The 48,399-nt window shown below is 65.3% G+C and carries 34 protein-coding genes, 1 tRNA gene, 1 rRNA gene and 3 pseudogenes; 34 read left to right on the forward strand and 5 right to left on the reverse strand.

Features of this window, described 5'->3' with window-relative positions; all coding sequences use genetic code 11:
- The first annotated feature begins 26 nt into the window (after window positions 1–26).
- From rrf to recN, 7 genes are all read left to right on the forward strand, one after another.
- Window positions 27–141: ribosomal RNA gene (rrf, locus tag AB4Z42_RS27825) — 5S ribosomal RNA — on the forward strand.
- A gap of 103 nt (window positions 142–244) precedes the next feature.
- A complete protein-coding gene (locus tag AB4Z42_RS27830; protein WP_442012477.1) occupies window positions 245–1,027 on the forward strand; it encodes a tetratricopeptide repeat protein in 783 nt (260 codons plus the stop codon).
- Between the two features lies 1 nt (window position 1,028).
- A complete protein-coding gene (locus AB4Z42_RS27835) occupies window positions 1,029–2,048 on the forward strand; it encodes an HAD-IIA family hydrolase (RefSeq protein WP_442012478.1) in 1,020 nt (339 codons plus the stop codon).
- A gap of 8 nt (window positions 2,049–2,056) precedes the next feature.
- Window positions 2,057–2,242 carry a hypothetical protein gene (locus AB4Z42_RS27840; protein WP_442012479.1) on the forward strand — a complete coding sequence of 62 codons (186 nt, stop codon included), beginning with the start codon at window positions 2,057–2,059 and terminating at the stop codon, window positions 2,240–2,242.
- Between the two features lie 6 nt (window positions 2,243–2,248).
- Window positions 2,249–3,058 carry a TlyA family RNA methyltransferase gene (locus tag AB4Z42_RS27845; protein WP_442012480.1) on the forward strand — a complete coding sequence of 270 codons (810 nt, stop codon included), beginning with the start codon at window positions 2,249–2,251 and terminating at the stop codon, window positions 3,056–3,058.
- On the forward strand, window positions 3,055–3,972 hold the full coding sequence (locus AB4Z42_RS27850) for an NAD kinase (RefSeq protein ID WP_442012481.1): 918 nt from the start codon (window positions 3,055–3,057) through the stop codon (window positions 3,970–3,972). The genes AB4Z42_RS27845 and AB4Z42_RS27850 overlap by 4 nt, the downstream gene beginning before the upstream one ends.
- Window positions 3,972–5,732, forward strand: coding sequence for a DNA repair protein RecN (gene recN / locus AB4Z42_RS27855; RefSeq protein WP_442012508.1), 1,761 nt, complete (start codon window positions 3,972–3,974; stop codon window positions 5,730–5,732). The genes AB4Z42_RS27850 and recN overlap by 1 nt, the downstream gene beginning before the upstream one ends.
- Before the next feature lie 4 nt (window positions 5,733–5,736).
- Here the strand turns inward: recN and AB4Z42_RS27860 are convergent, their stop codons facing one another.
- Window positions 5,737–6,312, reverse strand: coding sequence for a TetR/AcrR family transcriptional regulator (locus tag AB4Z42_RS27860; protein WP_442012482.1), 576 nt, complete (start codon window positions 6,310–6,312; stop codon window positions 5,737–5,739).
- A 31-nt stretch (window positions 6,313–6,343) separates the two neighbouring features.
- Between AB4Z42_RS27860 and AB4Z42_RS27865 the strand changes: the two genes are divergently transcribed.
- The 6 genes from AB4Z42_RS27865 to xerD all read left to right on the forward strand — a co-directional run bounded on the left by AB4Z42_RS27865 (window position 6,344) and on the right by xerD (window position 12,470).
- A complete protein-coding gene (locus AB4Z42_RS27865; protein WP_442012483.1) occupies window positions 6,344–6,724 on the forward strand; it encodes a VOC family protein in 381 nt (126 codons plus the stop codon).
- Between the two features lie 92 nt (window positions 6,725–6,816).
- Window positions 6,817–8,001 carry a putative cytokinetic ring protein SteA gene (gene steA, locus AB4Z42_RS27870; RefSeq protein WP_442012484.1) on the forward strand — a complete coding sequence of 395 codons (1,185 nt, stop codon included), beginning with the start codon at window positions 6,817–6,819 and terminating at the stop codon, window positions 7,999–8,001.
- 42 nt (window positions 8,002–8,043) lie between these two features.
- Window positions 8,044–8,985: a copper transporter gene (locus AB4Z42_RS27875; protein ID WP_442012485.1), complete on the forward strand. Its 942-nt coding sequence runs from the start codon at window positions 8,044–8,046 to the stop codon at window positions 8,983–8,985.
- A 161-nt stretch (window positions 8,986–9,146) separates the two neighbouring features.
- The gene (locus AB4Z42_RS27880) at window positions 9,147–10,880 is read left to right on the forward strand and encodes a CTP synthase (RefSeq protein WP_442012509.1); all 1,734 of its coding nucleotides are present in this window, start codon (window positions 9,147–9,149) and stop codon (window positions 10,878–10,880) included.
- Window positions 10,873–11,493 carry an NUDIX domain-containing protein gene (locus AB4Z42_RS27885; protein WP_442012486.1) on the forward strand — a complete coding sequence of 207 codons (621 nt, stop codon included), beginning with the start codon at window positions 10,873–10,875 and terminating at the stop codon, window positions 11,491–11,493. The genes AB4Z42_RS27880 and AB4Z42_RS27885 overlap by 8 nt, the downstream gene beginning before the upstream one ends.
- On the forward strand, window positions 11,490–12,470 hold the full coding sequence (xerD, locus tag AB4Z42_RS27890; protein WP_442012487.1) for a site-specific tyrosine recombinase XerD: 981 nt from the start codon (window positions 11,490–11,492) through the stop codon (window positions 12,468–12,470). The genes AB4Z42_RS27885 and xerD overlap by 4 nt, the downstream gene beginning before the upstream one ends.
- Window positions 12,471–12,474: 4 nt before the next feature.
- Here xerD and AB4Z42_RS27895 read toward each other — a convergent pair whose 3' ends face one another.
- Complete coding sequence (locus AB4Z42_RS27895; RefSeq protein WP_442012488.1) at window positions 12,475–13,227, reverse strand: O-methyltransferase; 753 nt, start codon at window positions 13,225–13,227, stop codon at window positions 12,475–12,477.
- Window positions 13,228–13,366: 139 nt separating this feature from the next.
- On the opposite strand from AB4Z42_RS27895, the gene AB4Z42_RS27900 reads away from it, so the two are divergent.
- The 8 genes from AB4Z42_RS27900 (at window position 13,367) to AB4Z42_RS27935 (ending at window position 20,587) form a co-directional block, all read left to right on the forward strand.
- Window positions 13,367–14,227: a ParA family protein gene (locus tag AB4Z42_RS27900; protein ID WP_442012489.1), complete on the forward strand. Its 861-nt coding sequence runs from the start codon at window positions 13,367–13,369 to the stop codon at window positions 14,225–14,227.
- On the forward strand, window positions 14,224–15,090 hold the full coding sequence (locus tag AB4Z42_RS27905) for a segregation/condensation protein A (protein WP_442012490.1): 867 nt from the start codon (window positions 14,224–14,226) through the stop codon (window positions 15,088–15,090). Before AB4Z42_RS27900 ends, AB4Z42_RS27905 begins: the two co-directional genes overlap by 4 nt.
- Window positions 15,080–15,874: an SMC-Scp complex subunit ScpB gene (gene scpB, locus AB4Z42_RS27910; RefSeq protein WP_442012491.1), complete on the forward strand. Its 795-nt coding sequence runs from the start codon at window positions 15,080–15,082 to the stop codon at window positions 15,872–15,874. The genes AB4Z42_RS27905 and scpB overlap by 11 nt, the downstream gene beginning before the upstream one ends.
- Window positions 15,867–16,610 carry a pseudouridine synthase gene (locus AB4Z42_RS27915; protein ID WP_442012492.1) on the forward strand — a complete coding sequence of 248 codons (744 nt, stop codon included), beginning with the start codon at window positions 15,867–15,869 and terminating at the stop codon, window positions 16,608–16,610. The genes scpB and AB4Z42_RS27915 overlap by 8 nt, the downstream gene beginning before the upstream one ends.
- Window positions 16,607–17,293: a (d)CMP kinase gene (gene cmk / locus AB4Z42_RS27920; RefSeq protein ID WP_442012493.1), complete on the forward strand. Its 687-nt coding sequence runs from the start codon at window positions 16,607–16,609 to the stop codon at window positions 17,291–17,293. The genes AB4Z42_RS27915 and cmk overlap by 4 nt, the downstream gene beginning before the upstream one ends.
- Complete coding sequence (der, locus tag AB4Z42_RS27925) at window positions 17,290–18,693, forward strand: ribosome biogenesis GTPase Der (RefSeq protein WP_442012494.1); 1,404 nt, start codon at window positions 17,290–17,292, stop codon at window positions 18,691–18,693. The genes cmk and der overlap by 4 nt, the downstream gene beginning before the upstream one ends.
- 131 nt (window positions 18,694–18,824) lie before the next feature.
- Window positions 18,825–19,766: a sulfite exporter TauE/SafE family protein gene (locus AB4Z42_RS27930; RefSeq protein ID WP_442012495.1), complete on the forward strand. Its 942-nt coding sequence runs from the start codon at window positions 18,825–18,827 to the stop codon at window positions 19,764–19,766.
- A 50-nt stretch (window positions 19,767–19,816) separates the two neighbouring features.
- The gene (locus AB4Z42_RS27935) at window positions 19,817–20,587 is read left to right on the forward strand and encodes a sulfite exporter TauE/SafE family protein (protein ID WP_442012510.1); all 771 of its coding nucleotides are present in this window, start codon (window positions 19,817–19,819) and stop codon (window positions 20,585–20,587) included.
- On the opposite strand, the pseudogene AB4Z42_RS27940 reads toward AB4Z42_RS27935, so the two are convergent.
- Window positions 20,584–22,070 (reverse strand): annotated as a pseudogene (locus AB4Z42_RS27940) (cryptochrome/photolyase family protein). The gene AB4Z42_RS27935 and the pseudogene AB4Z42_RS27940 sit on opposite strands and share 4 nt — an antisense overlap.
- 90 nt (window positions 22,071–22,160) lie before the next feature.
- On the opposite strand from AB4Z42_RS27940, the gene AB4Z42_RS27945 reads away from it, so the two are divergent.
- Window positions 22,161–22,234: transfer RNA gene (locus AB4Z42_RS27945), tRNA-Pro, on the forward strand.
- Window positions 22,235–22,341: 107 nt separating this feature from the next.
- Here AB4Z42_RS27945 and AB4Z42_RS27950 read toward each other — a convergent pair.
- Window positions 22,342–22,701, reverse strand: a complete 360-nt coding sequence (locus tag AB4Z42_RS27950; RefSeq protein WP_442012496.1) for an Rv2640c family ArsR-like transcriptional regulator — start codon at window positions 22,699–22,701, stop codon at window positions 22,342–22,344.
- 103 nt (window positions 22,702–22,804) lie between these two features.
- Here AB4Z42_RS27950 and AB4Z42_RS27955 point away from each other — a divergent pair, with 103 nt between their 5' ends.
- The 6 genes and pseudogenes from AB4Z42_RS27955 to AB4Z42_RS27980 all read left to right on the forward strand — a co-directional run.
- Entirely contained in the window at window positions 22,805–23,284 is a 480-nt protein-coding gene (locus tag AB4Z42_RS27955; RefSeq protein ID WP_442012497.1) for an ArsI/CadI family heavy metal resistance metalloenzyme, read from the forward strand.
- Between the two features lie 62 nt (window positions 23,285–23,346).
- A complete protein-coding gene (locus AB4Z42_RS27960; protein ID WP_442012498.1) occupies window positions 23,347–23,889 on the forward strand; it encodes a DinB family protein in 543 nt (180 codons plus the stop codon).
- 64 nt (window positions 23,890–23,953) lie between these two features.
- Window positions 23,954–24,337, forward strand: coding sequence for an ArsR/SmtB family transcription factor (locus AB4Z42_RS27965; protein WP_442012499.1), 384 nt, complete (start codon window positions 23,954–23,956; stop codon window positions 24,335–24,337).
- Window positions 24,334–25,407, forward strand: a pseudogene (arsB, locus tag AB4Z42_RS27970) (ACR3 family arsenite efflux transporter); the annotation flags it as partial. The gene AB4Z42_RS27965 and the pseudogene arsB, both read left to right, overlap by 4 nt.
- 29 nt (window positions 25,408–25,436) lie before the next feature.
- Complete coding sequence (locus tag AB4Z42_RS27975) at window positions 25,437–26,111, forward strand: arsenate reductase ArsC (protein WP_442012500.1); 675 nt, start codon at window positions 25,437–25,439, stop codon at window positions 26,109–26,111.
- A 14-nt stretch (window positions 26,112–26,125) separates the two neighbouring features.
- A pseudogene (locus AB4Z42_RS27980) lies at window positions 26,126–26,306 on the forward strand (arsenate-mycothiol transferase ArsC); the annotation flags it as partial.
- An 86-nt stretch (window positions 26,307–26,392) separates the two neighbouring features.
- On the opposite strand, the gene AB4Z42_RS27985 reads toward AB4Z42_RS27980, so the two are convergent.
- Entirely contained in the window at window positions 26,393–26,884 is a 492-nt protein-coding gene (locus tag AB4Z42_RS27985; RefSeq protein ID WP_442012501.1) for an SRPBCC family protein, read from the reverse strand.
- Between the two features lie 237 nt (window positions 26,885–27,121).
- Here AB4Z42_RS27985 and AB4Z42_RS27990 point away from each other — a divergent pair, with 237 nt between their 5' ends.
- The 6 genes from AB4Z42_RS27990 to AB4Z42_RS28015 all read left to right on the forward strand — a co-directional run.
- A complete protein-coding gene (locus AB4Z42_RS27990; RefSeq protein WP_442012502.1) occupies window positions 27,122–28,618 on the forward strand; it encodes an adenylate/guanylate cyclase domain-containing protein in 1,497 nt (498 codons plus the stop codon).
- A 297-nt stretch (window positions 28,619–28,915) separates the two neighbouring features.
- The gene (locus AB4Z42_RS27995) at window positions 28,916–29,161 is read left to right on the forward strand and encodes a WXG100 family type VII secretion target (RefSeq protein ID WP_442012503.1); all 246 of its coding nucleotides are present in this window, start codon (window positions 28,916–28,918) and stop codon (window positions 29,159–29,161) included.
- On the forward strand, window positions 29,162–31,000 hold the full coding sequence (locus AB4Z42_RS28000; RefSeq protein ID WP_442012504.1) for an alpha/beta hydrolase: 1,839 nt from the start codon (window positions 29,162–29,164) through the stop codon (window positions 30,998–31,000).
- A gap of 11 nt (window positions 31,001–31,011) precedes the next feature.
- A complete protein-coding gene (locus AB4Z42_RS28005; RefSeq protein ID WP_442012505.1) occupies window positions 31,012–31,569 on the forward strand; it encodes an LppA family lipoprotein in 558 nt (185 codons plus the stop codon).
- 180 nt (window positions 31,570–31,749) lie between these two features.
- Window positions 31,750–33,168 (forward strand): serine/threonine-protein kinase, encoded by a 1,419-nt coding sequence (locus AB4Z42_RS28010; protein WP_442012506.1) that lies wholly within the window; start codon window positions 31,750–31,752, stop codon window positions 33,166–33,168.
- Between the two features lie 569 nt (window positions 33,169–33,737).
- Window positions 33,738–48,399, forward strand: a 14,662-nt coding sequence (locus AB4Z42_RS28015) for an amino acid adenylation domain-containing protein (protein WP_442012507.1), incomplete at its 3' end; no start/stop codon positions are given.

A 48,399-nucleotide genomic window follows, 5' to 3' on the forward strand; every position in this document is an offset into this window, starting at 1 on the left:
GGGGCACTTTGAAAAGTGAATAAAGTTACGGCGGTCAATAGCGGCAGGGAAACGCCCGGACCCATCCCGAACCCGGAAGCTAAGCCTGCCAGCGCCGATGATACTACCCAACACGGGTGGAAAAGTAGGACACCGCCGAACACAAATTAGGATCACCCCCCACAATTGCGTGGGGGGTGATTCTATTTGTCCCCCAATTTATCTCGAATTCTCAATTGCGGCGGAATCGGGTAGAAAGGCATACGTGGTCCAGGACGGAAACGGCGACAACCGCGGGCGCGGCCCGCGCCGCTCGCCGCCACGATCATCGGGTCCCAGCCGGGCCCGCCGGGTCCAGCCGACGCCCGATGACAAGACGTCGGAGCTGGACGGTCCGCCACTGGCCGCCGACATCGAAGCCAAACAACTCGCGCCGGAAATCCGTGGTGAACTAACGACTTTGGATCGCGCGACCGCCGATACGGTCGCGCGGCACCTGGTGGCTGCCGGCCTTCTCCTCGAGGAGGATCCCGAAGCCGCTTTGGCTCACGCTCGTGCGGCACGCGCCCGATCCGGCCGCATCGCCGCCGTTCGCGAAGCCGTCGGAATCGCCGCCTATCACTCCGGCGACTGGGCTCAGGCGCTGGCGGAATTGCGTGCCGCCCGCCGAATGGGCAGCAAGTCAGCGCTGCTTCCGTTGATCGCCGATTGTGAACGCGGCGTGGGACGTCCGGAACGGGCGATCGAGTTGGCCCGCAGCCCCGAAGCTGCCCAGCTCACCGGTGATGACGCCGACGAGATGCGCATCGTCGCGGCCGGCGCACGCTGCGATCTCGGTCAGTACGAGCAAGCGATCGCGCTTCTGTCGACGCCACAACTGGATCGGACGCGAACCGGTCAGACCGCTGTGCGACTGTTCTACGTCTATGCCGAGACGCTGCTGGCTCTTGGACGGAACCAGGAGGCACTGCAATGGTTCATCAATGCCGCCGCCGCGGATCTCGAGGGGCTGACCGACGCCGAGGACCGGATCACGGAGCTGAGCTGAGGTGAGCGCGCTCGTGCAGGACCATGATTGCCTGCTGCTCGACCTCGACGGCACCGTGTTCCGCGGGGCCGAAGCCACCGAAGGTGCGGTCGAGACGCTCTCCACCGTCCGCGCGCGAACCCTGTACGTCACCAACAACGCGTCCCGCACTCCCGCCGAGGTAGCCGAGCATTTGCACGAGCTGGGTTTCACGGCCGAACAAGATGACGTCGTCACCAGTGCGCAAAGCGCGGCGCACCTGCTGGCCGCTCAATTACCCTCGGGCGCAGCCGTTCTCATCGTCGGGACCGACGCGTTGGCCGCCGAGGTGCGCGCGGTTGGACTCGAACCGGTGCGGCATTTCGCCGACGACCCGAAGGCCGTCGGCCAGGGCCATTCCCCGCAGACCGGCTGGTCCGACCTTGCCGAGGCGGCGTTGGCGATCCGCAGCGGTGCGCTCTGGGTTGCGGCCAACGTCGACCTGACGTTGCCGTCTGAGCGAGGGCTGCTTCCCGGGAACGGGTCGATGGTCGCGGCACTGCGCGCGGCGACCAACCAGGAGCCGCAGGTCGCAGGCAAGCCCGAGCCGACGCTGCTCAACGACGCATTGGCCCGCGGCGCCTTCCAGACGCCGCTGGTCGTGGGGGACCGTCTCGATACCGACATCGCCGGCGCGAAGGCGGCCGGCCTGCCGAGCCTGATGGTGCTGACGGGGGTGAGCACCGCGGAGGACATGATCCGTGCGGCGGATTCGGAGCGGCCCGACTACCTCGCCGCCGATCTGCGCTCGCTTGATGCCCCCGGGGACATCCTTCGCGTCGGGCCGCATCCCGGCTGGCGGATCGACATCGACGAGTCGACGGTCTCCGTCCACGCCACGGGCAGGGACACCGGGGATCCCCTCTCCGTCGTACGGGCCACGGCCAGCGCGGTCTGGGACGCGAGCCTCGACGGCCAATTCACCATTTCCGCGGGCGACGACACCACGCGACAGGCCCTGGAGCGATGGTCCGTTCTCGCCTCCCCGAATCGGCTAGCGTGAACAGCGACATGAGTACCGACCCGGACCAGATACGCGCCCGAATCGCCGAGTTGCTGGCAGATCTGCCCGACCCTGCGCAGGAGGGCTCCGGCTTCGATCAGCTCGCCGAATCAGAGATCGACGTCATCGCCGCGCGGCTCGAAGAGGCGCACGACCTGCTGGTGCGAGCTCTCGAATCGGTCGAGAAGGGTTGACCGCTCGTGGCGCGGCGGGCGCGTGTTGACGCCGAGCTGGTGCGACGCGGGCTGGCCCGCTCCCGCCAGCAGGCGGCTGAGCTGATCGGCGCCGGGCGCGTCAGCATCGACGGCATGCCTGCCGCCAAACCGGCCACCGCCATCGCGCTGAGCGCCGCGCTCACGGTCGAAAACGCCGACGAACGCGGCTGGGTCTCACGCGGTGCTCACAAGCTGATCGGCGCATTAGAGGCATTCGGGCTGGCGGTCGACGGCCGTCGGTGCCTGGACGCCGGAGCGTCGACCGGTGGGTTCACCGAGGTATTGCTCGATCGTGGCGCCCGCGAGGTCGTCGCCGTCGATGTCGGGTACGGCCAGCTGGCGTGGTCGCTGCGCAACGACCCGCGCGTCACCGTGATGGAGCGAACCAACGTCCGCGAACTGACGCCCGACGCCATCGGCGGCCCGGTCGACCTGGTGGTCGCGGACCTGTCGTTCATCTCACTGTCCACAGTGCTTCCGGCACTGACGTCGTGTGCGTCGCCCGACGCCGATATCGTTCCCATGGTGAAGCCGCAATTCGAGGTGGGCAAGGACCGGGTGGGCGCCGGTGGCGTCGTCGCCGGTCCACAGCTGCGCGCCGAGGCGGTGCTCACCGTCGCCCGCCGCGCCGCCGCGCTGCAGTGGCAAACCGTCGCCGTCACCGCCAGCCCGCTTCCCGGTCCGTCCGGCAATGTCGAGTATTTCCTGCGGTTACGGTCGCGCACCGACGGCCCGCTGCAAGGGGAGTCGCTCGACGACGCGGTGCGTCGAGCCGTCGCGGAGGGCCCGCAATGAGCTCCGAGCGCAACATCCTGCTGGTGGTGCACACGGGACGAGATGACGCCACCGAGGTGGCGCGTCGGGTCCAGAAAGTACTCGGCGACAACGGGATTCGAGTGCGAGTGCTACCGGCCGAGGCTGTCGACGGCGTGCCGGCTCAGTCCGAAGATGTGCGTGGTCTCGGAACAGTGATCAACGTCGTCGACGCCGACGAGCGCGCCGCCGAAGGCTGCGAGCTCGTTCTGGTGCTCGGTGGCGACGGGAGCTTCCTGCGCGCGGCCGAGCTGGCTCGCAACGTTGAAATTCCCGTTCTTGGCGTGAATCTGGGCCGCATCGGCTTTCTTGCCGAAGCCGAGGCCGAGGCCATCGACTCCGTGCTCGAACACATCATCAAGCGCGATTACCGCGTCGAGGAACGCATGACGCTCGACGTGGTCGTGCGTGCCGAGGGCCAGATCATCGACCGCGGCTGGGCACTGAACGAAGCCAGCCTCGAGAAGGGGCCGCGACTGGGAGTGCTCGAGGCAGTGCTCGAGGTGGACGGTCGTCCCGTCTCCTCTTTCGGCTGCGACGGCGTGCTCGTCTCGACACCGACGGGTTCGACGGCGTGGGCGTTCTCAGCGGGGGGGCCGATCGTATGGCCCGACCTGGAGGCAATCCTGGTGGTGCCCAACAACGCTCACGCGTTGTTCGCGCGTCCGATGGTGACCAGTCCCGACGCCTCCATCGCGATCGAAGTCGACGCTCGTGGTCACGACGCGCTCGTGTTCTGCGACGGTCGCCGCGAGATGGTGGTACCCGCGGGAGGCCGGCTGGAAGTGACCCGGTGCGGCACACCGCTGAAGTGGGTGCGGCTGGACAGCGCCCCGTTCACCGACCGCCTGGTGCGCAAGTTCCGGTTGCCGGTCACGGGGTGGCGCGGGCAGTAGTGCTATCCGAGATCCGCATCGAGTCGCTGGGCGCGATCAGCACCGCGACGGCCGAGTTCGATCGCGGCCTCACCGTGCTGACCGGCGAAACCGGCACCGGCAAGACAATGGTGGTCACGGGACTGCACCTGCTCGGAGGTGCGCGCGCGGACGCCACGCGGGTGCGGTCCGGCGCCGAGCGGGCGGTCGTCGAGGGCCGGTTCACGACCAGTGAGCTGGGCGAACACGTCACGGCCCAGATCGACGAGATCCTGGATTCGTCGGGAGCAGAGCGCGACGACGACGGCAGCGTCATCGCCGCCCGTTCCGTCGCCCGCGACGGCCCGTCGCGCGCCTATCTCGGGGGACGCAGTGTGCCCGCGAAGTCGTTGGGCACCTTCACTACCGAGCTCCTCACCCTGCACGGCCAGAACGATCAGCTCCGGCTGATGCGCCCCGACGAGCAGCGCGGTGCCCTCGACCGCTTCGTCGATGTCGAGAAGCAGCTGAAGCGCTACCGGAAGCTGCGTGAAGACTGGCTGGCCGCCCGTCGCGACCTGGTCGACCGGACACAGCGGGCGCGCGAGCTTGCACAGGAAGCGGACCGGCTCAAGTTCGGCCTGAACGAAATCGATGCCGTCGCACCACAACCCGGTGAGGACGACGCCCTCGTCAATGACATCCAGAGGCTGTCGGAGCTGGACACGGTGAAGGAAGCGGCGCAAACCGCACGCGTCGCGCTTGCTGACCCCGACGACCCGTCGCCCGGAGTCGTGTCGGCCGTTGACACTGTGGGTCAGGCGAAGTCGGCGATGGAGGCCACCGACGATTCCGCCCTGCGTGCGCTGGCCGCGCAACTCGACGGGGCGCTCCTCGTGATCGGCGATGTGGCAAGCGAACTCGGCGACTATCTGGCCGCGCTGCCCGGCGATGCGAGCACCCTGGAAGCGAAGCTGCTTCGGCAGAGCGAACTGCGCACGCTGACACGCAAGTACGCCGCCGACATCGACGGTGTCCTGCAATGGGCGCAGGAGTCGCGCGACCGGCTGGCGCAGCTCGATGTATCCGAGGAGGCGCTCGCCGATCTGGAACGTCAGGTCGTCGCGCTGCACGACGATGTCGTGCTGGCGGCCAACGAACTCACCAAGGCCAGGACGAAAGCGGCCAAGGGGCTGTCGAAGGCGGTGACCGCAGAACTCGCGGGTCTGGCGATGGCCGACGCCGAGTTCACGGTGTCGGTGGCCCCGCTGGCCGCGCGTGCCGACGACACCGCACCGCTGACCGTGTCACCCGGTGTGACCGTGCACGCCGGGCAGTACGGCGCCGACGCCGTGGAGTTCGGCTTCGCGGCGCATCGCGGTATCGATGTGCTTCCGCTCAACAAGAGCGCTTCCGGCGGCGAGTTGTCGCGCGTCATGCTGGCGCTCGAGGTCGTGCTGGCCGCATCGACAGAGGGAACGACGATGGTCTTCGACGAGGTCGACGCGGGAGTTGGTGGCCGGGCGGCGGTGCAGATCGGCCGCCGGCTGGCCCGCCTGGCCAGCACGCACCAGGTCATCGTCGTCACCCACCTGCCCCAAGTAGCCGCTTATGCCGACGCACACCTGGTGGTCGACAGCGGCGGACGGGGCAAGGCAAGCGGGGTGCGCAGGCTCGACGACGAGGACCGGGTGGCCGAGCTGGCGCGCATGCTGGCGGGCCTGGGGGAGTCGGACAGCGGGCGGGCGCACGCCCGTGAACTGCTCGAGGCGGCGCAGCAACAACAAGGGGCCGGCGACTGAGGCGTCACTGCCCCAGCACGGTGTCGATCAGGTCATCGATGAACGCGGCATCGAGCACGTCAGCCGTCATCAGTCGTCGATAGAACACTGCACCGGACAGTGCTACGGACGCGGCCTCAGCATTGACGCGAGCGGGAAACTGTCCATCTTCGACGCCTGCGGCAATGGTGTCGGTCAGACGCCGGCGCCGCCCCGCCGAGTAGCGGTGAAAGAAATCACGGACGGCCGCATCGGTTTCGGTCGCATGAACCAGTGCGGGGATACACGCTGCCACTGGCGAGTCGGTGAGCGCACGGACGAGATGGGTCAGCAGCAACTCCACCCGTTGCCGAGCCGTACCGGAGACGAGTTCGCGAGTCGGGTTCGGCTGCACGTTGAGGGTTTCCAGCGCATCGGCAATCAGCGCCGTCTTATCGCGCCAGTGCCGGTACAGGGTGCTGCGTCCGACACCCGCCCGCGCAGCCACTGATTCCATCCGAAAGCCTGCGTATCCCACGCTCGCGAACTCCTCGAGGGCGGCGCGGCGTATTGCGCGGCGGGATTGACCGATCCGAGGATCGGGCTGCGATTTTTGGGACATATCTGTATCATAATGGTCAGGAGGTGCACAGATGGCCAACATCAGCGTTCGCTATATCGTCGACGATGTCGATGCTGCGGTGGACTTCTACACATCCCTATTGCAGTTCGAGGTGGCGATGCGGCCGGGGCCGGGATTCGCGATGCTTCGCCGGGGAGAGTTGCGACTGCTGCTGAACTCGCCGGGCGGCGGTGGCGGCGCCGGCCAGACGGTCGCCGACGGCACTCGACCAGAACCGGGTGGCTGGAACCGATTTCAGCTCCAAGTGGACGATCTGGATGAGGTCGTCGCCGAAGTGCGAAAGGCCGGCGCGGACTTGCGTGGTGACGTGATCACGGGCAGGGGCGGACGGCAGGCGCTCGTGCCGGACCCGGCGGGCAACCTCGTGGAGCTGTTCGAGCCCTTCGCCTGACCGTGTTGCAGTTGTGACCAAAGTAAACTTCTGGGGCTAATGTTACGGCGCGCCTCCGACAGGTACGGGGTGCGTATCGACAGAATCGGCGCATGAAGATGTCAGCGCTGCTATCTCGTAATGCCAGCTCTCGCCCGGGCATCACCGGCACCGCCCGCGTGGACCGCGACATCGATCGGCTGCTGCGCCGCATCAACCCCGGCGACATCGTCGTCATCGACGCCCTCGACCTAGACCGGATCACCGCGGACGCCCTTGTCGAAGCCGGTGTCACCGCGGTCGTCAACGCCTCGCCTTCGATCTCCGGCCGATACCCCAACCTCGGTCCTGAGGTCCTGGTCGCCAACGGCGTCACCCTCATCGACGACACCGGCGCCGAGGTCTTCAAGAAGGTCAAGGACGGCGCCCGCGTGCGACTGCACGAGGGCGGTGTCTACTCCGGTGACCGGCGGCTGATCCTCGGCGCCGAGCGGACCGACGACGAGATTCACGAGTTGATGCACGAGGCCAAGAGCGGGCTCGTGGCACATCTGGAAGCCTTCGCGGGGAACACGATCGAGTTCATCCGCAGCGAAAGCCCGCTGCTGATCGACGGCATCGGCATCCCGGACGTCGACGTGGACATGAACCGCCGCCACGTCGTCATCGTGGCCGAGGAGCCGAGTTCGGCCGCCGATCTCAAGGCGCTCAAGCCGTTCATCAAGGAATATCAACCGGTGCTTGTCGGCGTCGGCACGGGAGCCGACGTCCTTCGCAAGGCCGGCTACCGCCCAGCGCTCATCGTCGGAGACCCGGATCGGATCAGCGCCGACGCGCTGCGCTGCGGTGCGCAGGTGGTGCTGCCTGCCGACGCGGACGGGCACGCCGCGGGTCTGGAGCGGATTCAGGATCTCGGTGTGGGGGCGATGACGTTCCCGGCTGCCGGCTCGGCCGCTGACCTTTCGCTGCTGCTCTGCGATCACCATGGTGCATCGCTGATCGTGACGGCGGGCCACCGCGCCAGCATCGAGGAGTTCTTCGACCGGTCGCGCCAGCAGAGCAATCCGTCGACCTTCCTGACCCGGCTCAAAGTCGGCGAGAAGCTGGTCGACGCAAGGGCTGTCGCCACGTTGTATCGCAGCCGAGTGTCCGGCGGTGCCATCGCGCTGCTCGTGCTCGCCATGCTGGTCGCGGTGATCGTCGCGCTCTGGGTGTCACGTGCGGACACCGCACTGGTGGATTGGGTCGTCGACTACTGGAACCGGTTCTCGCTCTGGGTTCAGAGCTGGGTCACGTAGGTGGTTGACCGATGAGCGCCGGCGCGAAGAGGAGAAGATGAAGTGATTTCCCTGCGCACACACGCGATTTCACTCGCGGCGGTGTTCCTCGCGTTGGCCATCGGTGTCGCGCTGGGTTCGGGTCTGCTGTCCAACACGGTGTTGTCCGGATTGCGTGACGACAAGACCGATATGCAGAACCAGATCGACACGCTCACCGACGACAAGAACGCTCTCAATGAGAAGCTGAGTGCTGCAGGAGAATTCGACGGCCAGATGGCGCCGCGGATCTTGCGTGATTCGCTGGCCGACAAGTCGGTCGTGGTGTTCCGGACGCCCGATGCGGCCGACGACGACGTCGACGCGTTGGAGCGGCTGGTGGCGCAGGCCGGCGGCATGGTCACCGGCACGGTGGCGCTGACGCCCGAGTTCGTCAACGCCAACTCGGCCGAGAAACTGCTGTCGGTGGTGAACTCGCCGATCGTGCCCGCGGGTAAGCAGCTGAGCACCAGTTCGGTGGACCAGGGCTCGCAGGCGGGCGATCTGCTGGGCATCACTCTGTTGATCAACAGGGACCCGAAGGTCTCGGTCGTCGACGACGCACAGCGCGAGACCGTCCTGTCGACGCTGCGTGATACCGGCTTCATCACGTACGGCGACCAACGCATCGGCGCGGCCAACACGGCGTTGATCGTGACCGGCGGCCCGCTGGGCGACGACGCCGGAAACCAGGGGGCCTCGGTCGCCAGGCTCGCGGCCGGGATGGCTCCGCACGGTTCCGGCGCGGTGCTGGTCGGTCGGGACGGGTCGGCGTCCGGCACAGCCGCGGTGGCCGTGGCGAGATCCGACGCCGCCCTGAGCACCACCGTCAGCACCGTCGACGACATCGACACAGAGTCGGGCCGGCTTACCTCGGTGCTCGCGCTCGGCAGCCTCACCGCCGGCGGAAAGCCCGGGCAGTACGGCATCGGCCAGGGCGCCGCATCGGTGACCGTCCCGCAATAACCAACCACGCGGCGCGTCAGCGACGGCTTGTCGGAGTCGGTGTTAGGGTTAAGTTCCGTGGGTCGGCAGGCCCCAGCTATTCACAGCGAGCCCCTGCCGCGTCGTCACGGAGGTTGCTCTTGCCAGCGCTACGCAAGCACCCGCAAGCCCCCACCAAGCACATGTTCGTCACGGGTGGCGTCGTTTCCTCCCTAGGGAAGGGTCTCACGGCATCCAGCCTCGGACAGTTGCTGACGGCGCGCGGCCTGCAGGTGACGATGCAGAAGCTGGACCCCTACCTCAACGTCGACCCCGGCACCATGAACCCGTTTCAGCACGGCGAGGTGTTCGTGACCGAGGACGGGGCCGAAACCGATCTCGACGTGGGCCACTACGAGCGGTTCCTCGATCGCAACCTGTCCGGCTTTGCGAATGTCACCACGGGACAGGTGTATTCATCGGTGATCGCCAAAGAGCGCCGCGGCGAGTACCTCGGCGACACCGTACAGGTCATTCCGCACATCACCGACGAGATCAAGACACGCATCGTCGCGATGGCCGAACCGGATGCCGACGGACATCGCCCCGACGTGGTGATCACCGAGATCGGCGGCACCGTCGGCGACATCGAGTCACTGCCCTTCCTCGAGGCCGCCCGCCAGGTTCGCCACGAGGTGGGCCGCGAGAACTGCTTCTTTCTGCACTGCTCCTTGGTGCCGTACATGGCGCCGTCGGGCGAACTGAAGACGAAGCCGACGCAGCATTCGGTGGCCGCCCTGCGCAGCATCGGTATCAGCCCGGACGCGCTGATTCTGCGTTGCGACCGCGACGTCCCCGAACCGTTGAAGAACAAGATCGCGCTGATGTGCGACGTGGACATCGACGGCGTCATCTCCACGCCGGATGCGCCGTCGATCTATGACATCCCCAAGGTCCTGCACCGTGAAGAGCTGGACGCCTACGTGGTGCGCCGGCTCAACTTGCCGTTCCGTGACGTCGACTGGACGCAGTGGAACGATCTGCTGCACCGGGTACACGAGCCGCGCGAGACGGTGCGAATCGCGTTGGTGGGTAAATACATCGATCTGTCCGACGCTTATCTGTCGGTGGCAGAGGCGCTGCGCGCGGGCGGCTTCGCCCACCACGCCAAGGTCGAGATGCGCTGGGTCGCGTCCGACGACTGCGAGACCGAAAGCGGCGCGGCGGCCGCGCTCGCCGACGTTCACGGCATCCTGATTCCAGGCGGGTTCGGCATCCGCGGTATCGAGGGCAAGATCGGTGCCATCCGCTTCGCGCGAAAACGGCGTCTCCCGGTCTTCGGGCTGTGCCTCGGGTTGCAGTGCATCGTCATCGAGGCGGCGCGCTCCGTCGGGATCTCCGACGCCAACTCCGCGGAGTTCGACCCGAAGACCCCCGACCCCGTCATCTCCACCATGGCGGACCAGCGCGAGGCCGTCGCCGGCGACGCCGACCTCGGCGGCACCATGCGCCTGGGCGCCTACCCGGCGGTGTTGGAGCCCAATTCCATTGTGGCGCAGGCATACGGCGCAATAGAAGTATCCGAACGCCACCGCCACCGCTATGAGGTGAACAACTCCTACCGCGACCGGATCGCCGAGAGCGGACTGCGGTTCAGCGGGACGTCGCCCGACGGCCACCTCGTCGAGTTCGTCGAATACTCCGCCGACGTCCACCCGTTCATCGTCGGCACCCAGGCGCACCCGGAGCTGAAGAGCAGGCCCACCCGGCCGCATCCGCTGTTCGTCGCGTTCATCGGCGCGGCGCTCGACTACAAGGCCGAGGAGCGACTTCCCGGGATGGACATTCCGGAGCACGCGAACGGGACCGCACATCCCGAGGAGGTCGGGCAACCGCTTCACGATGCCGAGTTGCAAAAATCTGAAGCCCGTGGCTGAACACGACTTCGAGACGGTTTCGTCCGAAACCATCTATGTCGGAAGTATTTTCGCGCTGCGTGCCGATGATGTGCGGATGCCCGGCGGCAACGTCGCCAAGAGGGAAGTCGTCGAGAACTTCGGTGCGGTGGCCGTCCTCGCCATCGACGATGACAACAACATCGTGCTCGTGTACCAGTATCGGCAGCCGTTCGGCAGACGGCTGTTGGAGCTGCCGGCAGGGCTGCTGGATGCCGGCGATGAGCCACCACACGTGAGCGCCGCACGTGAACTGGCCGAAGAGGTCGGGCTTTCCGCGAAGGATTGGAGTGTGCTCGTCGATCTCGACACGGCGCCGGGCTTCAGCGACGAGAGCGTGCGGGTGTACCGGGCGACGGTGTTGTCCGACGTCGGTAGGCCCGATGCTCACGACGAGGAAGCCGACCTCACGGTGAAGTGGTTACCGTTGAGCGAGGCCGTGCGGATGGTTTTCAGCGGTGAGATCGTGAACTCCATTGCGGTGGCGGGCATTCTGGCCGCAAACGCGATGCCGGACACGGACTTGTTGCGGCCCATCGACGCGCCGTGGACCGACCGGCCGACAGCCTTCCCCCGCAGGAAGGCTGACGGATGACGACATCGTCTCCTCTTCGCGCAAGCGGCTCATCGACGTTCCGGTCGGCCCTCGACGACCAACTCCAGGGTTACCTCGACCACCTGACCATCGAGCGCGGCGTCGCCGCCAACACGTTGAGCTCCTATCGGCGCGACCTGCGGCGCTACTCCGAATACCTCACCCAGCGCGGCATCGACGACCTGGCGAAGGTGAGCGAGGGTGACGTCAGCGAATTCCTGGTCGCCCTGCGGCGTGGCGATCCCGACGCCGGCACCGTCCCGTTGTCAGCGGTGTCCGCTGCGCGTGCCCTGATCGCGGTCCGCGGGCTGCACCGCTTCGCCGAGGCCGAGGGCCTCACCGCACTCAACGTCGCGTCGGCGGTCAAACCACCCACACCGAGCCGACGGCTGCCCAAGAGCCTCTCCATCGACGAGGTGCTGGCACTGCTGGACGGCGCAGGCGGCGACAGCGAAGCTGATGGCCCCCTCACGCTGCGCAATCGGGCACTGCTCGAACTGCTCTACTCGACCGGGGCGCGGATCTCCGAAGCCGTGGGCCTGGACGTCGACGACATCGACACCCAGTCGCGGGCGGTCCTGCTGCGAGGCAAGGGCGGTAAACAGCGGCTGGTCCCGATCGGTCGGCCGGCCGTCACCGCGCTGGACGCCTACTTCGTGCGTGGACGCCCCGATCTGGCCCGCCGCGGACGCGGAACCCCGGCGATCTTCCTCAACGCCAGAGGCGGCCGGCTCTCACGTCAAAGCGCGTGGCAGGTGCTTCAGGACGCCGCCGAACGGGCAGGCATCACCGCGGCGGTGTCGCCGCACGTGTTGCGCCACTCGTTCGCGACGCACCTGCTCGACGGCGGAGCCGACGTCCGCGTCGTCCAGGAACTGTTGGGGCACGCGTCCGTCACCACGACGCAGATCTACACGATGGTCACGGTCAGCGCGCTGCGAGAGGTCTGGGCCGGAGCGCATCCGCGGGCGCAGTGACGGCTCAGCCCAGGTACTCCGACTCGAGCACGAGGTCGGGCGCCAGCGTCTGATACTCGCCGTGCGTCTTGTGTTCGACGGTGTCGAAGAGCTTGCCCTGCTGCTCGCGCATGTATTCGCGGTACTTGGGGGAGCCGGGAATGAGCATGTTGTCGGCGACCACGATGGATCCGCGGTGCAGCCATCCGCGATCGAGGATGCTCTGCAGGTCGGGCAGGTAGGCGGCCTTGTCGTGGTCGATGAACAACAGATCAAGCTTGCCGGGGACGAAGCCGTGCTCGAGGGCAAGCGCGTCGAGCGTCTTCCCGCCGTCTCCGATCGTCCCGACCACGCACGTCACCCGGTCAGCGATTCCCGCGTGCGCCCAGATGCGTTGTGCTACTTCGGCATTGGCACTCGCAAGCTCGACGGAGAACACCTTTGCCGTGGGCGCCGCCCTGGCGATCCGCAGCGAGCCGTAGCCGCAGTACGTGCCGAGCTCCAGCGCCAGCCACGGGTTGGCACGGCGGACGGCGGCGTCGAGCAGCTCGCCCTTCTCGTCACCGATGTTGATGAGGAAGGACTTCTCGTAGGCGAACTCGTCGATCTTGGCGATCACGTCGTCGATATCGCCCCGCCGGGCATTGGCCACCACATAGTCGGCGGCGGCCGCCTCCCGGCCGTCGCCGATCTGGCCTGTCTTGGTGATGTTTCGGGCCCCGATCGCCAGCCGCCAGAACGACCAGCGCAAGAACGGGACACGCCGCTTCAGGCTCACGACCGTCAGCCTAGGCGGGCCGCCGGGTTCATCACGGACAAAGTTGCCCGCGGGTCTGGCAGACCAGGCCGTCACCTGCCGTTAAACTTGCCCGGATGTTCGCCATGCCTGCGTGTTGCCTGACCAGCGACGGTCGGGTATGACCGACCCCGGCGAAGCCCCCGATCCCGGCCTGACCGGCCGACAACCGCGAAACATTCCCATCCCCGAACCCAAGACGTCGCACGGTCCGGCCAAGGTCATCGCGATGTGCAACCAGAAGGGCGGGGTCGGCAAGACCACCTCGACCATCAACCTGGGCGCCAGCCTGGCCGAGTACGGTCGCCGCGTCCTGATGATCGATCTCGATCCGCAGGGTGCGCTGTCGGCGGGCCTCGGAGTGCCGCACTACGAACTCGAGCACACGGTCCACAACATGCTGGTCGAACCGCGGGCATCGATCGACGAAGTGCTGATCAGCACCCGCGTCAAGAACCTGGACCTGGTGCCGAGCAACATCGACCTGTCGGCGGCCGAGATCCAGCTGGTCAACGAGGTGGGTCGCGAACAGTCCCTGGCGCGCGCGATATTTCCGGTGCTGGACCGCTACGACTACGTACTGATCGATTGCCAGCCGTCGCTGGGGCTGCTCACCGTGAACGGCTTGGCATGCAGTGACGTGGTGATCATCCCCACGGAGTGCGAGTTCTTCTCGCTGCGCGGCCTGGCATTGCTCACCGATACCGTGGAAAAGGTGCACGACCGGCTGAATCCGAGGCTGTCCATCGGCGGCATCCTGATCACCCGCTATGACCCGCGAACCGTGAACTCCCGCGAAGTGATGGCCAGAGTTCTCGAGAGGTTCGGCGACCTGGTGTTCGACACCGTCATCACCCGGACAGTGCGCTTCCCGGAAACCAGCGTGGCCGGCGAACCGATTACCACATGGGCGCCGAAATCCGTTGGTGCAGAAGCATATCGGTCGTTGGCGCGTGAGGTCATCGACCGGTTCGGCGCGTGACCGGGGCGGTGACCACGGCCGGACCCGCCGATTCGGCGACATCAGACACACCTGAGGCGGACCATTCGCAGCAGGCGGGGTTCCAGGTTCGGCTCAGTAATTTCGAGGGTCCGTTCGACCTGCTGCTGCAGCTGATCTTCGCGCACCGGCTAGACGTCACCGAGGTCGCGTTGCACCAGGTGACCGATGACTTCATCGGCTACACCAAGGCGATCGGCAAGCAACTCGAACTCGACGAGACGACCACATTCCTGGTGATCGCGGCCACGCTGCTGGACCTCAAGGCGGCCCGACTGCTGCCGGCGGGCGAGGTGCACGACGAGGACGACCTCGCCCTGCTCGAGGTGCGCGACCTGCTGTTCGCGCGACTCCTTCAGTACCGGGCGTTCAAGCACGTCGCGGAGATGTTCGCCGAACTCGAGGCCGCGGCACTGCGCAGCTACCCGCGGGCGGTCGCGCTCGACGAGCGCTACCAGGAGCTTCTGCCCGAGGTGATGATCGGGGTCGACGCCGACGCGTTCGCCCAGATCGCGGCGACGGCGTTCACACCTCGTCCGGTGCCCACCGTCGCGCTCGAGCACCTGCACCAGGTGTCGGTGTCGGTGCCTGAGCAGGTGAGTAATCTGATGGCGCTGCTGGAAGGCCGCGGGATCGGTGAATGGGCGTCGTTCCGCGACCTGGTGGCCGACTGCCAGGCACCGATCGAGATCGTCGGCCGGTTCCTGGCGCTGCTCGAGCTGTACCGGGCCAGGGCAGTAGCATTCGAACAACCAGAAGCGCTTGGTGCGCTGCAAATTTCGTGGACCGGGGAACGACCGAGCCACCAGCACCTGGCGGTGGAAGAAGACCACTATGACGGATAACACCTCGACGGATGTCTCGACCGACATCCCGGTCGAGACTTCGGCGGATGTTTCGACCGAGACGGACAGCACGACCGACCTCGACGACCCGACGGATCTCGACGACGGGCTCGGGCTCGACATCGATGTCGCCAACGCACCGGAGTTGGAGGACGCCGAACTCGGGGCGGTGCTCGAGGCGCTGCTGTTGGTGGTGGATACGCCGGTGACGGTCGAGCAGCTCGCCGCCACGACCGAGCAGCCCGCCTACCGGGTCGGGGGCAAGCTGCAGGCGATGGCCAACGAGTTGCGCGACCGCGAGAGCGGTATCGATCTGCGCGAGGCCGGCGGCGGTTGGCGCATGTACACCAGGGCGCGGTTCGCACCGTATGTCGAGCGGCTGCTGCTTGACGGTGCACGATCCAAGCTGACGCGTGCCGCGCTCGAGACGCTGGCCGTGGTGGCCTACCGCCAGCCCGTGACGCGAGCACGTGTCAGCGCGGTACGCGGTGTCAACGTCGACGCGGTGATCCGGACTCTGATCGCGCGCGGTCTCATCACCGAGGCGGGCGTCGACGCCGATTCCGGTGCGGTGACGTTCGCGACCACCGAACTGTTCCTCGAACGGCTCGGCTTGACGTCGTTGGCCGATCTTCCGGACATCGCGCCGCTGCTGCCAGACGTCGACGTGATCGACGATCTGAGTGAATCTCTCAGCGACGAGCCCCGTTTCATGAAGCTCAGCGGCGGCCCGGCTTCGGCGACGCCGATGTCGTTTGACGTGGATCGCGATGCGGATGGCTGATTCGGAGGGCGTGCGGCTACAGAAGGTGTTGTCGCAGGCCGGAATTGCGTCGCGTCGGGTCGCCGAGAAGATGATTCTCGACGGCCGCGTGGAGGTCGACGATCGCATCGTCACCGAGTTGGGCACCCGCGTGGATCCCGACGTATCGGTGATCCGGGTCGACGGGGCCAGGGTGACCGTCGATGACACGCTGGTGCATCTGGCGATCAACAAGCCGAAGGGCATGCACTCGACGATGTCCGACGATCGGGGTCGCCCGTGTGTCGGCGACCTGGTCGAGCACCGGGTTCGCGGGAACAAGAAGCTGTTTCACGTCGGCCGTCTGGACGCCGACACCGAAGGGCTGATGTTGTTGACCAACGACGGCGAGCTGGCGCACCGCCTGATGCATCCGTCGTACGAAGTCCCCAAGACCTATCTGGCGACCGTCCTCGGCGCGGTGCCGCGCGGGCTGGGTCGCAAGCTGCGCGACGGGATCGAACTCGACGACGGACCCGCCCGCGTGGACGACTTCGCGGTGGTGGACACGGCGCCCGGCAAGACCCTGGTTCGGTTGACGTTGCACGAGGGCCGTAAACGGATCGTGCGGCGAATGCTGGCCTCGGTCGGGTTCCCGGTGCAGGACTTGGTGCGCACCGACATCGGAGCGGTGTCGGTGGGTGATCAGCGCCCGGGCAGCATTCGCGTGTTGACCCAGAAGGAACTGGGCTCGCTGTACAAGGCGGTGGGCATGTGAATCCGTCACTGGTGATCGCGATCGACGGCCCCGCCGGAACCGGAAAGTCCTCGGTATCAAGGGGTCTGGCCCGGTCGCTGGGTGCGCGCTACCTGGACACCGGCGCGATGTACCGCATCGTCACCCTGGCCGTGGTTCGGGCCGGCGTGGACCTGGCGGACACACCCGCGATCGAGATGGCCGCGACGGATGTGCCGTTGTCGGTGGGCTACGACCCCGACGAGGACAAGGCTTACCTTGACGCAGAGGATGTTTCGCGTGAGATCCGTGGTGACGAGGTGACCAAGGCGGTGTCGGCGGTGTCCGCGGTGCCTGCCGTGCGGGCTCGGCTCGTCGGGCTGCAGCGCGAACTCGCCGCAGGGCCCGACAGCGTGGTCGTGGAGGGTCGCGACATCGGCACGGTCGTGCTGCCCGATGCGGACCTCAAGATCTTCCTCACGGCGTCGGCCGAGGAACGGGCGCGGCGGCGCAACGACCAGAACGTCGCCGCCGGGCGAGTCGACGACTTCGAGACGGTGCTGGCCGATGTGAAGCGGCGGGATCATCTGGATTCCACCCGCGAGACGTCGCCGCTGCGCGCCGCCGACGATGCAGTGGTGGTCGACACCAGCGACATGTCCGAGCCTGAGGTGATCGCGCACCTGACGGATCTCGTTCAACAGCGCGCCGGTGCGTCGCGATGAGTGACGGCACCTGGGCCGACGAGAGCGAATGGGAGCTCGGGGCAGAAGACGTCGCGGAGGCGATCGAGGAGGCGGCGGCGCCCCCACCGGTAGTGGCGGTGGTCGGCCGGCCGAACGTCGGGAAGTCGACCCTGGTCAACCGGATTCTGGGCCGTCGCGAGGCGGTGGTGCAGGACGTTCCCGGCGTGACGCGCGACCGGGTGTCCTACGACGCGAACTGGCTGGGACGGCGCTTCGTCGTGCAGGACACCGGTGGTTGGGAGCCCGACGCCAAAGGACTGCAACAGCTGGTCGCTGAACAGGCGTCGGTGGCGATGCGGACCGCCGATGCGATCATCTTCGTGGTGGACGCCGTGGTCGGGGCGACATCGGCCGACGAGGCGGCGGCGAAGCTGCTGCAGCGCTCCGGCAAGCCAGTGTTCTTGGCGGCCAACAAGGTTGACAACGAGAAGGGCGAAGCCGACGCCGCCGGGCTGTGGTCGCTGGGACTGGGGGAGCCACACGCGGTCAGCGCGATGCATGGCCGCGGGGTGGCAGACCTGCTCGACAAGCTGATCGACGTGCTGCCGACGGTGTCGGAGATGGCATCGGGTGGGGGCGGACCACGCCGCGTCGCACTCGTGGGTAAGCCGAACGTCGGCAAGAGCTCCCTGCTGAATCGCCTTGCCGCAGAAGAACGTTCGGTGGTCCACGATGTTGCGGGTACCACGGTCGACCCGGTCGACTCGCTGATCGAGATGGACGGCAAGGTCTGGCGATTCGTCGACACGGCAGGCCTGCGGCGCAAGGTGGGGCAGGCGAGCGGGCATGAGTTCTACGCCTCGGTGCGCACGCACGGCGCGATCGATGCTGCGGAGGTGGCCATCGTGCTGATCGATGCCTCCCAGCCGCTGACCGAGCAGGACCAACGGGTGCTGGCGATGGTGGTCGAGGCGGGCCGGGCACTGGTGCTGGCGTTCAACAAATGGGATCTGGTCGACGAGGATCGCCGCTATCTGCTGGAACGCGAGATCGACCGCGAGCTCGCTCAGTTGCAATGGGCACCCCGGGTCAACATCTCGGCCATGACCGGTCGAGCGGTGCAGAAACTGGTACCCGCTCTGGAGACGGCGCTGGAATCGTGGGACTCCCGGGTGTCCACGGGCCGACTGAACACGTTCTTCAAGGAGATCGTGGCCGCCACTCCACCGCCGGTGCGCGGCGGTAAGCAGCCGCGGATCCTGTTCGTCACTCAGGCGACCGCGCGGCCGCCGACATTTGTGCTGTTCACCACCGGATTCCTGGAAGCCGGCTACCGGCGATTCCTCGAGCGGCGGTTGCGTGAGACGTTCGGCTTCGAGGGCAGTCCGATCCGGATCAACGTCCGCGTGCGCGAGAAGCGCGGCTCAAAATCACGCTGAATCCAAACCTGCTCGTCACGGCGGTTGCTGGGTAGCCTTTCCGGGTGATTGCAGTCTGTCGACGGTGTTGTCCGCGTCTCTGATACGCGTCCTGTCGCCCGCAAGCACCCCATTCGAAAGCAGCCATATTCATGCGATCTCTTCTGATCTTCACCCTCGTCGGCGTCGGCGCCCAACTGGTCGACGGCGCGCTCGGGATGGCCTTCGGGGTCACCGCCTCGACGCTTCTGGTGCTCAGCGGCGTTGCGTCGGCGCAAGCCAGCGCGGCGGTGCATCTCGCCGAGGTCGGCACCACGTTCGCCTCCGGCCTGTCGCACTGGAAGTTCAAGAACATCGACTGGACGATCGTGGCGAAGCTGGGCGTGCCCGGCGCGATCGGCGCGTTCCTCGGCGCGACGGTCCTGTCGTCGCTGTCGACGGAGCACGCAGCACCGTTGATGGCCGCGATTCTGTTGGCGATCGGTGTCTATGTGCTGCTGCGGTTCTCGCTGCGCACGCCGCCGGCCGTCACCGGCGGAGGGACCAAGCTGAGCGCCAAGTTCCTCACCCCGCTCGGACTGTTCGGCGGATTCATCGACGCGTCCGGCGGCGGCGGATGGGGTCCGGTGACCACCAGCACGCTGTTGTCCAGCGGCAAGACCGCGCCCCGGACGGTGATCGGATCGGTCAGCGCGTCGGAGTTTCTCGTCGCGGTGTCGGCGTCTCTGGGATTCCTGATCGGGCTGCGCGAGGAGTTCCTGGACAACCTGCCGATCGTGCTCGGGCTGGCGTTGGGCGGTGTGATCGCCGCGCCATTCGCGGCGTGGCTCGTCAGCCGGATCAGCCCCGCACTGCTGGGTACCGCGGTCGGTGGCGTGATCGTGCTGACCAACTCGCAGAAGCTGGTGAAGTACTTCGGCATCACCTCGCCGTGGTCGACGCTGATCTACACCGGGATCGTGGTGGCGTGGGCGACGTTCGTATTCCTGGCCTGGAAGCTGTCGAAGGCGCCGGCGTTCGTGCCCGCCGAACTGGAGGCCGAGGTCGCAGAAGCCGAGGCAGAACGCCCAGACGCCGTGGACGAGGCGCGTTAGGCAGACGCTAAGCGGCGGGCACTAGGCTCGGTCTAGTGCCCGTTGTCGACATGATCCTGATCGCCCTGGCGGGCGTCGGGGCAGGCGCGATCAACGCGGTCGTCGGGTCGGGAACCCTCATCACGTTCCCCACGCTTGTGGCCCTGGGCTATCCGCCGGTGACCTCGACGATGTCCAACGCCGTCGGCCTGGTCGCGGGAAGCGCGTCGGGAACGTGGGGTTATCGACGCGAGCTGCGCGGCCAGTGGAATCGGCTGAAGTGGCAGCTGCCTGCCTCCTTTGTCGGCGCTGGGATCGGCGCCTGGCTACTGCTGCACCTGCCGGAGAAGGTGTTCACGGCCGTCGTGCCGGTGCTGCTCATCCTCGCGCTGGCACTGGTGGTGGTCGGGCCGCGGATTCAGGAATGGGCCAGGCGACGCGCCGAAGCGGCCGGCGAATCGGCGGAGCACGTGTCGTCTCAGAAGATGGTGTGGCTTGTCCTTCTGACGTTCGCGGTCGGCATTTACGGCGGATACTTCACTGCCGCACAGGGAATCATGCTGATCGCCGCGATGGGCGCATTGCTTCCCGAGAGCATGCAGCGGATGAATGCGGCCAAGAACCTGCTTTCGCTGGTGGTGAATATCGTTGCGGCGCTGGCATATACCGCCGTCGCGTTCGACCGGATCAGCTGGGCGGCCGCAGGTCTGATCGCGGCGGGATCGCTGGTCGGCGGGTTCCTCGGCGCACACTACGGGCGACGGCTGTCGCCGAATGCGCTGCGGGCGGTGATAGTCGTGGTCGGCCTGATCGGGCTGTGGCGGTTGTTGACGACCGTCTAGAAGTGCGTGCGTTTCGCTTCCTGCTGCACCACGGCGTCGATGTTGTTGAGGCGTTCCATGGAGGAGACCGCGCGACGGGTTCGGTTGTTGCGTGTGAGCCGATCCTGGTGGCGATGCACGAAATCCCAGTAGCCGGCGGTGAATGGGCAGGCGTCATCGCCGAGTCGCTGCTTCGGGTCATACGCGCAGTCGGCGCAGTGGTCGCTCATCTTGTTGATGTACGCGCCGCCGGAGGCGTACGGCTTGGTGGCGAGCATGCCGCCGTCGGCGTGCTGACTCATCCCGACGACGTTGGTCGGCATCACCCAGCGGAATCCGTCGACGTAGGCGGTCGCGAACCATTCGGTCAATTGGCGCGGTGAATATCCGCGCTGCAGAGCGTGATTGCCCAGCACCATGAGCCGTTGGATGTGATGGGTCCAGCCCCGATCGCGCACCCCGGCCAGCGCGTGTCGCAGGCATTCGGCGGTGACGTCGTCGGCGTCGAGCGTCTTCCACCAGTCGGGTAGCGGCGAACGCGCCGAGAGTTCGTTGTTGCGCATGTACGACGGCCCGAAATGCCAATACAGATGCCACATGTATTCACGCCATCCGAGGATCTGGCGGATGAATCCTTCGACCGCCGGCAGGGGAGCTTTGTCGTCTCGGTACGCGTCCTCGGCGGCGTGCACGGCGTCAAGTGGATGCAGCACACCGAGATTCAGCGGGACGGACAGCAGGGAGTGCGACATCGCCCAGTCGTCGCCCATGATGGCGTCTTCGTACTGCCGAAGAGGGTAAGGCGGTGCTCGATGAATCGCGTCAATGCACGTTTGGCCTCTGCAGGTGTGACGGCGAACAGTCGCGGGCCGTCGACGCCGACGGTGTTCAGGTCCATGCGGTCGAGGTCGGAACGGACCTGCTCGTCGATGTCGTCCTCGCGCGGTTGGTAGGGCTTCGGAGCGCCGAGGGTGCCTTGCTTCTTGGGCGGGGGCTCGCGATTCTCCTCGTCGAAATTCCAGCGGCGCCCGACCGGGTCGGGTCCGTCCATCAGGACGTCGAAGCGGCGGCGTTGGTCACGATAGAAATCTTCCATCCGGAAGCGCGTGCGCTCTCCGGCCCACTCGGCGAACTCGCTGCGGGGGAGAGCGAAGGTTGGCGTGGGTAGGACCTCGGCGACCAGGTTCTGTTTCTTGAGTCGCTGGACGAACTGTTCGGCGGCGTGCGAGGTCGGTTCGTGGACCAGAACGGGACGGCCGTACCATTTGAGGGCATCGATGTAGGTATCGGTCTTCAGGAGGGTCGCGCGGTCACCGAGGTCGCGTTCGGCGTGCCGGAGCGCGGACAGCACCAGGTGCAGCTTCTGGCGATGGTAGGGCCGCCGGCGCAGCGCAGAGCTGGCCTCGACGAGCAGGATCTCGCGATGGGAGTGCTCACCGCCGTACACGGCAGGGCCGAGCTGGTCGGCGAAGAGCCACAGCGGAGTGTCATCGCGGGTGGTCACGCCGTCGGGGTACCCCGCGTGAGCGATTGCAATTGTGACGGGGGGCTACGGTAGGCTTTCGATCTGCTGCCGGCGATCTCGGCAGCACCGCGGGCTGTGGCGCAGCTTGGTAGCGCACTTGACTGGGGGTCAAGTGGTCGCAGGTTCAAATCCTGTCAGCCCGACTCAAAGAAGCATTCAGGGGCGGCTCTGGAGACATCCGGAGTCGCCTCGATTGCGTTGAAATCGCCATGGATAGCCGGGACCATCGACGACCTGGTTGCCGTCGATGCTATGTGCAGCAGCTGGGGTCCAGCACGGCGCACAGCGCCAGGACGGCATCACGGTGAGGCCGGTGATAGACATTCATGCCCCGCCGGTCGGACTCAACCAGTCCAGCGCGCCGGAGCTGGCTGAGGTGGTGACTGACGGTCGATTCCGACAACCCGAGTGCCACAGCCAAGTCGCCGCTGTTCTCCTCACCCGACGACGAGCTGAACAAGTACGACATGATCTTCACCCTTGCCGGATCGGCGAGCGCCTTGAGCCGCAACGCCACATGGAGCGCGTCGTCATCGCTCATGGGTCCGGCGGCCACAGGAGCGCAGCACACCGGCGCGGACATGTCGATCATCGGCAAGGTTTTCGGCACGCCGCCAATGTTGCCCGATACATTGACATAAGTCAAAGAGGTGTGCATCATGGGCACAGCCGGCTACTTCGACATAAGTCACATATCTAGGAAGGTTGGTCCCATGTCCCGCATACAGCTCGCGCTCAACGTCGATGACCTCAACGAGGCGGTCACGTTCTACTCCAAGTTGTTCAATACCCCGCCCAACAAGGTCAAGGAGGGTTACGCCAACTTCGCCGTGGCCGAACCACCACTGAAGCTGGTTTTGTTGCAGAACCCCGGAAAGGGCGGCACCATCAACCACCTCGGTGTCGAGGTCGAGTCCAGCGACACCGTGCACGCCGAGATCGCCCGGCTGACCGGTGAAGGTCTGTTCACCGACGAGGAGATCGGCACTACCTGTTGTTTCGCCACCCAGGACAAGGTCTGGGTTACCGGCCCCGCAGGCGAGAAGTGGGAGGTCTACACCGTCCTCGCTGACTCCGAAACGTTCGGCACCAGTCCCGCGCACCTCGGCGACGACGATGCCGAGGGTGGCGTCTGCTGCGGTAATACCTCAGATAGTGACGCCGACGAGAAGTCTGTCGCGTCCTGCTGCTAAACCCTTCGGACCACCTGATGCGGCCCGTGTACACCGGGCCGCATTGGGCGCATGATCGGGCAATGGCCGAGGACTACGACACGGTCAATCGCGACGAGATCGCCGAAGACTTGGAACGGGCACGTATCGAGTTCCACCGGTTGCTCGCTCGCGCGGGACCCGACGATTGGGGCAAGCCAACTCGCGGAACACGATGGACCAACGAACAATTGCTGTTCCACATGGTGTTCGGCTACATGGTCGTCCAGCGGCTACTGGTCCTCGTGCGAGTTTTCAGCCGCTTGCCCGACCCAGTAAGCCGCATATTCGCCTGCGGTCTCGACAGCGCCACCAAGCCGTTCCATCTCATCAACTACCTCGGATCGTGCTCAGCCGCGCTGGTCTACAACCGGCACAGGATGGGCCGGAAGCTCGACCGCTTGATCGCCGCCCTGCAACGTAAGCTGCACCGCGAGAACGACGCCGACTTCGCTCGCGGTATGCACTACCCGGTGCGCTGGGACCCCTTCTTCGAAGATTTCATGACGTTGGAGGATGTCTATCGCTACCCCGGGCGGCACTTCGACTTCCACGCTCACCAGCTCACGCTCACCGCAACACAGTGAGACTCCGCGCTTGTTCATCGCCTGTTCGCTTGCGAGTTAATTCGATGTTTGTCAATATCGATGGATGTCGAAGTCAGGCCTTCAGCTCGCCGACGCCACTGGCTGCGTCATCGCCCCTCTCGCCCGACAACCCCTGTCACCGGAAGCTGCCACCGGGCTGGCAGCCCAACTCAAAGCCCTATCCGATCCGGTTCGCCTGCGTCTGCTCAGCCTCGTCGCCAGTCACGCCGGTGGGGAAGCCTGCGTCTGCGACATCTCCGGCGACTTCGACGTCACCCAGCCCACCATCTCCCACCACCTCAAGGTGCTCAAGGACGCGGGCCTTCTCGCGTCCGAGCGCCGGGCGTCCTGGGTGTACTACTCCGTCATCCCGGAGGCGCTGATGAACCTCGCCTCAGTGCTGAGCATCGCCGCCGCCGACGACGTCGCGGCAGGAGCACCAGCGTGACCCAGCCCATCACTTCGGACGCGCACCCCACCGTCGTTGAGAAGTTGTCGGTGCTCGACCGGTTCCTGCCGGTGTGGATCGGCATCGCGATGGCCGCCGGGCTGCTTCTCGGACGCCTCGTTCCCAGCTTGGACACGGCCCTGAATCACGTTCAGGTCGACGGCATCTCGTTGCCCATCGCGCTCGGCTTGCTGATCATGATGTACCCGGTGCTGGCCAAGGTCCGCTACGACCGACTCGACGCCGTCACCGGCGACCGCAGGCTCCTGCTCAGCTCGCTGGTACTCAACTGGGTGCTCGGCCCGGCGTTGATGTTCACCTTGGCTTGGCTACTGCTGCCCGACCTGCCCGAGTACCGAACCGGGCTGATCATCGTGGGATTGGCGCGTTGTATCGCCATGGTCATCATCTGGAACGACCTAGCCTGCGGCGACCGAGAAGCCGCCGCCGTGCTGGTCGCACTCAACTCGGTGTTCCAGGTGATCATGTTCGCCGTGCTTGGCTGGTTCTATCTCTCGGTGCTACCCGGTTGGCTAGGCCTGGAACAGACCACCATCAGCACCTCTCCGTGGCAGATCGCCAAGTCCGTGCTTATCTTCCTGGGCATCCCGCTGCTCGCCGGGTATTTGTCCCGACGGCTCGGCGAGAAAGCCAAGGGACGCCTCTGGTATGAGTCCGCGTTCCTGCCCAAGATCGGCCCCTGGGCGCTCTACGGGCTGCTGTTCACCATCGTCATTCTCTTTGCCCTGCAAGGCAACCAGATCACTAGCCGACCCCTCGACGTCGTCCGCATCGCCCTGCCGCTGCTGGCGTACTTCGCCATCATGTGGGGTGGCGGCTACCTCCTGGGCGCTGCGCTCGGTCTCGGGTATGAGCGCACCACCACCTTGGCTTTCACCGCAGCAGGCAACAACTTCGAACTGGCCATCGCCGTCGCTATCGCCACCTACGGCGCAACCTCCGGCCAGGCCCTCGCCGGAGTCGTCGGCCCGCTCATCGAGGTCCCCGTCCTCGTCGCACTGGTCTACGTCTCCCTGACCCTGCGACGCCGATTTTCGGCTCATAACGCGGCACCATCGATCACGAATCGGAGCGCATGATGACTGACAGCCCCGCCTCGCCGGCCCGGCACTTGGCGCGCGACCTATCCGTTGATCAACAGCATGCTCTGAGAACCGCTGCCACACAACTGCATACCGATTTCGGCGAGCATTTCAGCGTCGACACCATCGAGCGGTTCCTACACTCGTCCTACGACCAGTTCGCAGGGCGCGCCATCATTCCCAACTTCCTGCCGCTGCTCGCCGAACGCTGGGCACGCCAACGGCTCACCGCGCTGGCCCGCGTGGAAGGCATGGTCACCGACATGAAGCCCACCGTGCTGTTCCTGTGCACTCACAACGCGGGCCGGTCCCAGATGGCCCTCGGGTTCTTCAACCACCTGGCAGGCGACCAGGGTGTCGCGTGGTCGGGTGGCTCCGAACCCGGCAATGAGATCAACCCCGCGGCTGTGCAGGCGATGGCCGAGGTCGATATCGACATCACCCGTGAGTTCCCCAAGCCCTGGACCGACGAGATCGTCAAGGCCGCCGATGTCGTCGTCACGATGGGATGCGGTGATGCCTGCCCCGTCTTCCCTGGAAAACGCTATGAGGAATGGGTACTCCCCGATCCCGCCGGGCAGACCGTGGACGCCGTCCGTCCGATCCGTGACGACATCGAAGAGCGCGTGCGCCGCCTCCTTGCCGATCTTGGCGTCACTCCCACTGCGTAACCCGAACCATATTCATGGCCGAAATACCCGCACCCTCCGTGCTATTCGTCTGCGTCAAGAACGGCGGCAAGTCCAAGATGGCCCGCAGGCCTGATGCGCAAGATCGCCGGCGACAGCGTGCAGGTCTACTCAGCGGGTACCAGACCGGGCACCACCATTAACGGGCTGTCCGCCGAGTCCCTCGCCGAAGTCGGTCGGCTCGCTTTCATGAAACCCGTTGCGTTGCAGCTGATCTCATTACTCGTGCACGCCTACCGGCTCTTGGGCCCTCGGCCTAGAGGTCAGACTTGTTTGGCGAAATAGCGTTGGCCGTCGCTGGCGATGCGCCCAAGATATGCCCTCAACGCAGGGACAAACACCTTGAACGGTAACGAAAATGCCGCCTTCGGTTCTACCGCCACCGTAAAATTGAACTGCGTGCCGCCATCGTTGGGTTGGAGGATGAAGTCCTCGGCATAGCGTTTGAAGACAGGGGCGGTGGACTCGTGCACATACATGGAGTAACCGTGGCCCTCGTCCCACCGAAAGTAGCGTGACCGCGAACGCGTGCCGAGGGCCTCAGACTCGCGCGTGGCACCGAGGCCGAACGGCGGGGCAGAGGTCCACGAGACCTCGTTGATAAGGCGCCCCCACGCTGCGGCGGAGGCGTCCGACACAAGCGACTTCCAGACGTGCTCGGGTGTTGCGTCGAACGGCTTCTGATAGCGGAAGATGTGGGGAGCAGAGCCAAGGAACTCAGCATCTACGGGTTCGAGCGGGTACCAACGCGTCATGGCTAATCAGGATGCCGCCCTGTGGGCATCAAAGGGACCATTTGACTGGGATCAGTCGCCGCCCGCCTACGCCCGATAGGCGGGAGTTCCGATGTTGTGCGTTCAGTCCCGTCGGGGTTTTTAGTTCGCGACACCCGGAGCGCATCCTGCTCGTTGGTGTGGGCGGCCGCCCAATGGGCGTCGAAGTGGGCGGTTCAAAGACCGATGGCCGGCGGGCTACCCGTCTAGTCTCCCGCCATGGACCGCATCTGGCAGTGGGCGTGGGACCGGTACGCAACGAGGTACTCGTGGGCGATGTGCGCGGTCGTCTTCTTCGCGTCTCTGCCGATCTATCTGCTCCCAATAGTTCTCGTTGTCGCTTTCGAAGGGTCCACCCACTACGTCGAGGCGGTAGCCCTCGCCGTTGTCACCCAGCCGCTGGTGGTGTACGTGGCAGCACTTCCCGGCGTGGGAGCGAGCCGCGTTGTGGAGCAGTGGGCGGCAGGCGGTGAGGTCGATCGGGCGAGCGCGCTGGCCGCTACTTACGTCTGGTCCCGGGGGGCGCTTGCCCGCGTGGTGGCGGCCAGTGCGGTATGGGCCGTCGTGGTCTTTGCGGTTGTCGGTGTGATCGCTGGGGCATCAGGGTCGCGGCTGGTCCAGTATTCGATTCTGGGCGGCGCATTCGTAACTGTCGTCCCGCTGATTGGTGTGCACAGCATCGTGGAAGCATCGTTGCGGCCGGTCCGGGTGGCCGTCGCCGGTGATAGCGGGATCGGTGACTCCCTGCCCCGCGCGCGCCCGAGTTTCGCTGCGTGGTCAAACACGTCCATTCTGGCTACCGCGTTCGTATACGCCCTCGCGGGCGCAATGCTCGCGACAGTGTTCTACCGGGCCACGGACATGCCCGTTGTCTTGGTCTTGATCGGCTGCGGGTTGACCCTGGTCTTCGGGGTGCCACTAACCGTCGGCGTTGCGTTCTCACCGTCACTGCGACCGGTGCGCGACCTTGCCGAAGGAACAGAGCGTGTGGCGGCTGGTGACTACACCCAGCGTCTGCCGGTAGTCCAGGACGATGACCTCGGCGCGTTGGCGGCGTCATTTAACCGCATGCAAGCGGGGTTGGCTGAGCGGCAACGACTTCAGGTGGCGTTCGGCACGTACGTCGACCCATCGCTAGCGGCGCGACTGTTGGAGCAGGGCGATGACGTGTTCACCGGAGAGCGCCGCGAGGTAACGGTCGTGTTCGTCGATGTCCGCGACTTCACGCCATTCGCTGAAGCCAACACCGCCGAGGCCACCGTCGCCCGACTCAATGCCTTGTTCGAGATCGTCGTGCCTGCCGTGGTGGGCGCAGGCGGACATGTCAACAAGTTCCTCGGCGACGGCGCGCTGGCGGTGTTCGGCGCACCGAACGGACTCGCCCATCACGCCGACGCTGCCGTGTCTGCCGCCGTGTCGATTCAACGGTTGGTCGCCGAGCGATTCGAAGATGCATTTCGTATTGGCATCGGCATCAACACCGGCACGGTGATCGCGGGAACCATCGGCGGCGGAGGAAAGCTGGAGTTCACACTCATCGGAGACGCCGTCAACGTCGCGGCTCGCGTAGAGCAGCTCACGAAGGCCACCGGTGATGCGATCCTGCTGACACGCCAGACCTTTGACGGCCTGGCGTCTCCACCGTCCGGACTCATCGACCGGGGAGCGCATCCCTTGAAGGGTAAGTCAGCCGAGGTGCATCTGTTTGGTCTGTAACCGTCGGACCACGGGGCGACCGCGCATAGACGCCATTCACCGAGCACGCCCTTGACGCACTGACGTCAACCGCCTTCGGACGGTGAACTGACCTGTAGCCCATGCGAACATTCGCGGCCTGGGCGTTCGCTGGGTGCGACAAGATCGCCGCGGTACCTACTGCTCGGTGCGGTTTATTCTTGAGGATGGGCCGTCGGAAGTTAGCGGACGGTATGGGGCTTGTCGGTACCCGGGGGGGTGCGTATGGCGAAGGACTTGAAAGTCGATCCAATTGATCTGCGTCTGTCGTCGGATCACATGGACACACACCATGCTGACCTGTTGGCGGCGCACACGGCCGCTAGCGAGGACATTGAAGCGGCCCAATCCGGCTGGGTCGGCTCATCGGCGACGGCCCTACAGGCCAAGCTCGCCGAATGGCAGGAGACGACGACCGCGATCACAACTGACATTGCCGCACATGCCAAGGCATTTGAGAACGCCGCACACGCCTACGCGACTGTCGACGCCGACGGTGCCGAGCGTCTGGACGAACAGCTGTAGATGTCACTGACCCTCGCCGAGATCGAGCGCTGGGACGCGTCGGCGATTCACGATGTGTCCAAGGCGCTTGCGAGGCGCGGTGCCAGCGCCATCGACGTTCGAGCCGGACTGACCAAGCTGCCGATGATCGAAAGTTGGCAAGGTAGCGGCGGCGATGCGGCACGGGCATCGCTGGACAAATTGAGTGTCTTCCTGGCGGCTCACGGCGCGGAGATGGCGCGGGTGTCGGCAGCGACGGGTAACGCCGCTGATGAGATCGAGCGGGTCAAGTCGACGCTGCAGCGGATCATCAGTGATGCCCATCGCGAGGGCTTCTCGATCGACAAGGTGACTGGGGAGGTCACGCCGCTGGACACGTCCAAGAAGGGCGATCCGGTATACATGCTGCAGCAGTCCGACCTGCAGGTGCGTATCAGGGATTTGTTGGCAGCGGCAGATGCGGCTGATGCCGACCTCGCTCGTGCCATTTCGACTGCCGGCAGCGATATGGCGACTGCTGACCAGCCGGAAACACGTCCCGATGTGCTGGCGGCTCTGTCGCAACCATTGCCCGAGGATCCGAAGCAGTTCCACGACTTGTGGGCAAAGCTCACCCCGGCGGAGAAAGATGCGCTTTTCCAACGGGATCACTCGATCGGCAACCACGACGGCATGCCGTCGGTCGACCGTGACTATTACAACCGCCTCAACCTCGAGGGACAGCTGCACCAGGCACAGGAGGCTCAGGCCGCGGCTGATGCGTTGAGGAACCAGCATCCCGATTGGGCGGCCGGGCAGAACATTCCGCCGCCCAATAAGCCCGGGGCGATCTTTGACGATCGGCTGAGATATGAAGCCTGGCAACGGCAATACGACACCGCGCTCGGCGGGACCAAGAATCTGCCCGATCTGCAGGCGGTAGATAAGACGGTGGCCGACAACCCGAACCGCAAATTGCTGCTGCTCGACACCCAAAGCGGGGAGATGGTGCATGCTGCGGTCGCGGTTGGTGACCCGGACACGGCAGACCATGTATCGGTGACCACACCTGGTCTCAACACCACCGTCCACGGCAGTATCGGGAGCATGACCGAAGAGGCGACCAACTTGCGGCAGGAATCGCTGCGCCAGTTGCAGAACACGCCCGGTCACGCGCTCGACTCGGTATCGACCGTCGCGTGGATTGGCTACGACGCGCCGCAGGTGCCCGGAACGGGTGACCTCGACGCCTCAGCGCTGGGCGCGTGGGACGTCAGCCATGACGATCTGGCCAGAGCCGGCGCGCGCGATCTGGCCGACTTCTACGACGGGATCGGGGCTAGTCACCAGGGGGTGCCACCACAGCTGACGGCCATCGGCCATTCATACGGATCGCTGACCACGGGTCTGGCTTTGCAGGAGCCCGGCATCCACGGCGTGACCGACGCGATCTTCTACGGGTCGCCGGGTATCGAAGCGACCACGCCGCAGCAGCTGCAGGTACAGCCCGGGCACGTCTTCACGATGGAGACACCCGATGACCCGATTCAAAACGTCTACGACATTCCGCCATGGGCGCACGTGGCGGTGGATGCGCTTCCGCCACCGTTACGGGATATTGCGGGACCAGTGTTGGGTGCGCTCGACGCGTCCGGTGCCGGTCAATTCGGACCCAATCCGGCCACCAATCCCAACTTCACCCATCTGGAGACGGGCGCAGTCAGCGTGCCGGACGGGTCCGGCGGCACGCTGGATCTCGGTGCCGCCCATGGGCACAGCGACTATCCGCGTTTTAGTGACAACGGCCTGCCGCGCACAACCAACTACAACATCGCGGCGGTCCTGGCTGGACTGGGCGACGACACTGTTCGGCAGAAGTAGAGAGCGACAGGATGATTGATCGAATCGGCCGTACCCGCGCCAAATTCTTGAGCACGGTCACGCTGGCCGTTACCCTCGCGACGACAGGATGTCACGTGAAAAACCCCGATGCCCCCACCCCGCCGATCCCAGCCGCGAACGCGCTGGAGGAATTGAAAGCGCTGCCGTCCCTGGAGGAGACGACCCAGCAGGTGCAGGCGGCGATCGACGAAATCACCACTGCGGCAAGCAGAGCTGTGCCAGACATCAGTTGGGAAACCGCCGGCAACGAGGACACCGGCAACTGCGAGAAGCCCTACGAGCAGACCGATGGCAAGCGCTACTTCCTGCCTAACCGCCTGGCTCAAGACGTCGCTGTTTCCGAGCAGGAGTGGGCTGGCTTGTTGAAGGTGGCCAAGGGCGCTGCCGCCAGACTCGGTGCAACCGATATTCAGGTGATGCAGGATCAACCGGGTAAACACGATGTTTGGTTTACCGGGCCGACCGGGTTGTCCATCAAGTTCTCCTACAAAGGAAACATGGTGGTATCGGGGTACACGGGCTGCCGCTTACCGCAGGACAAGAAGTAAGCGTGCAACGACACCGGATTCATCGCGGCACTTGGTGACGTAGACGACGACGCGGTTGTAGCGGTTAATACCCAGCTTGGGGCTCGATCAGTGCTAACCACCTGCCAGTTAACGGCGGCACCGTCAAATTAATTGTTTGATGAGGGTTTCTACTGCGGACATTACGGATATCTAACGGTCATGAGCGGCGTCGGGCTACTTGGCGGGCGCTACGAACTTCGCGACGTGCTCGGGTTCGGTGCCACGGCCGAAGTGTGTGACGGCTGGGACACTCGCTTGAGCCGCCCCGTGGCCATCAAACTCCTCCGCCGGGGTCTGAGCTCGCAAGCCGACGTCCGGCAGCGGTTCGAAATCGAGGCGCGCGCGGCGGCCGCTCTCAATCACTCCAACATTGTCCGGGTATATGACATCGGCAATCACGACGAGACTCCGTTCATCGTGATGGAGCGACTGCCGGGCGACACCCTAGGCGACCAGATAGCACTCGGACCGCTCCCTCAGCCGCAGGTTGGCGCGGCGCTGCGCGACGTGCTCGCGGCTCTTGCCGTCGCGCACGATGCGGGAATGCTGCATCGTGACATCAAGCCCGGTAATCTGCTCATCGCGCCGTCGGGCACAGTCAAAGTTGCCGATTTCGGGATTGTGAAGACCGCTGCGTCTGTCCACACGACGACTGGCCATGTCGTCGGCACGCTGGCATACATGAGTCCAGACAGGGTTAGCGGCAAGCCTGCATCCGTTGATGACGATCTCTATGCCGTCGGTGTCGTTGGCTATGAGGCGCTGACGGGTCAAAAGCCGTTCTCGCAAGAGGACATAATGCCGCTGGCCCATGCGATCGTCGAGGGCCGTCCACCGCCATTGGAAGAACTACGTCCAGACGTCGATGCGGCACTTGCCGACGTGATCGAGCGTGCGATGTCACCAGATCCGCTCCGGCGATTCGGTAGCGCCGATGCTATGCGGAGGGCGTTGACCGGAGAAAAGGTTCCGCTCATGAGTCCCGTTCCGGCAGTTGCTCATGGGCGGTCGCCGAGGGTATCGAGGGTTCGACGCAAGAGCTCACCAGTGGTGAACGCGGTGTCGGCGGCCTCGGTCAAACGCTCACCGGGGCGGGCGCTCAAAGTTGCCGGGTCCGGAGTCCTATTAGGAGCGATGGCACTGGCTGTGCTTGCCTTTACATCGAATCCGTCGACGACACCCACGACGGCGCCAGGGAGCTTCAGCGTCGGCACACCGGTGCCTTCCCCGATTGGGGTGACAGAAGCTCCTCGGTCGACAGCGCCGATTGTTCCTTCTTCTCCTGTGCCCGTTGTGCTTGTGGAAGTGGAACAACCCTCGCCAACACGGGTGGTCGAGCAAGCGAAGCTACCCGAACTACGCCGGACGGGAAGCAGCTTCAGCGGCGGCGGCTCAGGCAACATCGGCGGCGGGAATCGGAACGGCAATGTCGGCCGCGGCGAAAACGGCAACATCAACGGTGCAAGGGACGCTGGCGATCGAAAGACCGGCAACGGCGGTCGGAAGACCAGCAACGGAAACAACGGGAACGCGAACGGGAACGCGAACGGGAATGCTGGGAACGGTAAGCCGAAATAAACCGATCGCCTGCGCTGCATTCAGGATTCTCGGCCAGGGGGTTGGGACGGCCCGCTGATTCGGGGCCCGTGGTCGAGCGGTGCGTGGTGGCGCATCAAGCGCCGCCTTGCGGGTCGTAACCGGCAGCTAAACGGCCGAACTACCGCGCCGCCTTGGCGGCCAGACGCGCTGACCGGCGAGTCCGCGCAGGTTATCGCGTGCGTTGACGCTGTCACCGTGATTGCCCTCTTCGGTACCAGCCGTCGAGGGCAAACATAGCCCGGCTTGAATTCAATACCGGCCGACGGCGTTTCGTTACTACCGCATCGATTCAACGACCGATCGCCGTGATGTCGCAAACAGGCTAGTAGTCCGATAGCAGTTTGCTCTGGGCTGACTCAATTTCGGCGACGCCGTCAATATTGTCCCTTAGTGTCGAGCCGTGGTTGTGTGTGCAATTCCCGCAGTGCCGCGGCAGGCCTCAGAGTGCATCGGAATTGCATCGAAACAAATCCGTGTCGATAGCCCACACGACACCCGGGCGGCGACCGGGCTCCGATGCATCCCACCGGGTGCGATGAGGGCCTCGGATGGAACGTGACGATCGGGGCTTACCGCTCACGCGCGGACAGCAGGGGATTTGGCTGTCGCAGGAAGCGGCTGGCTCTGGTTCGGATTGGCAACTTGGTCTGTTCGTGAAAATCGAGGGCACGGTTGACCGTGCTCTTCTCGAGCGGGCGATCCGCCAAGCGGTGGCCGAGTCAGAACCGGGGCGGGTGGGCTTCTTCGAAGCCGATGGTCAGGTGCTCCAACGTGCGGTCGACTACCCGGATCTGGAGCTGGCCTTCTACGACGTGACCGGCTCGCGGGATCCCGTGCGGGAAGCCGAGGAGATCGCATCGTCGATCCGGCGCACACCGATGCCGTTCACCGGTCCGCTGTTCACCTTCTCGCTATTTCAGACGCGGACCGATCAATTTTATTTGTTCGCGTGCTGCCACCACATCGCCATAGACGGAATGGGCATGGTGCTGGTGAGTCGTCGTGTCGCAACGATCTACTCGGCGATGGCCTTCGGGAAACCCATTCCCCCTGCCTATTTCGGCTCGTTGCAGGATCTGGTGGATTGCGAGTCGGAATACGAAACCTCCGACGACTATCTCGACGATCTGGCCTATTGGCGTAACAACCTTCCCTCGGAGGTCGAGCCCGATTACCGATTGCCTCGCACCGCGGATGCGCGCGATCCGTACGTGCCTTCTGCGGCGGTTCAGTTGGACCCGGCCATCGTGGGACGAATTAATGAGTTGTCCAAAGCGCTGGGCGTTCGTCGAATCTCGGTGATCACTGCGATGTGCGCATGGTTGGTGCGCGACATGACAGGTGCCGGATCGGAGGTCGTGCTCGACTTCCCCGTCAGCAGACGTGTGCGTCCGGCGTCGAAGTCGCTGCCGGCGATGATGGCCGGGGTTGTGCCGCTCGTCTTGACGGCTTCGCCGGCGTCCACAGTCGCCGACTTCTGTCGGCACGTGGATACGCGAATCCGGGAGCTGATGAAGCATCAGCGGTTTCCGGTGCACGAACTCGATCGCCAGGGAGGCCTTCGCGGCCTCGGCCAGTCGGCCAATCGGGTCGTCGTCAATTTCATCCCGTCGAGACTCACGCTGAACCTGGGCGATGCTCCTGCAACCGCGACCTACACCAATTTCGGTCCCGCAGGCGACTTCGGTCTGTTCTTTCTCGGAGCCGGTGACCAGCTTTTTCTCTTCACGGCCGGCCCGGGGCTCACCTTCCCGAACATCGACGTCTCGCATGTAGCGGCAGGGCTGGAGCGGGTGCTGGGTGCGATGACCGCCGACCCGAGCCGGCGGCTGTCGTTGATCGACGTGCTCGATGACGCTGAGCGGTCCCGGCTGGACCAGATCGCCAATCGCGCGGTCTTGAGCGCACCGGTGGCCGCGACGGTGTCGATCCCGGCGTTGTTCACCGCTCAGGTCGAGGCGACGCCGGCGGCGGTAGCGGTCAGTTTCCAGGGCCGCCCGATGACCTACCGCGAGCTGGATGAGGCAGCGAATCGGCTGGCGCATCTGCTGGTCGGCCACGGCGTGGGGCCTGGCGCGACGGTGGCGTTGTTGTTGCCGCGCTCGGCTGACGCGATCGTCGCGATGCTCGCGGTGCTCAAGACCGGGGCCGCTTACCTGCCGATCGACCCCGCCCTACCCGATAGCCGGGTCGGGTTCATGCTCACCGATGCCGCAGCCACGGCCGCGATCACAACGGCGGGCCTGGCCGGGCGGCTGGACGGGTGCGATGTTGCGATCGTCGATGTCCACGATCCCGCCGTCGGCACCCACCCCAGCACCGCGCCGCCGGGACCGGCGCCCGAGGACATCGCCTATGTCATCTACACCTCGGGCACGACCGGTCTCCCGAAGGGAGTCGCGGTCACCCACCACAACGTCACACAGCTTCTGGAGTCGTCGCGAGCCGACCTTCGTGCGGGCGGGGTGTGGACGCAGGTCCATTCGTTGGCGTTCGACTTTTCGGTGTGGGAGATCTTCGGTGCGTTGCTCGGCGGCGGGCGGTTGGTGGTAGTGCCCGACGAGGTAACCCGTTCGCCCACAGAGCTTTATGCGCTGCTCGTCGCCGAAGAGGTCACTGTCTTGAGTCAGACTCCGTCGGCGTTCGATGCGCTGCAGGCCGTCGATACGCCAGGGGCTCAGCTCGCGCTGCAGACGGTGATATTCGGTGGGGAAGCGCTGGAACCTCGTCGTCTTGCCCCGTGGTTGGCGGCCCACCCGGGTTCGCCGCGCCTGATCAATATGTATGGCATCACCGAGACGACCGTGCACGCATCGTTGCGCGAGATTGTTGCGAGCGATGGCGCCAACACACTGAGTCCGATCGGGGTGCCGCTGCCGCACCTCGGCTTGTTTGTGCTCGACCAGTGGTTGCGGCCAGCGCCGGTGGGTGTGGTCGGGGAGCTGTATGTCGCCGGTACCGGGGTGGGTGTGGGTTATGTCGGTCGCGCAGGTCTGACCGGATCGCGTTTTGTGGCATGCCCGTCCGGCACGCCGGGGACGCGGATGTACCGCACCGGCGATCTGGCGCGCTGGGGCGAGGACGGTCAGCTTCACTATCTGAGCCGTGCTGACGATCAGGTCAAGATCCGCGGCTACCGCATCGAACTCGGTGAGATACGCGCGGTCATCAGTGCTTTGGATGGTGTGGAACAGGCGGTGGTGATCGCCCGAGAGGACCGCCCAGGCGACAAGCGTCTCGTGGGTTATGTCACGGGAACGGCCGAGCCCGCCGCGATCCGGGGCGCACTGGCTGATCGGTTGCCGGCCTACATGGTGCCCGCCGCAGTCGTGGTGCTTGACGCGATCCCCTTGACGGTCAACGGCAAACTCGACAAACGGGCACTGCCACCACCGGAATATCAGACTGCCGGGCGCTACCGGTCGCCTGAGACGGCGGTTGAGGAGATTCTGGCCGGCATCTACGCCGAGGTGCTGGGTGTCCAGCAAGTCGGTCTCGATGACTCGTTCTTCGACCTGGGTGGCGATTCGCTATCGGCGATGCGCCTGGTGACCGCGGTCAATTCCGCTCTCGATTCCGGGCTTTCGGTGCACACGGTGTTCGAAGCGGCCACGGTTGCCGAGCTGGCACCGCGCATCGGCGGGGGTGGGGGCGGTCTGGAGCCGCTGACGGCGGCCGTGCGTCCGGCGGGAGTGCCATTGTCGTTCGGTCAGAACCGGCTGTGGTTCTTGGCTCAGTTATTGGGCCCCTCAACGGTTTACAACATGCCCGTGGCGCTGCGGCTGGGTGGGCGGCTGGATCCGGAGGCATTGGGTGCGGCGCTGGCCGATGTGGTGGACCGCCACGAGAGCCTGCGCACGGTGTTCCCGACGGTCGACGGGACTCCCCACCAGGTGGTGCTGCCCGCCGAGCAGGCTGATTTCGGTTGGGCAGTGGTCGACGCGACTGGCCTCTCGGCCGGCGAGCTGGATCAGGCCATCGACAGCGTGGCGTGCCACTCGTTCGATCTCGCACGCCGAGTTCCTCTGCGGGCAAAGCTTTTCCGCGTTGCCGATGATGAGCATGTGTTGGTCGCGGTGGTGCATCACATCGCCGCGGACGGATGGTCGATCGCCCCGCTGGTCGCTGATCTGGGCACCGCGTACGCCGACCGGTGCCGTGGTCGCGCGCCCGGCTGGACCGAGTTGGCGGTGCAGTACGCCGATTACACGCTGTGGCAGCGTCTCCAGTTCGGTGAGATGGATGACCCGCACAGTCGCATCGCTATCCAACTCGCCTATTGGCACGACGCGCTGGCGGGGATGCCCGAGCGCCTGCAGTTGCCTGTCGATCGCCCATATCCGAAGGTTGCCGACTACCGCGGCGCCACGGTGGCGATCGAGTGGCCAGCCGAGTTGCAGACGCAGGTGGTTCGGGCGGCCCGCGCGCACAACGCGACCAGCTTCATGGTGATGCAGGCTGCCTTGGCGATCCTGCTGTCGAAGCTGAGCGCCAGTAGTGATGTGGCGGTGGGTTTCCCGATCGCCGGGCGTCGTGATCCCGCACTTGATGATCTGGTGGGGTTGTTCGTCAACACCCTGGTGCTGCGGGTTGATCTGGCCGCCGATCCCACCGTTGATGAACTGCTAGGGCAGGTTCAGCAGCGCTCGCTCGCGGCGTATGAGCATCAGGATGTGCCCTTCGAGGTGCTGGTTGATCGGTTCAACCCGACCCGGTCGCTGGCCCACCATCCGCTGGTTCAGGTGATGTTGGCTTGGCAGAACTTCGCCGGGCAAGACAATGACCCCGCCGCGGGGCTGGGATTGGGTGATCTGCAAGTCTCCGCGCTGCCATTGGAATCCCGCACCGCCCGCATGGATCTGACGTTCTCGTTGGGCGAGCGATTCACCGCGCATGGTGAGCCCGCGGGAATCGGCGGGACGGTGGAGTTTCGCACCGACGTGTTCGACCCGGCTACCATCAAAACGCTGATCGCCCGGCTCGGGCGGGTGTTGACGGCGATGACCGCCGATCCTGCTCAGCGGGTGTCGTTCATCGATGTCCTCGACGATGCCGAGCGCTCACGGCTGGATCGGGCCGTCAAACCTGCCATCTTGAGCCCGGCGGCCGCGCCGGTTTCGATCCCGCTGCTATTCGGTGCCCGGGTGGCCGCGACACCCGAGGCGGTGGCGGTCAGTTTCCGGGACCACACCATGACCTACCGCGAGCTCGATGAAGCCGCCAACAGATTGGCGCACTTGCTGGTTGGCCATGGCGCAGGCCCCGGTGCGCTAGTGGGACTGTTGCTGCCCCGTTCGGCTGAGGCGATCGTGGCGATACTGGCGGTCCTGAAGACCGGTGCAGGCTACCTGCCCATCGACCCGTCACTTCCTGATGCGCGGGTCGGATTCATACTTGCCGATTCCGCACCGATCGCTGTCATCACGACGTCGGATCTGCGGTCACAGCTGCACGGGCAAGTGCCGGTGATCGATATCGGTGATCCCCGCCTTGACGCGCAGCCCAGCACCGCCCTACCGGCGCACGCACCCGACGACGTTGCGTACGTCATCTACACCTCCGGTACGACGGGAACCCCCAAGGGGGTAGCCGTCACCCATCACAACATCACCGCGCTGTTGAATTCTCTGCACGGGGAAGTGGGCAGTGCGGGGGTGTGGACGCAATTCCATTCGTATGCGTTCGACTTCTCGGTGTGGGAGATCTTCGGTGCGCTGCTCGGCGGCGGACGATTGGTGGTCGTTCCCGAGGACGTCGCACGCGCGCCCGAGGAATTCCGCGCGCTGCTGGCCGCCGAGCAGGTCACTGTCCTGAGTCAGACGCCCTCGGCGTTCTATGCGCTGCAGAGTATCGATTTCCCTGGCTCGCGACTCTCCCTGGAGACCGTGGTGTTCGGTGGGGAAGCTCTTGAGCCACAGCGTCTCCGGACATGGCTGGAGCACTATCCGGACTCTCCGCGTCTGATCAACATGTACGGCATCACGGAGACGACGGTGCACGTCTCGTTCCGGGAGATCGGAGCAAGCGACGTCGCCAATGCGGTGAGCCCGATCGGCGTGCCGTTGACGCATCTTCGCGTGTTTGTGCTGGATCCGTGGATGCGGCCCGTACCCGACGGTGTGATCGGTGAGTTGTTCGTGGCCGGCGCCGGGGTCGGTGTCGGCTACATGGGACGGCCCGGCTTGACCGCGTCGCGTTTTGTCGCCTGCCCGTTCGGCCACGGCGGGCAGCGAATGTATCGCACCGGGGATGTGGCGCGTTGGGGTGCGGACGGCCAACTGGTGTATGTGGGCCGAGCCGATGAGCAGGTCAAGGTCCGCGGCTATCGCATCGAACTGGGTGAAATACAGACCGCACTTGGTGAATTGGAGGGCGTCGAGCAGGCGACGGTGATCACCCGCGAAGACCGCCCCGGTGACAAGCGTCTGGTGGGTTATGTCACCGGGACCGCGGATCCGGCCGCCGTCCGAGCCGCACTGGTTGATCGGTTGCCGCACTATATGGTGCCCGCCGCGGTCGTCGCGCTCGACGCGATCCCGTTGACAGTCAACGGCAAAGTCGACACCCGCGCTCTGCCTGCGCCGGGGTATCACGACGCCGAAAGCTACCGACCACCGAGCACGGTTACCGAGGAGATCGTGGCAGGCCTCTTCGCCAGTGTGTTGGACGTGGTCCGAGTCGGGGTTGATGATTCGTTCTTCGACGTCGGTGGCGATTCGTTGTCGGCAATGCGCCTCGTCGCTGCGGTGAACACGACGCTGGGAGTCGGCCTTTCGGTGGGGGCGGTGTTCGAAGCGCCTACGGTGGCTCAACTGACCCAGCGCATCGGCTTCGGTGGCGACCAGCTCGAGCGGCTGAACGTGGCGGAGCGCCCGACGGTTGTGCCGTTGTCATTTGCCCAGAGCCGACTGTGGTTCATCGACCAATTGCAAGTATCTTCAACGGTTTACAACCTGCCGGTAGCATTGCGGTTGACTGGCTCGTTGGATACCGACGCGTTGGGTGCGGCGCTGGCCGATGTGGTGCGTCGCCACGAATCCCTCCGCACACTATTCGTCGCGACGGACGGCGTCCCGCAGCAGATCATTCTCGAGCCCGAGCGCGCCGATCTCGGTTGGCAGTTTGTGGACGCCAGCGATTGGCCGGCACTCGACCTTCAACGCGCTGTCGATGCCATCGCAACCCAGAGCTTCGATCTGGCCACCGAAATACCCTTGAGAGCCAAACTTTTCCGCGTCGCCGACGATGAGCATGTCTTGGCGGCGGTGGTCCACCATATTGCTGCCGATGGCTGGTCGATCGCCCCGCTGATCCGTGATCTGGGGACCGCCTACGCCAGTCGAACCGCGGGAGAATCACCTGACCGGCCCGACCTTGTAGTGCAGTACGCCGACTACACGCTCTGGCAGCACAGGCAGCTGGGGGATCTTGAAGACCCGAACAGTCTGATCGCCGCCCAGTTGGCGTACTGGCAGAAGGAGCTGTCCGGGGTACCGGACCGCCTGCAGTTGCCTACCGACCGGCCCTATCCGCGGGTGGCTGACTATCGCGGCGCCTCGGTGGCCATCGACTGGTCTGCAGCGCTGCAGGAGCAAGTCATGCGGGTCGGCCGCGAGCACAACGCGACGACATTCATGGTGGTGCAGGCCGCCTTATCGGTGCTGCTGTTCAAGCTCACCGGGAGTACCGATGTGGCGGTGGGCTTCCCGATCGCTGGGCGGCGCGATCCCGCACTCGATGATTTGGTGGGATTGTTCGTCAACACGCTGGTGCTGCGAGTTGATCTGACCGGTGATCCCAGTAGCGCCGAAGTGTTGGATCAGGTTCAACGGCGATCCCTGGCCGCCTATGAGCATCAGGATGCGCCGTTCGAAATGGTCGTCGACCACCTCAACCCCACTCGATCGCTGGCCCATCATCCACTGGTGCAGGTGATGTTGGCCTGGCAGAACCTCTCGACTGATCCGGCCGCCGGTCTGGGTTTGGGCGATTTGCAAATCAGCGCACTGCCGTTGGAGACGCGCACCGCCCGCATGGATCTGAGCTTCTCGTTGGCCGAGCATTTCACCGATAGTGGCGACCCGGCAGGCTTTTCGGGGTCGGTCGAGTTCCGTACGGATGTATTCGACACCACGACCATCGAGACGCTGATCGACCGGTTCGAGCGGGTACTCGGTGCGATGACTGCCGAGACCAACCGCCGGGTTTCCTCGATCGACGTGGTTGACGAGGTCGAGCATGTCCAGCTGGAACGGATCAGCAACCTCGCAGTGTTGGACGCGCCACCAGCTGTGACGGTGTCGATTCCAGCGGCGTTCTCAGCTCAGGCCGCGTCCACGCCGGACGCGGTTGCACTGACGTCCGCGCATCTGTCGATGACCTACCGCGAGCTCGATGAGGCATCGAATCGGCTGGCACACGTGTTGGTCAGCCATGGCGCCCGCCCGGGCGCGGTGGTGGGGTTGTTGTTGCCCCGCTCGGCTGACGCGGTGATGGCCATTTTGGCGGTGCTCAAGACCGGGGCGGCCTATCTGCCGATCGATCCCGCTATGCCCGATGCACGCGTGGGGTTCATGCTCACCGACGCCACGCCGGTCACCGTCATCACGACGGCGGGTCTGCAGTCTCGGCTGGACGCGCACCCGGTTGTTGTCATCGATGTCGGAGATGTCCGTGTTGAGCGCCGGCCCGCCACGGCATTACCGGCCCCGGCGCCGGAGGACATTGCCTACCTGATCTACACCTCGGGCACCACGGGGGTGCCGAAGGGGGTGGCGATCACCCACCGCAATGTCATGGGACTTTTGAAGTCTCTGGATTCGATCGTGGCGTGGGCGGGAGTCTGGAGCCAGTTTCATTCGTTGGCGTTCGACTTGTCGGTGTGGGAGATTTTCGGCGCGCTGCTCGGCGGTGGGCGGCTGGTGCTGGTCCCCGACGACGTGATCCGCTCGCCCGAAGAATTCCTGAGGTTGCTGGCCGCCGAGCAAGTAAGTGTGTTGAGCCAGACTCCGTCGGCGTTTCTTGCGTTGCAGAGTGTTGAAGTGCCGGCCGCGCGGCTTGCGCTGCAGGCGGTGGTGTTCGGCGGGGAAGCCCTTGAGCCACAGCGCCTCCGGAGATGGATGGACAACCATCCGGGTTCACCCCGGCTGATCAATATGTACGGCATCACCGAGACCACGGTGCACGCCTCGCTTCGAGAGATCACCGGGAGTGACGTCGAGGGTGCGGTGAGCCCGATCGGTGTGCCGCTGGACCATCTGGCCTTGTTCGTGCTCGATCAATGGTTGCGGCCGGTAGCGCCCGGCGTGGTGGGTGAGTTGTATGTGGCGGGCGACGGTTTGGGCGTCGGCTATATCAGGCGGGGAGGTCTGACCGCCTCACGTTTTGTGGCATGTCCCTTCGGCGGTGTCGGCGCGCGGATGTATCGGTCCGGAGATGTGGTGCGCCGGCGTGCTGATGGACAGATCGACTATCTGGGCCGGGCCGACGACCAGGTCAAGATTCGCGGCTATCGTGTCGAACTCGGCGAAGTCCAGGCAGCGCTTGCCGGTGTTGATGGTGTCGAGCACGCGGTGGCGATCGTCCGCGAGAACCGCCCCGGTGACCAACGTCTGGTCGCCTATATCACCGGGACCGTGGATCCGGCAGCGGCGCGTGCTTCGGTGGCCGAACATCTGCCCGCATACATGGTTCCGGCCGCCGTCGTCGTACTCGACGCTTTTCCGTTGACGCGCAACGGAAAACTGGACCATCGCGCGTTGCCTGCGCCGGAATACACCGCCGGTGAGTATCGCGCTCCAACCACTGTCACCGAGGATGTCCTGGCCGGGATCTACGCCGAACTGCTGAGTGTTGAGCGTGTCGGCGTTGATGATTCGTTCTTCGATTTGGGTGGGGATTCGCTGTCGGCGATGCGGCTGATCGCCGCGGTCAACACCGGTCTGGATGCCGGCCTTTCGGTGCGTGCGGTGTTCGAAGCGCCCACGGTGGCCCAGCTGGCTCAGCGGATCGGCTCCGGCGAGAACCGGATGGATCCGTTGGTGGCGATGGAGCGCCCGGCCGTGGTGCCGTTGTCGTTCGCTCAGAGCCGTCTGTGGTTCATCGGTCAACTGCAGGGACTTGCAACGGTTTACAACCTACCGGTGGCATTGCAACTGCAGGGCGAACTGGATGCCGAGGCGTTGGGTGCGGCGCTCGTCGATGTGGTCGGCCGCCATGAGAGCCTGCGCACAGTGTTCACCACTGTTGACGGTGTTCCGCGGCAGGTGGTGATTCCTGCGGAGAAGGCCGACTTTGGCTGGACAGTCGTCGATGCGAGTGCCTGGCCGGCCGGCGAGCTGGATCGGGCCGTCGATGACGTAGCGCACCACTCGTTCGATTTGGCGAGCCAGGTTCCGCTGTGGGCAAGGCTTTTCCGCATTTCCGATGACGAGCATGTACTCGTGGCGGTGGTTCATCATATCGCCGCCGACGGCTGGTCGCTCGCACCGCTGGTCAAGGATCTGGGCGATGCGTATGTCAGGCGGTGCGCCGGGCAGGCTCCGGGTTGGGCGGACTTGCCGGTGCAGTATGCCGACTACACGCTGTGGCAGCGCGCGCAACTCGGCCGGCTCGACGACGAAGAAAGCCTGATTGCCACACAGCTGACGTACTGGCAGGCCGCGCTCGCGGGTATGCCGGAGCGGCTCGTGCTACCCACTGATCGGCCGTATCCGCCTGCGGCTGATCATCGGGGCGCCACGGTGGCGATCGACTGGCCTGCCGAACTGCATCAGCGAATGGTTCGGGTCGCGCGGGAGCAGGGCGCGACCAATTTCATGCTGGTTCAGACTGCTCTGGCTGTGCTGCTCGGCAAGCTAAGCGCCAGTAGTGATGTGGCGGTGGGTTTTCCGATCGCTGGGCGCCGCGATCCCGCGCTCGATGACCTGGTCGGGTTGTTCGTCAACACACTCGTGCTGCGCGTTGATCTCGCCGGCGATCCCAGCATCGTCGAACTGTTGGCCCAGGTTCGGCGGCGCTCCGTAGCGGCCTACGACCATCAGGATGTGCCTTTCGAAGTGCTGGTTGATCGGCTGAACCCCAACCGGTCGCTCGCGCACCATCCGCTGGTACAGGTGATGTTGGCTTGGCAGAACTTCACCGGGGATCCGACCGTCGGGGCGGCCTTGGGCGGCCTACACGTCTCAGCGCTGCCGTTGGAGACCCCTACCGCCAGGGTCGACCTGACATTTGCGTTGGGGGAACGCTTCACCGGTGACGGTGAGCCCGCCGGGGTCTCCGGCGTCGTGGAGTTCCGCACCGATGTGTTCGACGCGGCAAGCATTGAAACGATGCTCGAGAGGCTGGTCCGGGTGCTGGAGGCGATGACCGCCGATCCCGCCCGGTCGCTCTCGTCGATCGACGTGCTCGATGCGGTCGAGCATGCCCGGCTGGATCGAGTCAGCAACCGCGCGGCGTTGACGCAACCCGCGAGTACGACGACGTCTGTTCCCGCGTTGTTCGCCGCTCAGGTTGCGAGCAACCCGTCGGCGGCGGCACTCAGCTTCCAGGGTCGCGCCACGACGTATCGCGAGCTGGATGAGGCAGCTAATCGGCTGGCGCACTTGCTGGTTGACCACGGCGCGCGCCCGGGCACGCTGGTGGGGTTGCTGCTGCCACGTTCGGCCGAGGCGATCGTGGCGATTCTCGCGGTCTTGAAATCCGGAGCCGCTTACCTGCCGATCGACCCTGCGCTGCCTGACACGCGGGTCGGATTCATGCTCACCGATGCCGCACCGATCGCTGTCATCACCACCCCCGGCCTGCGCTCTGGGCTGGACGGGCGAGGCGTTCCGGTCATCGAGGTCGATGATCCCCGCACTGATACGCAGCTCTGCACGGCATTGCCATTCCCGGATCCCGAGAACATCGCTTATCTGATCTACACGTCGGGGACGACCGGAATCCCGAAGTCGGTGGCCATCACCCACCGCAACATCACCGCGCTGTTGAAGCCCCTGCACGCCGCCCTTCCGCCTGGCGGGGTATGGAGCCAGTTCCATTCGTACGCGTTCGACTTCTCGGTGTGGGAGATCTTCGGTGCGCTGCTCGGTGGTGGGCGGGTGGTGGTCGTTACCGAGGACGTCGCACACGCGCCCGAGGAATTCCGTGCACTGCTGGCGGCCGAACAGGTCACTGTCCTGAGTCAGACGCCCTCGGCGTTCTATGCATTGCAGAGTATCGATGCCCCGGGCTCGCGGCTCTCATTGGATACGGTGGTGTTCGGCGGGGAAGCCCTTGAACCACAGCGTCTTCGGACGTGGCTGGACAACCATCCGGATTCGCCGCGCCTGATCAACATGTACGGCATCACCGAGACGACGGTGCACGCGTCGTTCCGGGAAATCACCGCGAGCGACGTTGATGCCGCAGTGAGCCCGATCGGGTTGCCGTTGGCCCACCTCGGCTTCTTCGTGCTCGATGACGTGCTGCGACCGGTGGCGCCCGGCGTGGTGGGTGAGTTGTATGTTGCCGGCCACGGTGTCGGTCTCGGGTACCTCGGGCGTGCGGGTCTGACCGGGACGCGGTTCGTGGCGTGTCCGTTCGCCGGTGCAGGGGCGCGGATGTATCGCACCGGAGACTTGGTGCGATACGACGCCGACGGGCAACTCGAGTACCGCGGGCGTGCCGATGAGCAGGTCAAGATCCGCGGCTACCGCATCGAGCTCGGTGAAATCCATTCGGCGATCAATGGATTCGACGGTGTCGACCAGGCGGTAGTGATCGCCTGTGAGGACCCGCGTGGCGATAAGCGACTGGTGGGTTATCTCGCTGGCACGGCGGATCCGGTCGAGGTGCGCAGCGCGCTCGCTGACCGCCTTCCGGCGTACATGGTTCCCGCCGCGATCGTGGTTGTCGACACGATGCCTTTGACTGCCAACGGCAAAATCGACACACGGGCGCTGCCCGCGCCGGAATACATCGCCGGTGAGTATCGGGCCCCCAGCACGGCGATCGAGACGGCCCTCGCCGGCATCTATGCCCAAGTCCTCGGTGTGGACCGAGTCGGGGTCGATGATTCATTCTTCGATCTGGGTGGGGATTCGCTATCGGCGATGCGGCTGATCGCCGCGGTCAACACCCGCCTCGATGTGGACCTTTCGGTGCGGACGATCTTCGAAGCGCCCACGGTCACCGCGTTGGCGCCGCGGATCGGTGGTGCGGGCACGGGCGGATTCGAGCCGCTGGTCGTCGTGGACCGTCCGTCGGTGGTGCCGCTGTCCTTTGCCCAGAACCGGCTGTGGTTCCTGGCCCAGTTACTCGGGCCGTCGCCGGTGTACAACATGCCGCTTGCCGTGCGGCTCAACGGACCGCTGGATGTCGACGCGTTCGGTGCCGCCCTGGCTGACGTGGTGGGCCGTCATGAGGCCCTGCGGACGCTGTTCACCGCTCGTGGCGGCGTCCCGCAGCAGGTGGTCATCGAAACCGAAGATGCCGATATCGATTGGCAGGTCGTCGATGCCGGCGGTTGGTCGCAAGCCCGAATCGCGCAGGCTGTCGAGGACGAGGCGCGCCACCCGTTTGATCTGGCGACCGAGATCCCACTGAGAGCAAGACTTTTCCGCTTCACTGACGATGACCATGTGCTCGTGGCGGTGGTCCATCACATCGCCGCCGACGGGTGGTCGATCGCACCCCTGGTTTCCGATCTTGGTGTGGCCTATTCGGGCCGGTGCGCGGGGCAACCTCCAGGCTGGACCGATCTGGCGGTGCAGTATGTCGATTACACGCTGTGGCAGCGCGCGCAGTTCGGCGATCTGGATGATCTCAGCAGTCCCATCGCCGACCAATTGGGCTACTGGGAAGGCGCGCTGAGCGGGCTGCCTGAGCAGTTGCAGTTGCCCACCGATCGGCCCTATCCGGCGGTCGCCGACTACCGCGGCGCCACCGTGAACATCGACTGGTCCGCCGAGCTGCAACAGCAAGTAGCGCGGGTGGCCCGCGATCACAACGCCACCAGTTTCATGGTGGTGCAAGCCGCACTGGCGGTGCTGCTGTCAAAACTCAGCACGAGTTCGGATGTGGCGGTGGGGTTCCCGATCGCCGGGCGACGCGATCCCGTACTTGATGATTTGGTGGGTTGCTTCTTCAACACCCTGGTGTTGCGGGTCGATCTGGCTGATGATCCCACCGTCGCCGAGGTGCTCGATCAGGTTCAACGGCGTTCCCTGGCTGCCTTTGAGCATCAGGATGTGCCGTTCGAGGTCGTCGTCGACCGTCTCAACCCCGTCCGGTCGTTGGCCCGTCATCCGCTGGTGCAGGTGATGTTGGCTTGGCAGAACCTGCCGACCGATCGGGCCGCCGGGCTGGGCTTGGGCGACTTGCGGATCAGCGCACTACCCTTGGAGACGCGCACTGCAAGGATGGATCTGACGTTCTCGCTCGCCGAGCGATTCACCGATGACGGTGTGCCTGCCGGGATCTCCGGCGCGGTGGAATTCCGCACCGATGTGTTCGACGCGGCCAGCGTCGAAACGCTGACCGAGCGATTCGAGCGGCTGTTGGTGGCGATGACCGCCGATCTGGCCCGGCACGTTTCCTCGATCGATGTGCTCGACGACGCTGAGCGACTCCGTCTGAAGCAACTCAGTAACCGCGAGGCATTGAGTGCGCCAGTGGCCCTGTCGCCGTCGATCCCGGCGTTGTTCTCGGCTCAGGTCGCGAGCAACCCGTCGGCGGCGGCAATCAGCTTCCACGGTCGCTCGATGACCTACCGCGAGCTCGATGAGGCAGCTAATCGGCTGGCGCACCTGCTCGTTGGGTATGGCGCGGGACCGGGCACCCTCGTAGGGCTGTTGATGCCGCGGTCCGCTGATGCGCTCGTGGCGGTCATGGCCGTACTCAAAACCGGGGCAGCGTACCTGCCCATCGACCCGGCGTTGCCCGATGCGCGGGTCCGGTTCATGCTCACTGATGCCGCGCCGATCGCGGTTGTCACGACCGCGAACCTGGGGCGGCGGTTATCCGGGCACGATCTTGCGATCATCGACATCGATGATCCCCGCGCGGCCACTCAGCCGACCGCCGTCCTGCCATTCCCGGATTCCGAGGACATCGCGTACATCATCTACACCTCGGGTACGACGGGTGCGCCTAAAGGTGTGGGGATCACTCATCACAACGTGTGTCAGTTGATGGGGTCGCTGTGCGCGTCCCTCCCGCCGGGAGGTG

This window comes from Mycobacterium sp. 2YAF39, from assembly GCF_052114565.1.
Lineage (GTDB): Bacteria > Actinomycetota > Actinomycetes > Mycobacteriales > Mycobacteriaceae > Mycobacterium.

Excerpts from the sequence above, each read along its gene's own strand:
- AB4Z42_RS27840 (WP_442012479.1), top strand. The coding sequence starts at position 2,057 with ATGAGTACCGACCCGGACCAGATACGCGCCCGAATCGCCGAGTTGCTG.
- AB4Z42_RS27850 (WP_442012481.1), top strand. The coding sequence starts at position 3,055 with ATGAGCTCCGAGCGCAACATCCTGCTGGTGGTGCACACGGGACGAGAT.
- AB4Z42_RS27860 (WP_442012482.1), bottom strand. The coding sequence starts at position 6,312 with ATGTCCCAAAAATCGCAGCCCGATCCTCGGATCGGTCAATCCCGCCGC.
- AB4Z42_RS27865 (WP_442012483.1), top strand. The coding sequence starts at position 6,344 with ATGGCCAACATCAGCGTTCGCTATATCGTCGACGATGTCGATGCTGCG.
- steA (WP_442012484.1), top strand. The coding sequence starts at position 6,817 with ATGAAGATGTCAGCGCTGCTATCTCGTAATGCCAGCTCTCGCCCGGGC.
- AB4Z42_RS27880 (WP_442012509.1), top strand. The coding sequence starts at position 9,147 with ATGTTCGTCACGGGTGGCGTCGTTTCCTCCCTAGGGAAGGGTCTCACG.
- xerD (WP_442012487.1), top strand. The coding sequence starts at position 11,490 with ATGACGACATCGTCTCCTCTTCGCGCAAGCGGCTCATCGACGTTCCGG.
- AB4Z42_RS27900 (WP_442012489.1), top strand. The coding sequence starts at position 13,367 with ATGACCGACCCCGGCGAAGCCCCCGATCCCGGCCTGACCGGCCGACAA.
- scpB (WP_442012491.1), top strand. The coding sequence starts at position 15,080 with ATGACGGATAACACCTCGACGGATGTCTCGACCGACATCCCGGTCGAG.
- AB4Z42_RS27915 (WP_442012492.1), top strand. The coding sequence starts at position 15,867 with ATGGCTGATTCGGAGGGCGTGCGGCTACAGAAGGTGTTGTCGCAGGCC.
- der (WP_442012494.1), top strand. The coding sequence starts at position 17,290 with ATGAGTGACGGCACCTGGGCCGACGAGAGCGAATGGGAGCTCGGGGCA.
- AB4Z42_RS27930 (WP_442012495.1), top strand. The coding sequence starts at position 18,825 with ATGCGATCTCTTCTGATCTTCACCCTCGTCGGCGTCGGCGCCCAACTG.
- AB4Z42_RS27935 (WP_442012510.1), top strand. The coding sequence starts at position 19,817 with ATGATCCTGATCGCCCTGGCGGGCGTCGGGGCAGGCGCGATCAACGCG.
- AB4Z42_RS27955 (WP_442012497.1), top strand. The coding sequence starts at position 22,805 with ATGTCCCGCATACAGCTCGCGCTCAACGTCGATGACCTCAACGAGGCG.
- AB4Z42_RS27960 (WP_442012498.1), top strand. The coding sequence starts at position 23,347 with ATGGCCGAGGACTACGACACGGTCAATCGCGACGAGATCGCCGAAGAC.
- AB4Z42_RS27965 (WP_442012499.1), top strand. The coding sequence starts at position 23,954 with ATGTCGAAGTCAGGCCTTCAGCTCGCCGACGCCACTGGCTGCGTCATC.
- AB4Z42_RS27975 (WP_442012500.1), top strand. The coding sequence starts at position 25,437 with ATGACTGACAGCCCCGCCTCGCCGGCCCGGCACTTGGCGCGCGACCTA.
- AB4Z42_RS27985 (WP_442012501.1), bottom strand. The coding sequence starts at position 26,884 with ATGACGCGTTGGTACCCGCTCGAACCCGTAGATGCTGAGTTCCTTGGC.
- AB4Z42_RS27990 (WP_442012502.1), top strand. The coding sequence starts at position 27,122 with ATGGACCGCATCTGGCAGTGGGCGTGGGACCGGTACGCAACGAGGTAC.
- AB4Z42_RS27995 (WP_442012503.1), top strand. The coding sequence starts at position 28,916 with ATGGACACACACCATGCTGACCTGTTGGCGGCGCACACGGCCGCTAGC.
- AB4Z42_RS28000 (WP_442012504.1), top strand. The coding sequence starts at position 29,162 with ATGTCACTGACCCTCGCCGAGATCGAGCGCTGGGACGCGTCGGCGATT.
- AB4Z42_RS28005 (WP_442012505.1), top strand. The coding sequence starts at position 31,012 with ATGATTGATCGAATCGGCCGTACCCGCGCCAAATTCTTGAGCACGGTC.
- AB4Z42_RS28010 (WP_442012506.1), top strand. The coding sequence starts at position 31,750 with ATGAGCGGCGTCGGGCTACTTGGCGGGCGCTACGAACTTCGCGACGTG.